Source organism: Ferrovibrio terrae (genome assembly GCF_943372915.1).
Classification (GTDB): Bacteria; Pseudomonadota; Alphaproteobacteria; order Ferrovibrionales; family Ferrovibrionaceae; genus Ferrovibrio; species Ferrovibrio terrae_A.
In genome coordinates, this window is sequence record NZ_CALSAN010000022.1 from 1 (window position 1) to 56,007 (window position 56,007).

A 56,007-nucleotide genomic window follows, 5' to 3' on the forward strand; every position below is an offset into this window, starting at 1 on the left:
CGAGGCATTCTCCAGGATCGCGTCGGCCGACATGCCTTACGGCACCTCGAAGCCGCGCTGCACGCCCGGACGGGCCATCAGCGCATCATACCAGCGCTTGGCATGCGGATAGGTCGCCCAGTCGATGCCATGCCATTCCCAGCGCGCCGCCCAGGGCAATGCTGCGAAATCGGCAATCGAAAGCTCCTTGCCGGCCATGTATTCGTTTTTCGCCAGATGACCGTCGAGCACCTTGTAAAGCCGCGCCGTCTCGGTGGCGAAGCGGTCGATGGCATAGGGCACCTTCTCCTTGGCGAAGCGGCCGAAATGATGCAGCTGGCCGAGCATCGGACCGAAGCCGCCCATCTGCCACATCAGCCATTGCAGCGCCTGCATGCGCGCCTTGGCATCGGTGGGCAGGAACTTGCCGCTCTTCTCCGCCAGATAGATCAGGATGGCGCCGGATTCAAAAACGCTGACCGGCTCCGTGCCGTAGGCAGCCGGCGGCGCGTGGTCGACAATCGCCGGAATCTTGTTGTTGGGATTGATCTTCAGGAAATCGGGCGCGAACTGCTCGTCCTTGGAAATGTTGATCGGGAAAGCCTGATACTTCAGGCCGGTTTCCTCCAGCATGACGGAAACCTTGCGGCCGTTGGGCGTGCCCCAGGTGTAGAGATCAATCACAGGTCAGATCCTTTTCAGAAAATGGAACGAAGAAATGGCGTAGCGCTGACGGAAATAGAAGCGGTGCGCGTCGATGCGCTGGGTGCCGCTGTCGAGATCGACGGCCTTGAAGCCCTCCTCTTTCGCCAGACGCTCCAGCCAGTCGAGCAGGGCCGCGCCATAGCCGCGTGAACGACCGGTTTCGCTGGTGACCAGATCGTCGACATAGATCACCTTGCCATGCACCAGCCGGTTCTGGCGGCGGAAGCCGATACAGGCCGCCGGCGTACCGGAGGCATCGGCGGCATAGGCCAGCACATAGCCTTCCTGATTTTGCAGCCGCACGCGCTGCACCAGTTCGGCCGCATCCTTCAGATGCGGCCGCAGGTCTTTCAGCACGGCAAAGCAGGCGGCGATCTGCGCGTCGGTTTCGGCAATATGGATATTTGAGGCTTTGGTCATTTGTCCTGTCACTTTAATCGTCATCCTCCGATTTATTCCGAGGATCCATCTGCGCGTTCCGATGCGCGGATGGTTGGGATGGACCCTCGGCCAAGAGAGCTTCTTGGGCCCGAGGGTGACGGTTTATTCTTTGCTTCGCTTACCCCTTCACCACTGCTGCCGTCTGGCCGAACAGCACCTTCTTGGCCTCGTCGGTCATCACCGGGATGCCCTGGTTGATCGCCTTGCCCTTCTCGTAGGCCACCTTGGTGGCCGGGCGCGCCCAGATGCTGTCGAACCAGCGCTTCAGATGCGGGAAGTCTTCCAGCTTCTGGCTCTGGCGCTCATAGGGCACGATCCAGGGATAGCTCATCATGTCGGCAATCGTGTAGGCATCGCCGCATATGAAGGCACGGCCTTCGAGCCGCTTGTTCAGCACGCCATAGAGCCGGTTGGTCTCGTTGACATAGCGGTTGATCGCATACTCGATCTTCTCGGGCGCATACTGGGTGAAGTGATGGTTCTGGCCGCACATGGGGCCAAGACCGCCCATCTGCCACATCACCCATTCGGTGCAGGCGACACGACCGCGCAGATCCTGCGGGATGAACTTTTTATACTTGTCGGCGAGGTAGAGCAGGATGGCGCCGGACTCGAACACGCTGATCGGTTCACCACCATCGGCGGGTTCATCATCCACAATCGCCGGCATGCGATTGTTCGGGCTGATCTTGAGGAACTCCGGCTTGAACTGTTCGCCCTTGCCGATCGCCACCGGCTTGATCGTGTAAGGAATACCGGCTTCTTCCAGGAACAGGGTGATCTTGTGGCCGTTGGGCGTGGGCCAGTAGTAGAGATCGATCATGGCGGGGACTCCGGGCTGAACGGGTCGCTGAATGGGGCGACAGGATGAGACAGGAATGCCGGCACGGCAAGGCGCCGGCCAGCCTCAGCTAACGCGAATCCGAAGCGGAACAAGCAGTTACCCACAGGAAGCTGGCGGCGTCCGGTGCAGGGAGCCGGGCCGGATCGGTGCCGGTTCGGGCCCATTGGCAGCCAATGCGGTCCGATTGCAGGCCAATTCGGTCCCAGTCGATCCCGTTCGATCCGATGGAAGCCCATCCGATCCCGTTGGATCCAATTGGCCAAGGGGCACAGCCTCTGCTGCGGTGGCCTTGCGCCCGCGCCGGCCATGCTTCGGGCCTGGAACGGCCGCCACCGCCTCCAGCCAGTCGGCCAGGGTTTCAGCCTGGGCCGGGGCCTGCCCCAGCCGCAGCTTCTCGGCCAGCCAGTGCAGGGTCTTGGTATCCAGCTGGCCACTGCGCTGGCGCATCTGCAGCACGGTCTGGATATTCAGATTGCGGAATTGCAGATCCGCCTCCAGCCGCAGGCGTTCGGCCGCCAGGTCGATGCGGGCGCGGAAGCGGCGGCTACGCCGCAGATTGCGCCAGATCCGCTCCGGCGTGCAGTTGCACAGCGAGGCCGTGACGGCAACCGAATGCCCACGGGCCAGATTGTCGGCCGCATTCGCCCAGTTGATGCGTTTACCGGGCGCCGGAGCGTTCGGGATACGGGGGTAGTCTTCGACAAGCCCCCGCTCCTCCAGCTCTAGCGGCGTGTAGCGCCGCGGTCGCCAGGTCTGGTCGCCGGGGCTGTCAGGAGCGCTGCCAGACCGGGCAGCAGCAATGTTCGGATCTTTGAAGGGGTCGTATTTGACCTTTTCCACGGCGGGCTCCCATTAGCTTAAATAGCCCGATATATGTTCTATTTTTGTTCTTTCAAGTGGCCTGCTCGCCAGCGTTCCCGTTAAGGTTAATCAGCTCTCGGATTAATATCATATCCGCTTTAAGAATCCCGATCCGGTTGCTGAAATATTATTTACAGCTTGTTAACCTTATGCGAGAAAACAGCGGTTCAGCAGCGAAAACGCTGCGGGGGTGGCAAGGCGTGTTATGCCTTGGGGGCTAAAAACAATGGCGTCGATCAACACCAATCTTGGTGCGATGGCGGCAGTCTCGACACTGCGCACGACCGATTCGCGTATCACTGCGATTTCCAAGCAGCTTGAAACCGGTTTCAAGGTCGCGGATGCCCTGGACGATGCTTCGGTCTTTGCCGTCGCGCAGGGAATCCGCAGCAACTTCAAAGCCAATGCCGCCGTGCAGGCCTCGCTGCAGCAGGGCCTCGGCCTGATCGATGTGTCGATCGCCGCGCTGAATGCGATGCTGCAACTGGCAGACAACCTGCGCTCGACGCTGATCAAGGCTTCGGATGGGTCTCTGACCGGCAGCCAGCGTGACATCTACACCAGCGATGCCACCGCCTTGCACGAACAGATTTCCGATATCATCAACCAGGCCAGCTACAACGGCCGCAACCAGCTGCTGGCAACATCGACCACCGTGCAGTTTGTCGCCGATGTCACCGGCAACACCATTTCAGTCGGCACCTTCGGTCTCGATCCGGAATATACGGCGCTGGGCACGGCGATCACCGCGATCACCGATGCGGCCACGGCCACCACGGCTTATAACCTGGTCGACCCTCTGACCACGCGGGCGAGTGCGTCGATATCCGAATTCGCCACATCGCGCCGGCAGATTTCGCTGCAGATGTCTTTCAATGAGAATGTGCTGGATGCTATGAAGATCGGCCTCGGCGCCCTGGTGGACAGCGACATTTCCAGCAACGATGCCGTGCTGGCGTCGCTGGCCGTGCAGAAACAATTGGCGGCCAGCGCGCTGGGGATCGCCAACAACCGGCAAGCAACGCTGGTGTCGCTGTATCGCACCGAGAGCTGACGCTATTCAGGCCGACACTGATCAGCCTGGGCGCGCCAGAATACGCGCTGCCGGAAGATACACCCGCACCACCGTCCCCTCGCCCTTGACGCTGTTCAATTCAAGCCTGCCGCCGTGCAGTTCGGCCAGCTGTCGTGTGAGTGCCAGGCCCAGGCCGGTGCCCTGCTTGTTGCGGTTGCGCTCGTTATCAATCTGGGCAAATGGTTGCAAAGCGCGCTGCTGCTCCAGTTCCGTCATGCCGATTCCGGTATCCGATACCGCCAAAACCAGATCGTCATTCCGGTCAAAGGATGCCTCTATCCGCACACGGCCGCCGGCCGGCGTGTACTTGACCCCATTGCTGAGAAGATTGAGCAGGATCTGCCGTACACGACGCTCATCACCCAGCAAGCGGATACCCGGTGGGGCATCGCTATCGATCTGGACTCCTGCCTCTTCGGCCTGAACGGCCAGCATGTGGCGCGCGAAGTCGATGACTTCAGCGATCTCGATCACATCGTCGTGGATGTCCAGCTGGCCGGCCTCGATCTTGGCGTGATCGAGAATATCGTTGATCAGCTCCAGCAGATGCTCGCCACTGCGCTTGATATCGGTGACATAACCGGTGTAGCGGGTGCTTCCCAATGGCCCGAACATCTCACGCTGCATCATCTCAGAAAACCCGATGATCGCGTTCAGCGGCGTGCGCAATTCGTGGCTCATGCCGGAGAGGAAATTGGACTTGGCGCGATTGGCGATTTCGGCCGCTTCCTTGGCGCGGGCCAGCTGCAACTCCGACAGCTTGCGTGCGCTGATATCGCGCGTGCTGGCCATGATCTCGCGCATGGCACCGGTTTCCGGATCTTTGATGGCGCGGAAGGCAATTTCGAGCCAGACATAGTGACCGTTGCGGTGGCGCCCACGATAAACAACCGTGCTGCGCGATGCCTCGCTGTGCAGGCTGGTGAAAGCCTGTTGCAGCACGACACGGTCGTCGGGATGCACCACAGCGGACATATTGCTGCCCAGCAGCTCCTCGGGCTCATAGCCCAGCACATCACGGCAGGCCGGCGATATATACAGCCGCTTGCCCTCAGGCGTCATGCGCACGATCACATCGGTTGCCGCTTCGGCAATCATGGCATATTGCCGGCCGGCTTCCGCCGCCACGTGCTCAGCATGGATGCGCCGGCGCAGCATAGTCATCGACACCGTGCCAAGCAGGATAATGGCACAGCTTGCCGCCACAGCGACCGCAATATCGAGTTGTGCCGAGCTGCGCCAGGCGGCCAGCACATCCATTTCGGCACGGCTGACTGTCATGATGAGAGGAAAATCCTCCAGCGTGCGCCAGGCAGCAAGGCGAATGATGCCGTCGTAGACAGATGCGCCATGAAAACGACCGGAAGGCTGGCGTTGCGTCGCCTCAAAAAATGCCTGGGAACGATCCGTCTGCAGATGCGCTTCCACGAAGGGGCGCCGTACCAGCAGGCGCGCATCATCGCGATACAGTGCGACATGACCGAGCGTGCCGACATTCAGCGTGTCGTAAAAGGCCTGGAAATACTCCGCGCTGATCGTCGCCAGGGCAATGCCGGCGAAACTGCCGTCTTTATGATCGATTCGCCGGGTCAGCGGGACAGTCCATTGACCGGTGAGTCGGCTCAGGACCGGCGTGTTGATGCGTAAGGCATTGCCAGGGTTGTCGCGGTGGTAGGTAAAATATTCGCGGTCGCCGTTGCTGTGCGTCGGCCGTTCGGGCAGCGACGAGGTACGCCAGTAGCCCTGTTCATCCAGGATGCCGAGTTCGCGGATGATGCGCGAGGCTTTGGCATGATTGACCAGCAATCTGTGCAGGCGCTGCTGGCCTTCAGGCCCCATACCGTCATTCTCAATATGCTCGATGGCATCCTGCAGAATCAGATTGGGCTCGGCGAAGGTGCGCGCCGCATGCTGGCTCAGCGCCAGCACCAGATCATCGGCCTCGGCAAAGCCCCGTTCGATCGCGGCGCCACGCGACTGCCAGGCATGCCAGGTCACGAAGCCGATCGGCACCAGGCAAGCCATCAGCACAAAGAGTGCAATCATCGTCGTGGGCGCGCTCCAAATCGCGCCCTTCATGATTTCAGCTCTGCTTTTCTGTTCCCCCATGCGCGACACTAGAGACCACGCTTGATGCCTGTCACTCTTTGTTTTTCTGCACCGTCATCACTCCTACTCCTAAGTGCGGCAGGGGTGATCGGCGCTATCTCCGATATGAGCAACCGCTTAAATACCAATACGCTGTCTGCGTATCGCAGCGGCGATACGCCGTGACATGGCGTGTAAGGCCGCAGGCGTTGCATGACTCATGCGTTCCTTATATGTTCTATAACGACTCAGGAGCATCTCATGTCATCCATCCGTCTCTATTCAGGTCCGCTGAGCATGTTTGGCGCCAAGGCGCAGATCGCCGCTTTGGAAAAGCGGATTGATGTGGTGCTGACCATGGTGCCTTTCGAAATGAAGACACTCTACGAGCCCAAACATCCCGAGGTGCTGCGCATCAACCCCAAGCGCCAGGTGCCGGTGCTGATCCATGGCGATGTCGAGATTTTCGATTCCACGCAGATCTTTGAATATCTCGAAGACCTGCAGCCCACGCCGCCGCTCTGGCCGAGTGACATTGCCGCCCGCGCCCGCGCGCGCCTGCTCGAACTGAAATCAGACGAGGTCTATTTCCCGCATGTCATCCGTCTGATGGGCCTGCAGGATAGGCCCGACGATCCGGCCGCGATCGCCGCGCGTGCCGGTGCCGCTGCCTTCTACACCGAGATGGAAGCCCTGCTGGACGACGGGCGCGACTGGCTGGCCGGTGCGGCCTTCAGCTATGCCGATATCGCGTTTTACATGGCACAGATTTTTGGCGACCGCATGGGGGCACCGATGACAGCCGGGCATCCGCGGCTGATCGCATGGCGCGAACGGATGGGACGTCGCGACAGCGTGCGCCAGGTGGCCGGCGCGATGGCGCGCTATCTACTGGGCCAGAACCGGCGCGTGCCGGACTTCATGCTGGCGCTGCTGGACTGAGGTTCAGTTGCCGTCGATCACCGACCGCAACTTGCGTTCGGCCGTGGTCGGCACCGGATCGACACCCTTCAGCATCAGGCTGAGATTGACGCGCGGTACGCCCACCTGGGTGGCCAGCGAGTCCAGCGTCAGGCCGCGGGCGGAACACCACTGCAGCACGGCCAGATCGGTGGCCTTGGGGAAATAGCGGGCATTCCCGTTAACGACGGTGTCGGGGAGAATCATTCTGTATCTCGGGAGGCGAATCCGTTTACGGATGAGTAGACGATATTGCCGGGAAAAAGGCAATCATGCGTTGTAAGCGCATGGAATACACCCACAACCACAAATCCTGTTGCCAGTCTCCGCACACTGAGTAAGGCTGGAAGGCGTCGTATAAGCATAAACTGGAGGACGCCGACCCCATGACCACACGCCGCCAAATTCTGCAGGGTGCTGCCCTGTCTGCCCTCGCCGCCCTGCCTGGCCTGTCCCTGCTGGCCCCGCGCAGTGCCCGCGCCGCCGGCTGGCCCGACAAGCCGGTGAAGATCGTGGTGCCCTATCCGGCCGGCGGCTCGACCGACGTGCTGAGCCGCATCCTGGCGGAAGAACTGAAGGTCAAGTTCGGCCAGCCCTTCCTGATCGACAACCGCGCCGGCGCCGGCGGCAATATCGGCATCGATGCCGTGGCCAAGAGTACGCCCGATGGCTACACGCTGGGCGCCGCCACCATTGGCCATTTCTCGATCAACCAGTATCTCTATTCCAAGATGACCTGGGATGCCGACAAGGATCTGCTGCCGGTGTCGATGACCTGGGAATTGCCCAATGTCGCGGTGGTGCCGGCCGATCATGTGCCGGCCACGACGCTGAAGGATTTCATCGCCTGGGCCAAGACGCGGCCGAACGGCATTTCCTATGGCAGCCCGGGCATCGGTACCACGCCGCATCTGTCGGGCGTGCTGTTCTGCCAGCGCGCCGGCGTGAAGGGCGAGCATGTGCCGTTCCGCGGCGCGGCGCAGACGATTCCGGCGATGCTGTCGGGCGATGTGCATATCGCGGTCGACAATCTCGCCTCCTATATCCCCTTCATCAATTCGGGCAAGCTGCGTGCGCTCGCCGTCACCTCGGCCGAACGCTGGCCGAGCATGCCCGATATCCCGACCATGGCGCAGGCCGGCATGAACGACTTCGTCGTCACCTCCTGGGCGGCCTTCGTGGTGCCGGCCGGCACGCCGAAGGAGATTGTCGCCGCGCTGTCCAGCGCGCTGCAGGAGATTTCCAAGAAGCCGGAGATCCAGCAGAAGTTCCTCACCACCGGCGCGAAAAGCCTGGGCAGCACGCCCGAGGTGGTGACGGCGCGCGGCCAGAAGGAACGGCCGATGTGGAAAAGCGTGATCGAAAGTTCGGGCGCCCGGCAGGATTAAGACGCCTGCAGCGGACATACTTGATTATGCATGCGCGGCAAGCGCAACTGTGAAAGGGATAGTCGTTTGATAACGGACGAATAAAAATTCAAACGGCTATCACCTTCATTTCCCATCTGCTTTGCCATACCGCATCACCGCGCATGCAACCGCGCGAAAAACTGTACTTGAATCCTCGCTGATCGCGCGCGCATTGTGTGCGCGCAGGCAGGCATAGGGGTATGCCGGAAACGGGGGATCCAATGAACAAACGCAACAGTGTTCTTGCGGGCGCGGTTCTCAGTCTTGCGTTCTTGGGTGGGTGCAAAACACTGCTCTACACGGCACCGGAGCAACCGACTTTAAGCGGCAGCGCCAACCATGGCTGGCTCACCCAGAAAGCCGATGCCGGCTACTTCATGATCGAGGCATCCGTCAAAGAAGCACGGGAGTGCAGTTTCCAGGGCAGCAAGCTGTTCCCTGAGCAGACCGACATCATGATCGCGGTAACGCCGAGCAATGTCGGCACTTTTCGCTCCGACCAGGCCATCCCCGTCTATCACAAACGTGTCTATGGTGATGGTGGATGCCGCATCCACCGCAGCGACGTGTTGCTGCTCCCCTTCGAGCCGTTGCGATCCGGCACCAGTGGTACGCTCAAGCTCGAAGTGATCGCCCGAAACACCAAGGATGAAAATGTCAGTCAGTATCTGTTTTCGGCGGCCACCTTCGCCGTAGCGGCGCTTCCGGTGGCAGGAATCGCCGCACCTGCGATTCTGGCGAGCGTGACGCAAAGTGAGAATGCCGGGGCCGTGGCGAAATTCAACGAGGAATATAAGAAATACCGCGACGCCAAGGTAACGACGGACTTTCCGGTCAATATTGGATCCAGTGATCTTGAAGCGGGCAAGACCAGCTTCTCGATTCCGATCTACGCCCTCGATACCGGTGCCGGCAATATGGAATCCGCCATCGCCGACGCGAAGGCCAATCCCAATACATCCGACCGCCGCGTCGCATTCACCGTGAGTTTCACCATCAGCTACCGAAAATCCGTGTTCGCCCCAAATGCCGATATCGTCAATGAGGGAAGCTATTACAAGCCGGACGTCAAATCACTGAACCATCGCGACGTGCTGCGATACACCGGTTCAACCCCGAACAGCCCGACGCTGTTCCAGCGGCTCAACCGCGATCTGCCGGCCGCACTGCTGGATTTGAAATCGCAGGATTCAGGCGTGGTCGGCAAAGCTTGTGAATCCGTGCAGCGCACGATCGAAGGTTTTGGCCTGTCGAAGGATGATGAGGCCATCGTCTATCATGCGTTGCTGACAGAAGTGGCCGGAGAATGGAATCTAGACACCAGATTCACCAACAATCCGGCCTGCTTTACCGAGGCGTCAGACAATAAGTTGGACATGGGCACAAGACTGGCACGATTGTATGGCACGACCCATTTTGTCGGCACGCCGCCAAAGCCGCTCAACATCGAAGCCGTCGTGAATCCAGAACGGAACTGGCTGACACAGATCGGCCATACCTTGATGCCACGCCTCAACCGCGCCCTGCAAACCGGCAACAGAACCGCCGAAACCGCCAAGGTGGCACTCGCCACGCTCACCAATCCGACCACCTTCAGCACCTACATCGATAGCACCAGCACCACGTATCAAGGCGAGCAGGCGCTAACTGCCCTGGCCGGCATCAAGCTGATCGCAGTCGGCTGCAACATCCGCATCCCCACCACTGATGGCGTCTATGAAGCCGTGCTAGGGCTGACTGAAAATCCGAATCCGGCTGAAAGTCAGAAGCGGATACCACTTCTCATGCTGTTCCAGCTCGACAATCCGGATATCAGCAGGCCGGCTGAAAGCCGCAGCATAGTGAAGGCAATGGTGCTGCCTGTCAGCGACTGGAAACACAATTTCCCCGATCACCGTTGGCGCGCAGAGAGCGTCTGCCGGAAAGAGATCATTCCCGCCCTGTAGTACAGGACAGTTACGGCACCGGTCCGTCGAGCCAGGCGATCACCGGGCAGTTCACGACAATGCCGGTGGGCTGCAGCGGCCTGAACTGCTGCGCCTTGGCCAGCGCATAGAGATCGGCCTGGTGACGCTGCGGCGCAACAGGCCGATCAGCACTGGGCCGATTCGCCCACTCCGCCTTGGTCACGCTCCACAGCGGCGAATAACCGCTGGCGGTGCGGCCCATCGGAAAGGCCGTGAGGATGTTGTGCGGGCTGCCCAGCTGCGCCGCATTGGCCAGGGTGGCGATCGCCTCGGCGCGGCCGTGGCGCAGGAACTGCTGCAGGCCCTGCTCGGCCGGACCATTCACCACCGCCAACAGGGCGATGTCGCCATTGCCGTCGCCCAGCTGCGGCACATGCACGGCGCGCTCCAGCGCGGCGACGCCGGGATCGGAGGCCTCGGTGCTGATATAGACGACGCGGCGGCCTTCGGCGAAGCCATGGCTGAGCAGCAGCGTCACCGTGCGCTTTGCCGTGTCGATGGCCAGCACGCGGTCGGCGGCATTGCTGTGATCGAACGGCCCGTCGCCGGTGGCGATGATCGGCGCATTGAGGATCGCCGCCTGGCCTGCGATGCGCACCAGCGGCGCATAGGCCGGCGCGGCGCTGCCGCCGGGTGTGGCCGTCTGCGGCGGATAGCCTGTCGGCCCCGCCACCACCTGCCGGGCCGCACGGAAATCCGGCGCGGCGGCAAAGCGCACCACATCGCCATTCAGATGCGCGGCCTGCACATGGCCGGCATGCACCAGCAGTGGCGCATGCACCACGCCGCGCGCCTCCGCATCGGCGGCATCGGAGGAGTCGGTTACGATATACCAGACGGTCTGACCCGCGACATCGCCGCGGAACAGCGGCAGCGTCACCGTATTGGCCACGGCATCGACACTGAGCGCCGACCGCAGCACGATATTCTCGCGCGGCAGCTCGGCGGCCAAGGCCGGCGGAGCCAGCAGGAACAGCGGCAGGATCAGGCGCAACATGATGCCAACCATCTGGACCGCTGCCTGCCGCCGGCGAGCAACATTCGCGTAATCGCCGTCAGGCCTGGTTGCGGGTGATCAGCCGACCGTTGGCCGCGCCGGTCACACCCTTGCCGCCAACATAGCTCGAGACACCGTTGACCCAGACCTCGGTGATGCCGGTCGCCGGCTGGATCGGCGCCGCGAAAGTGGCGGTGTCGATCACGGTTGCGGGATCGAACAGCACCAGATCGGCATAGGCGCCGGCGCGGATCGCACCACGGTCGACCATGCCGAACACCCGCGCCGTCAGCCCGGTCATCTTGTGTACGGCCTGCTCCAGGCTGAGCAGCTTGAGGTCGCGGCTGTAATGGCCGAGCACGCGCGGGAAGGTGCCCCACAGGCGCGGATGCGGCATGTCGTTGCTGGGGATGCCGTCGGAGCCGATCATGCTGCGCGGATGCGCAATGATGCGCTGCACGTCGTCTTCGTTCATCATGAAATAGATCGCCGCCGCCGGCAGCAGGCGATGCGCCGCCGTCACCTGGTCGACACCCCACTCTTTGGCGATATCGGCCAGCATGCGGCCGCGCATCTGCGGATAGGGTTCAGAGGATGCGATCTGCACCGCCATGTCGTCGCGCAGACGATCGGGCAGCAATGCGGTGGAACTGGCCGCATAAGGATAGACGTCGAAATCGACGGTCTGTTCCTTCGCCGCCTTGTCGATCAGCGCCAGGGTTTCGGTCGAGCGGCCGAAATTCTCCGGGTTGGTGCATTTGTGATGGCTGATCACCACGGCCGAGCCGCTGTCGCGGCCGATCTTCAGTGTCTCATGGATGCTGTCGACGACGCCATCGGCCTCGTCGCGCATATGGGTCACGTAAAGCCCGCCGCGCGACCGCAGGCCTTCGGCCACCGCAATCACCTCGCTGGTCGGGGCATGGCGGCTCGGCGGATACCACAGGCCGCTGGACAGGCCCGACGCGCCCTGGTCGAGCGATTCCGTCAGGCGCTGCTGCATCTGCGCTGCTTCCTTGTCGGTCGCGGCGCGCTGGACGTCATGATCCATCGCCACCACACGCAGCGACATATGGCCGACCAGCGCGTAGGCATTGGTCGCCGGCGGCGTCTTGCGCAGCTGCTCGGCATAGTCGCCAAACGTGGGAAACGCCCAGGCGCTTTCGGTGCCGACCAGATCGAGCGGCGGCGGCGGGCGTTTTTTCATTGTCGCCGGCGCCAGGCTGATGCCGCAATTGCCGATCACCACGCTGGTGACGCCCTGGCTGAGCTTGCAATGCATGCAGTCAGGGCCATGCAGCACGGCGCCATCGTCATGGGTATGGGCGTCGATGAAGCCCGGCGCCACCGCCAGACCCTTGGCGTCGATCTCGCGGTCGGCCGAGGCTGCGCCCAGATCGCCGACATCGACAATGCGATCACCGCTGACGCCGATATCGCCGGTGAAGGACTCTGCGCCGCTGCCATCCAGGATGCGGGCATTGCGAATGGCCAGATCGTAGCGTTTGGTCATTTCGCGATCCGCCGCGTGTGGTTGAGGGCTGCCTCGATCAGGTTCTCGCTGGCTTCCGGTGTGCGGAAGGCGGAATGCGCCGACAGCGTGACATTCTCCAGCCTGGTGAGCGGGTGATCCTTGGGCAGCGGCTCGATATCGAACACGTCCAGCCCGGCATGGCCGATCTGGCCCGACTTCAGTGCCGCGATCATCGCCGCCTCATCCACCACGGCACCACGTGCTGTATTCACCAGGATGGCGCCGGGCCGCAGTTTGGCGAGCCGTTCGGCCGACAGGAAGCCACGGGTCTCGTCATTGAGCAGCAGATGCACCGAAACGACATGGCTCTGTTTCAGCAGCTCATCCAGCTCGACGAAGCGGACGCCGGCCGGCGCGTCTTTCTTGCTGCGGTTCCAGGCCAGCACGGTCATGCCGGCGCCGAGGCAAAGCCGCGCCATCTCGGCGGCGATGCCGCCATAGCCGATCAGGCCGACAGTCTTGCCGGTAAGCTGCACGCCATCCATGCGCAGCCAATTGCCCTCGCGCATGCCGCGGTCCATGCGGGCGAAGCCCTTGGCCGCAGCCCACATCAGGGCGAAGGCACATTCGGCCACGGCGGTATCGCCATAGCCCTTGATCAGGTGCACCTCGATGCCGAGCGCGGCCAGTTCCTCGACATTCATGTAGCTGCGTGCGCCGGTGCCGAGGAAGACAACATGCTTCAGGCCCTTGCACTGCTTCGCCACATCGGTCGGCAGATAGGTGTGATCGACCCATGCAATTTCGGCATCGCCCAATACCGTGGGCAGATCGGTGGGTTTCACATCCGGCTGGCGATTGACGGTAACCTTGGGATCGGCGGGCTTATGCAGGCGCTCGGCCAGATCGCCGAGAGTGGGATTGGCATCGACAAAGACAGCACGCACGGGAGGCTCTCGCTTTTATGAACGACGGGCCTTCATTGTGGCGAGTCCGGCCGCCAGTGTCACCCCTGTTGCCGCCAGCAGCACCCATATTCCCGGCCGCAATCCCATCTCGATATTCAGATTGGCTTCCAGCACGCGCGGAACCACCGCCGTACCAATCTTCCAGCCGAAATACGCCGCCTCGCCCGCCACGGTGACGGCCGTGGCAGCGAACCCTAGGACTACCAAGGCCCAGAGCGGCAGGACGGCGCCTTGCGGCTTCAGATAACGCCAGAGCCGGTAGCCGAGCAGCCATGTCAGGAAACCGATCATCAGCAGCGGCTGGGAAATATCGGCCTTCACCTGGAGGAAGAAATGCCAGGCGCCCAGGATCGCGGCGGGAAACACCAGCCAGTGCAAGCGCTGCCAGCGCCGACCACCGAGGCGCCGGATCATGCCGTCCGTCGAGGTGGCAAGCAGCAGCGACAGGGCGACCAGCGCGGTGAGGCCGATGATCAGGTAATTCGCCTTGGCGATTTCAGTGACGATCTTGTTGAGGTCGAAGGCGTGATTGGCGGTGTAGAGGATGAAATGCGCCAGCAGATAAAGTGCAGAAGCCACGCCGATCATGCGACGGACCAGTGCAAGCCGACCGCGCCGCAGAATCTGCCGCAGCGGGGTGATGAACAGGGACACGAGCAGAAGCCGGATCCCCCAGTTGCCGGTCTGCAGGATCAGTTCGGTCAACGGTCGCGGCCCGAGATCGTGCTGGGTCGCGCGCCACAGCAGCCACAGTGCCGGCAGCAGCAGCAGACTGAACACAACAGCCTTGAACGGCGCGAAGCGGCCGGCCGGCCCCTCCTGCCAGGGCCAGCCGCGCTTCCAGCCGGGAACGGGGGCGCGGGCAGAAACACTGATTCCTGTGACGTTCATGGCTGCCGATATAGCTCAGGTCGTCGCGTCTTGCGGAAAACTTATCGTGAAGCGCGTGCCCTCGCCCAGCCGGCTGGATACCGCAATGGTCCCGCCCAGAACCTGACTGACCAGATTGTAAACAATATGAAGACCAAGGCCCGTGCCCCCCGTGCCGCGCCGGGTGGTGAAGAACGGATCGAAGACGCGAGGCAGATCTTCCGGGCCGATGCCTTTGCCGTCATCGCGGAACTCGACCACGATGCGGCCTTCGCGCGGCCGGGTCACGACGATGGTCAGCAAGCCCGGCTCGGGGCGCCCATCGAAAGCATGCTGCAGGGCATTCATCAGCAGGTTGGTGACGATCTGGCCGAGCGCACCGGGCCGATTGCGAATCATCAGATTGGGTTCGCAATCGATCTCGACCCGATGCGGCGTGCGGCGCAGAGCGGGTGCGAGGCTGAGCAGAATTTCATGCAGATATTCACCGAGGCTAAAAAGCCGCACTTCATCGGTGGTCTGGTCGGCCGAGACCTGCTTGAAAGCCTGGATCAGGCGCGCGGCCCGCGTCAGGTTGCCCTGCATGATGCGTGTCGCCTCGGTGGCGGTCTCGAGGAAATCCTCCAGATCGCTACGCTTGAGCTGATCTTCCTTGAAGCTGCGGGTCAGCTGCTCGACCTCTTCCGACAAATGCGAGGCAGCCGAGACGCCGATCCCGAGCGGTGTGGAGATTTCATGGCTCATGCCGGCCACCAGAGAGCCGAGCGAGGCCATCTTCTCGGCCAGGATCAGATTGGCCTGCGCCCCGCGCAGATCGGCCAGGGCGCGCTCGGCCTCTTCCTTGGCGCGGCGCAGTTCATCTTCCATCCGGCGTCGTGCCGTGATGTTGGTGCGCACCACCACCAGATCGCCGGAGGGCGTCACGCGCTCATGCACCAGGAACCACTCGCCTGCCGTGGTGCGGATTTCGATCATGCGCTCCGGGATATGACGCCGAGAGGTGGTGACGGTCTGGGTATTACCGGTTTCGCGCTCGTCGCGACTGAACACGCCGCGCTCATAACCTTGCGCCAACAGCTCCTCAAAGGATTTTCCGATCGCCTGCTCGGCGGTGAGGCCATACAGAGCCGCAAACCGGCTGGAGCAGATCGCGATGCGGTCCTGCGAGTCATAGATGGCAAAGCCGTCGCCGGCCACCTCGACCGCATGGCGCAAGCGGCGGTTCAGCGCATAGCGCTCGGTCGCATCGAAAATGGTGACCGCCACCGACTTGTCGGGCAGCCGGTTCAGCGTGAATTCCAGGATCTTGCCGGTCGCTGCATGCCGGGTAGCGGCGATGGTGCCGGCACCGCGCAGCAGGCGGTCGATGTGATACCGCACGTCGCTGAGTTCCAGATCGCCGAAGTCACGGCGCTGCAGCAGGAAGCGCATCAGGGTTTCATGGGTATCGCCCGGCCGCACCGAGCCGGGCGGCAGCGCCAGCAGTTCGGCAGCACGCCGGTTGATGCTGTGGATCTCGCCACCGGGATGGAACAGGATGACGCCAACCTGCAGCGCATCCAGCGCCCAGGCCTGGTACTCATTACGCTTGCGACCTTCCTGCCGAGCCAGGGTCAGCGCGTCGGTGACCCGCCGGGCTTCTTCACGAGAGAGAAAATTGCGCCGCCGTTCGAGCTTGAACTGCCGCATGCCGACCAGGCCGAGCCCGTTGCCGATCAGCAGGAACAGGATCACGCTGATGATGGTATAGCTTTCCACCGGCAGCCAGATCAGTCCGAAGATCACCGTGCCAATGCTGACATAGGCCGCATTGGCAATCACCACCTGGGCCGGACAGGGCACCAGCAGAAAAAACACCAGCAGATAGCCGAAGGCCAGCGTTCCCGCATTCAGCGCCGGCGGCGACCCGATCACCCAGGTCATGAAGGTGAGCGTGGTCAGGCTGGCCATGCCGACACCGGCGATGATGTCGAGCATGGCAATGGCGGCCGCCCGCCGCACCAGAACCTGGAAAACCACACCGGTGAGCAGGCCGACACAGCGCACCGCTGCATCCAGCCAGAAGGTCAGGCTGGGACCAAAGATCAGGTACTGCCGGATGACCAGCAGGAAAAACACCGTGGTGGCAGCGATGCCGCAGGCATGCAAAAGCTTGCGGACGGCTTCCAGCCGCTGCTGGCGATACATCTGCTCCACGCGCCGGTCGCGAAACTCGCCGGTCCACAGGAACAGGCGGCTGTCATCGGCAGTCTGAAGCATGGATGATGGTGGCGGTTGCAGCATCGACCGGATTTACCCTCGGCACATTATGACCCCCGCCCCGGTCCGGGGGAAGCCGCAGGGTAATTATTGCCTAGCACCGGGCAGCCGCGGTAGCAGTTTTTCGCATTTATTTCAGAAACATAGTGACTGGCCGGACTTGGCATGGCGCTTGCTCAATACCGGCCAAGACGATTCTATTGAGCAGGAGTCCTGCCATGACTTTCTTCGGCGCCCTCGGCACCGCTGTCCAGGGCATCAATGCCCAGGCGGCGGCCATCGGGCATATTTCCGACAACGTCGCCAACGCGTCGACGAACGGCTACAAGCAGGTCAACACCATTTTCGGCGACCTGGTTTCAAACAAGGTGCTGGGCGACAGCGCCGGGATCGATTCCAACCGCCATATGGGCGTAACGGCCGATGCCCAGTTCGGCAACCGCCGCCAGGGCGCCATCGTCAGGGACAATTCGAGCACCACGTCGATCGCCATCACCGGCAACGGCTTTTTCCCCGTATCGAAGCCGACCGGCTTCGACCCCGTGACCCGCGAACCGAATGGCTTTGAAGACACTGTCTACTATACGCGACTGGGCGACTTCCGCCTCGACAACTCAAACCGGTTGGTGAATTCAGCCGGCTATTATCTGCAGGCCGTGACAACGGCACCGGGCCAAACCGTTGCAGCCGGAACCCGACCGGAAGATTTCGTCATCGACACCGCAGACATCGAACCGGTACCAACCAGCAACGTTTTCTCCCAAATTAACCTGCCGGCGACTGCCCTGCCCGGCAAGCAGGTCACCACCGGCATCGGCGTGGTGGATGCCGACAGCAACGAACAGAATTTTCAGGTGATCTGGACCAAGACCGCGACCGACACCTGGGACATCACCATCAACACGACGCAGGCGACGCCCAGTTCGTTCGGCCCGGTCACCGCAACATTCCTGAACGGCACACTGAATACGCTGACGTCGGCCGATGCGAATGTCGCCGTCACGGCTGCCGGCAATGCCACGCTGACCATGGATGTCGATTATGGCCCCGGCGTGCAGAATATTGTTCTGAATATCGGTGAGTTCGGCGGCGGCTTTTCCAGCAACGCCGCCAGCAGTACAACGCAATTTGCCGGCGAGACCCGCGAAGCCTCCAATATCGGCCTGACGCAGAATGGCCTGCTTGGTGGCGAATTCCAATATGTCTCGTTCCGGGAAGACGGACAGATCACCTACAATTACGCCAACGGCCGCAGCCAGACAGGCGGCCAGGTGATGCTGGGCAATTTCCGTGAAGCCGACAAACTGGACCGGCTGGATGGCACCACATTCATTGCCAATTCCGACTCAGGCGTGGTGCGCTTCGGCGCACCGGCCGACCCAGACAGCACCACGGGCGCCGGCACCCTGATAGCAGGTGCCCTGGAAGCCTCCACCGTTGATATCGCCGAGCAGATGACCAAGCTGATGGTGGCGCAGCAGGCCTATTCGATGAACGGCCAGGTGATTTCGGCAGCCGATGCGATGCTGTCGCGCGCCGTCGATATGAAGCGCTGACCGCAGCCCCACCCGGCTTTAACCGGCAATGCAGCGCGTCTGCTTGCCCTGGATTGCGTAGCGGCAGGTCAGTTCTCGCCCGGCCGGCCGACTCATCTTGAAGATATCGCCCTCCATGCGGCGTACCGCATAGCCGTTGGAAAACTGCAGCCAGCCGAAGCTGTCGAAATAGGCCGTAATGCCGTTGGAGAACAGCAGGTCGCGGCGGCGGTTTTTCTTCACCGTGACCTTGGCGCCGAATTCCAGCGTGCCATCGTCGAATTCCTTGATCACCAGATCGTTGCTGCACAACGCCTCTTTCGGATTGTCGGTGAGGCGGCATCCGAAGGCCGGGCCATCGGCCGGCGGCGTGCTGATCAGGACGGCGAAGATAGTGGCTTCCATCAGGTTCATGGGGTTCCCGACTCCCGGCGCGATTCCCGGCGGGAGTCTAGCATAAACCGATTCCGGCCGGAGCGACCGGATCGCCGGATATCAGGCGCCGAAATAGGCCTTGATGCGCTGCTGGGTCGGGATGTCGCTGCAGACATAGCGGGCAGCCACCAGCCCGTCGCTGATGCGCAGGACTTCCGCCTCGGCAGTGAAATCCAGGCTGACTAGGCTGTTGCGGATTTCCACCGCCACCGACAGCTTGCTGCCGACCGCCAGTTTCGCGGTGATCGCCGGCGAGGCCGGGCCAAACAGCAGGCCGACCGGGCTCCAGTTGCGCAGGCCCATGCGCAGGCCGCGCAGGATCACCGCATCCTTGGGACCGCCGGTGCCGCGCTGGCTGCTGCGCGTGCCGGCCGGTTTCACCACATTGGCCAGCTGGTTGCGGAACTGCTCCTGCAGGCGACTCTTGCGCGGCTCGGGGATATCGACCTCGGCCAGCGCGCTGGAGACCGCGGCGGCGATCGTGCCGAACTCCTCGCGCCCGGTCTGCGGCCCGACGAACTGCGTCTTGAAATCGCGATGATCCATGTAATGGGTCACGATGCCCTGCAGCTCGAACCGCGCATTGCCATCCTCGATCTCGCGATAGAGCCGGAGCAGGAACAGCAGCTTGCGGCTGATCTCGGTTTCGCGGGCGAGGATCGGATTGAGCAGGTCAGGGCTGGCAAACCGGGTGAAGCGCCGGGTCATGCTGGCGTTGATCGCCTCGTCGCCGGCAAGCATCGGCAGGTCCTGCAACTTCTGCTTCAGTTCCAGCATCGCCTGCCATTCGCCATGCGGCTCGCTGTGATACAGCGTCGCCGTGCCGTTCAGCATCTCGGCCAGCCGGGCGCGCACCGCTTCGGTGCTGCGCGACAGATCCTGGCTGGCAAACAGGCTGCGCAGACGGCGCAGCAAGGCATGGCTGTCGGCCGGCATTTCACCGCCGGCGAGGCCAAGGCAGACCGCGATCATGCGGCGGCGGTTGGCATTCTCGCCGAACAGCACCGGGGCGGCGGGCTGCAGGCGCAGGATTTCCGCCAGCGTCTGGTCGGCCAGGCTGTGGCATTCGCTGCCCGGCGTGCCATGCTCCAGCATGTCGAGACACAGCCTGGTCCGCGCATCCCAGGCCGCATCCCGGGCGAGCAGGCGGGTGAAGGCGATCCCGCCGCGCACCCATTGATCCAGGTTGCTGCCGTTGAACACGCCCTGCTGGTTGGCCTCGACAAAACCGGCATAGGCCGGCAGGGCGGCCGCCAGGGTTTCAACGCGCTGCATGGCGGCTTCGGCTATCGCCGTCAGCTCCTTCATGCGTTCGCTGACCGGGCGCTTGGTATGCTGGCCCTGCAGCAGGGCAATGCGCTGCAGGATCTCCTGGAAGCGCGCGCCGTCGTTGAGCAGGACGCGATGCTGCGCCGGATCGAAGACCAGATCGGTGGCGGTGATGCCCTGCCGCTCCAGATAGCCGCGCGCAACCTGGAAAATCAGCTCCCGGGCCGGATCGGCAAAGGTATCGGCTGCGGTTTCACAGAACATAGAATTGGGCGGTTTCCAGCGAAGTCGGGCCTTGGCTTAACCCGCACCCCTGCCCCACGCAACCGTCAGCGGTGTCGCAGCCCCAAATGCCACCCCAGCATGCTTTTAGGGTAATTAAACACTAGCCACGCGTGATAGCCCGCGTCGACAAAAACCGCCATCACTTGGCGAAATATTGCTTTATTCGCTGCTCGATGGCGGTGTCGGTGCAATAGTAACGTGCAGCGACCAGGCCATCTGTCGCGCGAATGATGTCGGCAGAGGCATCGAAGCGCAAATCAATCATCTCGTTATGCACCTCGATGGAAATGTCGACTGTATCCCCGGTTTTCAAACCGGCCGATACGGGGCCGAACAAGACGCCCAGCGTACTCCAGTTGCGCAGCGAGGCCCGCTGTTCGCCGAAGCAGACCACGTCATTCGGGCCACCGATCACGCGTGGATCACGGCGGCGCTCCGCCAACTTCTTGATCTCCAGATGCTGCTTTTCGATGCTGGCGCGGAAGCGATCACGGCGGTGTTCGGGCAGTTCGGGATGCTTGAGCGCCGCTTCGATGGCCTGCGCCAAGGCAGACATATCCTCAATGCTGGTGCCGGACTCGACGAACTGGCTGCTGAAATCCCGGTGTTCGAGATTGAAGGTCAGCGCCGTCAGCAGATCACGACGGGCAAGGCCATCCTGCACCTCGGGATAGAGCTGGGCCAGATAGAGCACTTTTTTGCCATAGGCCGGAATCTCTGCAAGCGTGCGGTTGAGCTGCTCGGCCTGGGCCAGCCGCAGGAAGCGTTTCGCCAGGGCCTGATTCAGCACGGGGTCTGCCGCCATGCCCTCAAGCGTGGTGATGCGCTGCTTCAGGGCCAGCAGATACGCCCATTCCGAGCCGTCCCCCTCCCCGAGCAATGGACCGGGCCGATCCAGTGCGGCGGAGATGCGATCACAGAGCGCATCGCGCAGATGGATGGCCGCGTCGCCCCTCAATCGATTGCTCAGGCGGCCATGCAAGATGTCCGATGCCGGGACGGTGGGATCACTCATCGCCAGGCAGCTGTCGATCACACTGCACGGCAGGTCCGAAAAGCCGAAGACACTGCCTGCAGGCTCCAGGCGCAACAGTTCCGCCAGCGTCTGGTCCAGCAGTGCGGCAATGTCGCCCGTCGCGCCGCTTTCCAGAAGGTCGAGGCAGAAGGTGATCTTGCCGGTCCAGTCCGGACGCTGCGACAAGCCGGCCGCGACAATTATGGCCGTGCGGATGAAACCCCGATCCGCCGTTTCCTCGCAAAGCCGACTGAGAGCTTCGCCCGTCATCTCGAATTCGGACGAGGTCTGCCGGGTCAAACCGTCGATAAGGCGTATCGCCTGGCTGACGATGGTGTTGAGTTCGCGGCGACGGTCCAGAATGGGTTGGCGGGTCTGCTGCGACTGCATGGCAGCAGCGCGCTGAATGGCATCGGCCAGGCGATTGCCGTCATTGGCGAGATGTCGCTGGCGGCCCCGGCTGAAGACAAGCTCGGTTGCCGTGATGCCTTCCTGTTCAAGATAAGACTGTATCAGTTCAAAGATCAGCATCCGCGCCGGTCCATTGAACAGGTCGGTCTCGACAAGGCAGAAGGTATCTTGGTCGCGCATGATCGTCGGTTCCCAGCCATTGGAATGACACCACCGGCGTGGCTGCGGAACGTTAATTCTTGATTATGCGGCAATTTCTGGCGTGGATTACAGGTTTGTACAAACTCAGTTGCCGACCCAGTCCTTCTTGTCCTCCTCGGGCATCAGGTCGGTGCTGCCCCAGGAAAAGAAGATCAGGGCGGTCCAGTCCTTGCGGTTGGAGAAGCCGTAAACCGGATCGAGCGACTGCACCAGCCGGCCGGTCTTGGCGTTATAGGCGGTGGCCGCCACCTTGATGACACCCTGCTGGTGGCTGCGCTTGAACAGCGCGACCTCTGGCACCTGCAGACCGACCAGCGGCACCGGGATCGCCGGCGTGCCGAACAGCGTGCGGTCGGCATCCACCGAGATCGCGCCGATGCGCGGCTCGACCACCAGCTCGGCGTCGTCCTTCTTGTCGGTTAGCTCGCCGCCCCTGCGCAGGATGCGGTCGCGGATCGCGCTCAGCAGATATTTGCTGTCCACGCCTTCGACGTTGGCCGGATCAACGAACACCCGGGTGCCCGGCTGCAGATTGAAGGCGAGCTTGTCGGCGGCACGGTCGGCCGCGGTAGAGAACAGCAACTGCTCGGTGGCCGAGCGTGGCGGTTCGGTCTCGCGCCTGGAGGAACAGGCGGTGAGCGTGAGCGCAAGCAGGGCGACGGCTGTCAGTGTGTGCGGTTTCATCATGCCCGCGTCTCACCAGACAAAAGGGGCAGAAAAAAGGCCGGAACTCTGCAGCTCCGGCCTCGTTTCGCTCAAGCGTGGCGGCGTAGCTTGTCAGCCGGCCAGCTTCTTCTTCAGCAGCTCGTTCACCGCATTCGGATTGGCCTTGCCGCCCGATGCCTTCATGGTCTGGCCGACGAAGAAGCCGAACAGCTTGTCCTTGCCGGAGCGATACTCGGCCACCTTGTCCGGGTTGGCCGCCATCACCTCGTCGATCACCTTCTCGATGGCGCCGGTATCGGTGACCTGGCGCATGCCCTTCTCTTCCACGATGGTGGCGGCATCCTTGCCGGTTTCCACCATCAGCGCGAAGACATCCTTGGCCAGGCGGTTGGAGATGGTGTTGTCGGAAATCAGGTCAATCAGGCCGCCGAGCTTTTCGGCGGTGATGACGAAATCCTCCATCGACTGGCCCGACTTGTTGAGCAGGCCGAAATACTCGGTGATCACCCAGTTGGCGGCTAGCTTGCCATCACGGCCCTTGGCCACCTTCTCGTAGAAGTCGGCCGACTCCTTCTCGGCCACCAGCACGGAGGCGTCGTAGGGGCTCAGGCCCAGCTTCTCGATGAAGCGCGCCTTCTTCTCGTCGGGCAGTTCCGGCAGCGTCGCCTTGATGCCATCGACCCAAGCCTGCTCGAATTCCAGCGGCAGCAGGTCGGGATCGGGGAAGTAGCGGTAGTCATGCGCTTCTTCCTTGGAGCGCATGCTGCGCGTCACGCCCTTGCCGGTGTCGAACAGCCGGGTTTCCTGGTCGATCTTGCCACCCTCTTCCAGAATCTCGATCTGGCGGCGGGCTTCGTATTCGATGGCCTGCTGCACGAAGCGGACGGAATTGACGTTCTTGATCTCGCAGCGTGTACCCAGCGGACCGCCCGGCTTGCGCACGGAGACGTTGACGTCGGCGCGCATCGAGCCTTCGTCCATGTTGCCGTCGCAGGTGCCGAGATAGCGCACGATGGTGCGCAGCTTCTTCAGGTAAAGCCCGGCCTCTTCCGAATTGCGCATGTCGGGCTCGGAGACGATTTCCATCAGCGCGACGCCGGAGCGATTCAGGTCGATGAAGCTCTCGCGCGGACTCTGGTCATGCAGGCTCTTGCCGGCATCCTGTTCCAGATGCAGGCGGGTGATACCGATCTCGCGGGTCGAGCCATCGGGCATGTCGAGCAGCAGCACGCCCTTGCCGACGATGGGCTGCAGATACTGGCTGATCTGGTAACCCTGCGGCAGGTCGGCGTAGAAGTAGTTCTTGCGATCGAACACCGAATGCAGGTTGATCTGCGCCTTCAGGCCGAGGCCGGTGCGCACCGCCTGCTCGACGCAATAGCCGTTGATCACCGGCAGCATGCCGGGCATCGCCGCATCCACCAGACTGACCTGGTGGTTCGGTTCGGCGCCAAAGGTGGCGTCGGCCCCGGAGAACAGCTTGGACTTGGATGAGACCTGGGCATGGACTTCCATGCCGATCACGATCTCCCACGGACCCGTGGCACCCTGGATATAATCTTTCTCGGCCATGACTTAAGCCTCCCACCAATGGAAAGGCTTCGCCGTGTAATTGGCGGCCTTTTCGAGGCTGCGACCCAGGCGCAGCAACTGCGCCTCCTCAAACGGCTTGCCAATCAGCTGCAGGCCCAGCGGCAGTCCTTCGCTGCTAAGCCCCGCCGGCACCGACATGCCGGGCAGACCGGCCAGGCTGGTCGGCACGGTGAACACGTCGTTCAGATACATGGTGACCGGATCGTCGTTCTTCATGCCGATGGGGAAAGCCGCATTCGGCGCCGTCGGCGTCAGGATGGCATCGACGCGCTGGAAGGCCTGTTCGAAATCCTTCTTGATCAGCGTGCGCACCTTCTGCGCCTTGGTGTAATAGGCATCGTAATAGCCGGCCGAGAGAACGTAAGTCCCGATCATGATGCGACGCTGCACCTCGCGGCCGAAACCGGCGCCGCGCGTGTTCTCGTACATCTCGGTCAGATCCTTGCCCGGCACGCGCAGGCCGAAACGCACGCCATCATAGCGCGCGAGATTCGACGAGGCCTCGGCCGGGGCGACGATGTAATAGGTCGCCAGCGCGTAGTGGGTGTGCGGCAGGTTGATATCGACGATCTCGGCGCCGGCATCCTTCAGCCACTGCTTGCCCTGTTCCCACAGCGCGGTGATCTCGGGGTTCATGCCGTCCATGCGGTATTCGCGCGGAATGCCGATGCGCATGCCCTTCACACCGCCGTCCAGATTGGCGAGATAATCGGGCACCGGGCGATCCACCGAGGTGCTGTCCTTGGGGTCGAAACCGGCCATGGCCTGCAGCATCAGCGCAGAATCGCGCACCGTGCGGGTCATCGGGCCGGCCTGGTCCAGCGACGAGGCAAAGGCGACGATGCCCCAGCGCGACACGCGGCCATAGGTCGGCTTGATGCCGGTGATGCCGCAGAGCGAGGCCGGCTGGCGGATCGAGCCGCCGGTATCGGTGCCGGTGGCGCCGAGCGCGAAGCCGGCAGCCACCGCCGCCGCCGAGCCGCCCGAGGAGCCGCCGGGTACCAGCTTGGTGCCATCCTTGGCGCGCCAAGGATTGACCACCGGGCCGTAATAGCTGGTCTCGTTCGACGAGCCCATGGCGAATTCGTCGAGGTTCAGCTTGCCCAGCATCACCGCGCCGGCCTTCCACAGGTTGGCGGTGGCGGTCGACTCATATTCCGGGTGGAAGCCGTCGAGGATATGGCTGGCCGCCGTGGTCAGCACACCCTTGGTGGCGAACAAATCCTTGATCGCCAGCGGGATGCCGTCCAGCAGGCCGGCCTCGCCTTTCGCCCGGCGGGCATCGGCGGCCTTGGCCATCTCCAGCGCCTTGTCCGGCGTCTCGGTGATCATGGCATTCAGCGGCTTGGCCGCCTGCATCGCCTTGATGCTGGCCTGGGTCAGCTCGACCGCGGTGAAGTCCTTCTTCGCCAGGCCTTCCAGGGCGCTGGCAATGGTGAGGGCATCGGGATTGACGGTCATTACTCGACCACCTTCGGCACCGTGTAGAAATCGCCCTGGCGCTGCGGCGCGTTTTTCAGCACGGCTTCAGGGTTGCCGCCATCGGTGACCGCATCCTCGCGCTGGCGCATCTTCATCGGCGTCACCGAGGTCATCGGCTGCACGTTGTCGGTGTTGACCGCCTGCAATTCCTCGACAAAGGAAAGAATCCTGTTCAGCTCGGAGGCCATGGCCTCCAGCCGGTCCGGCTCCGTCTTCAGCCGGGCGAGCTTGGCGATTTTCGCCACTGCCGCTGTATCCAATGACATGCGCTGTCCGTTCCGTGGTGGTAAACTTGGGGAGAATCCCTTGAAATAGCGGCGGAAAGTATCATTCGTGACCGGCTCCGGCAACCCTGCCTCACCCCCGGCTAAGTCCTTGTTCAAGCCGGCAGAAGGCCCGATCCGGCTCAGCCCCGGTCAGCGCTTTCTCGGCCTCGATCTGGGCACCAAGACCATAGGATTGGCGCTCTCGGACACCGGCCACCGCATCGCCTCGCCCTACCAGACCCTGGTCCGCAAGAAATTTAGTGCGGATGCCGCGGAATTACAGCGTATCGCTGCCAAGGAAAACGTCGCCGCCCTGGTGCTCGGCCTGCCGGTCAACATGGACGGCACGGAGGGACCGCGCTGCCAGGCGACGCGCGCCTTTGCCCGCAACATGAGCCAGCTGATGCCGCTGCCCATTGCCCTGTGGGACGAGCGGATGAGCACCATGGCGGTGCAGCGGATGATGACGGACGAGGCCGACCTGAGCCGGGCGCGCCGCGCCGAACTGGTCGACAAGCTGGCCGCCAGCTACATCCTGCAGAGCTATCTCGACTGGATCGGCGGGCAGGCGTAATCGCAGCATAACTATCGGGCATATTTCTGCTGGTTGCATACGGATGATCTGATAGAATCCCGCCGAACCGGCGACACAGCCGGAGGAAACGCATCCGCTCCCGTCCCGCAGGCCCAGATGACCGATTTCGCCCTCCCCGTCGGCAACCCGTCCTCCATTCCGAACCGAGACATCAAGGTGATGGCGCTGATCAGCGTCGCGCATGGCTGCAGCCATTTCTTCCAGCTGGTGCTGCCGCCGCTGTTCCCGTTCCTGCGCGAGGATTTTAGCGTCAGCTATACCGAACTCGGCCTGGTGATGACGCTGTTCTATGTCACCTCGGGCGTGCTGCAGACGCCGGCCGGCTTCCTGGTTGACCGTATCGGCGCGCGCAATGTGCTGATCGGCGGACTGGCCATCTTCTGCACCGCGATCCTGCTCTACGGGCTGGCGCCGAGCTACTGGCTGCTGCTGCCGGTGGCCGTGCTCGCCGGCATCGGCAACAGCGTGTTCCATCCCGCCGATTTCTCGATCCTCAATGCATCCGTCGACCAGAAGCGGCTCGGCCGCGCCTATGGCAGCCACACGCTGGGCGGCAATCTGGGCTGGGGCCTGGCGCCGGTGCTGATGGCCGGCGGCGCCGCCCTGTTCGGCTGGCGCGCCGCGCCGATCATCGCAGCCCTGGTGGGCTATGCCGTGCTCGCCGCCCTGCTGCTCAACCGCGACCTGCTGAAGGAAGATGCCGGTGCCGCCCGTCGCGCCGCCGCCAAGGCCGGCGAAAAGGCGGAAGCCCTCGGCCCGCTGCTCACCCTGCCGGTGATGATGTGCTTCGGCTATTTCCTGCTGCTGTCATTCGCATTGATCGGCACGCAGAATTTCCTGCCGGCAACGCTCGCTGCGCTCTACGGCACACCGCTGACACTCGCCACCACGGCGCTGACCGGCTTCCTGCTCGGGGCCTCGGCCGGCGTGATGGTGGGCGGCTGGGTGGCCGACAAGGGCGTGAAGCTGGAAGCCATCGTCATCACCGGCCTGCTGGGGGCCGCCGGCCTGATCCTGGTGGTGGCCAACCTCAACCTGCCCGCTGCGGCGCTGGTGGCGGCGATTGCCGGCGCCGGCTTCCTGCAGGGCTTCACCACGCCGTCACGCGACCTGATCGTGCGCGGCGCGGCGCCCAAGGGCGCCTCGGGCCGCGTCTTCGGCTTCGTCTATTCAGGGCTGGATGCCGGCTCGGCCACGGCGCCGCTGGTGCTGGGCCTGCTGCTAGATCATGGCCGCGCCGACTATGTGCTGTGGTTCGTCGCCGCCATGCTGGCGCTCACCACGCTGACGGCAGTCGCGATCCGGCAGAGTTCGACCCGGAGGGCTGCAACCGTCGCTGCTGAGTGAGCTAGTCCTGCACCGTGCAGCTGGGCGACGATTTGCACCAGCCGCGCACACCGCCGGCGAACATCGACGCCGGATCGGTGCAGGCCGATAACATCAGCAGAACCGCAAAGATGGTAGCTGCGCGCATTACGAGGCCAGCGTTTCGGCCACGAAGGTCTTGCTTATCACCTGCCAGCGGCCATCGAGCTTGATCAGGCTCAGATAGTCGGTGAAGAAGCGCGGCAGGATCGCGCAGTTCAGCTTGACCAGCGCGGTATTCGGCCCGGTGATGTCGACCGACAGGATGCGCTCATGCTCGCGGCCCTGGCCGTTGGCCTTGGGCGACGGCCGGCTCTCGACCGCCTTGCACCAGTCCTCGCGCGGCATGTTGACCAGCTTGCCGTCGGCTGCCACGGCAAACAGGCTGGAGGCCGGATGGAAGGACTGCCGCAGTTTCGCGGTGTCGCCTTCATAGAGACCGTCCAGATAGATCTGGACGATGCTGAGAATATCGTTGACCTGTGCGTTGCTCATGCTGTCCTCCGGTTGGACCGCAGCAGAGCAGCCGGCCCATGCGGGGTCAAGCGTGAGAATGCATCCCGACAATATGGCCGCTAAGGCTGCCGGTGGTATTTGAGCGGCAGCAGCTCGGACGGCGCATAGGCCTTCAGGCCACCGGCCTCATCAGCCAGCAGCACGCGGGCATCCGGTGCGAAATCGCGCAGCATCTCGCGGCAGATGCCGCAGGGCGCCACCACCTGGATTTTCTGGTTCTGCTCGGTCGGGCGCGGATGGCGCACCGAGACGATATCGGTGATCGGATCGGCGGCGCCGATCTGCGCCATCGCCTGGCCGACGGCGACCGCTTCGGCGCAGACCGAGGCGCGGCCGACATAGGTATCGAGATGCAGGCCGGTGACGATCTTGCCCGACTGCGTGCGCAGGGCGGCGGCGATATGATGCCGGCCGACCGCATAGCGCTGTTTGATCAGCGCCATGGCCGCATCGAGCAGTTCCTGATCGGCCGGCGACATCCTGTTCAGCCCAGCTGCTGCAGCGCGTCGGCCAGCTTTTCGGCCAGCGAGGACTGCGCGGTGCGGCGCTCATGCTGTTCGTCCACCACCGCCTGCGGCGCCCGCGACATGAAGGTGGTGTCGGCCAGCTTGGCATCGATCTTGGCGATCTCGGCCAGCGCCTTGTCGCGCTCCTTGCCCAGACGCTGCTTTTCCTTGGCGATGTCGATCACCTCGGCCAGCGGCAGCACGAAAGTGGCTTCGTCGATCACGATGCGGGCCGAACCCTGCGGCGCCGGCTGGTTCTCCGTCATCGTCTCGATGCGGGCCAGCCGCTTGATCGGATCGGCATGGCGGGCCAGCCGTGCCGCCGTCTCGGCATTGCCGCCATTGGCGATCATGGCGATCTTGGCACCGGCCGGCACATTCAGCGCCGCACGCGCCGCACGCACGCCGTCGATCAGGCGGATCAGCCAGTCGATCTCGGCCGCCGCGACCTTGTCCTCGGCCCGCGCGCCATCCTTGGGCCAGTCGCGCAGCATCAGATAACCGCCAGGCGCGCCATACAGCTTGTCCCATAGCTCTTCGGTCACAAAGGGCATGAAGGGATGCAGCAGGTGGATCAGCTGGCGCAGCACATAGGCGCAGGTTGCCTGCGTCTCGGCCTTCAGCGCGGCATCCTCGCCGGTCAGGGCGGGCTTGATCAGCTCCAGATACCAGTCGCAGAAGCTGCCCCAGGTGAAGTGATACAGCGCACCGGCGGCTTCGTTGAACTTGTAGGCGGCCAGTGCGGCCTCGACATCGCGCGCCGCCTTGCCCAGCTCGCCGATCGCCCATTTGTTGACGGTGCCCTGCACGGCTTCAGGTTTGAAATCGGCCGGCAGTGCACAGCCGTTCATCTCGGCAAAGCGCGCGGCATTCCACAGCTTGGTGGCGAAGTTGCGATACCCCTCGACGCGCTGCTCCGACATCTTCACGTCGCGGCCCTGCGCGGCGAAGATGGTGAGCGCGAAGCGCAGGGCATCGGCACCGTATTTGCCGATGACATCCAGCGGGTCCATCACGTTGCCCTTGGTCTTGGACATCTTCTGGCCCTTCTCGTCGCGGACCAGGGCGTGGATGTAGACCGTGTGGAACGGCGCCTTCTTGGTGAAATGCAGGCCCATCATGATCATCCGGGCGACCCAGAAGAAGATGATGTCGAAGCCGGTGACCAGCACATCGGTGGGGTAATGCGACTGCAGCACCGGCGTCTGTTCGGGCCAGCCGAGCGTGGAGAACGGCCACAGCGCGGATGAGAACCAGGTGTCGAGCACATCTTCGTCGCGACGCAGCTCCACCGCCCTGCCGTAATGCTTCCGGGCTTCGGCCTGCGCCTCGGCCTCGTCATAGGCAACAAACACCTTGTCATCCGGACCATACCAGGCCGGAATCTGGTGGCCCCACCAGAGCTGGCGCGAGATGCACCAGGGCTGGATGTTGCGCATCCATTCGAAATAGGTCTTTTCCCAGCTCTTCGGCACGAACTGGATATCGCCCTTTTCCACGGCTTCGATGGCAGGACGGGCGAGCACCTCGGCATTCACATACCACTGCTCGGTCAGCCAGGGCTCGATCACCACCTGTGAGCGGTCGCCATGCGGCACCATATGCGTGTTGGGCTCGATCTTCTCGACCAGGCCCAGCTCTTCCAGATCGGCAACGATCAGCTTGCGCGCGGCAAAACGCTCCATGCCGCGATACTTCTCGGGCACGGCATCGTTCAGCTGGGCATGCTTGTCGAAGATATTGATCATCTCGAGGTTATGGCGCTTGCCGACCTCGAAATCGTTGAAGTCATGCGCCGGCGTCATCTTCACCGCGCCCGAACCCTTCTCGGGATCGGAATATTCATCGGCGACGATGGGGATGCGGCGACCGACCAGCGGCAGGATGGCGAACTTGCCGACCAGATGCCTGTAGCGCTCGTCTTCCGGATGCACGGCAATGCCGGTATCGCCCAGCATCGTCTCGGGCCGCGTGGTGGCCACCGTGATGAAGGTGTCGGCCATGCCCTCGACGGGATATTTGAAATACCACAGGTGAGACTTCACCTCGTGCTGCTCGACTTCCAGGTCGGAGATCGCAGTCAGCAGCTTGGGGTCCCAGTTGACCAGACGCTGGTCCTTGTAGATCAGGCCTTCGCGATACAGCTCGACGAACACCTTGCGCACCGCAGCCGAGAGGCCTTCATCCATGGTGAAGCGTTCGCGGCTCCAGTCGCAGCTCTCGCCCAGACGGCGCTGCTGGCCGGTGATCATGCCGCCGGATTCCGCCTTCCATTCCCAGATGCGCTCGACGAATTTATCGCGGCCCATCTGGTGGCGGTTCAGTTGCTGTGCGGCCAGCTGGCGCTCCACCACCATCTGGGTGGCGATGCCGGCATGGTCGGTGCCGGGCTGCCACAGCGCGTCGCGGCCGAGCATGCGCTGATAGCGGATCAGGATATCCTGCAGGGTGTGATTGAGCGCATGGCCCATATGCAGGCTGCCAGTCACGTTCGGCGGCGGCAGCGCAATCGTATAGGGCTTGCCGGATTTGACGCCCGCTTTGAACGCACCGCCCTCTTCCCAGGCCTTGTACAGGCGGGCTTCGACATCCTGGGGCGAAAAGCTCTTGTCCAGCATTGGGCTACAACTCGGCGATCATTCGGGAAAGGGCGAAAATAAAGACGATCCGGCCGCGCAAGTCCAGACTTGGGCGGGGCCGGTCCGGCGGCAAAACACGCGGTTTTAGAGGTGGTCCTGCTCTTCTTCCGCCTGGATGGTCAGGCGGGCGACCTCGCGCTCGACGATACGCTGGACGATGGTGGCCAGATGGGCATCCAGCCATTCCTTCAGCATCGGGCGCAGCAGTTCCTTGACCAGTTCTTCCAGCGTGCGCTGGCTGTTGCCCATCGCCATGGCGCGTGAGCCGGAAATGGCGCTGGACAGCTGGCCCAGATGGGCGGCGGCACGGGTGGCGGTCGGCTGCGAGACCAGACCTTCCATCTCGTCGCGCACCACATCGGTGAGTTCGAACACGTCTTCATGCCGCGGCGGTGGCGGCGGCGCGGCCCGGCGGGGGCGCGGCGGCGGCGGCGGCATCGGCGGTGGTTCTTCGAAATCAGGCTCGGGCTCCGGCTCGGCCATCATCGGCTCGGGCTCGGGTTCCGGCATCATCGGCTCGGGTTCCGGTTCCGGCTCGGGCTCCGGATCCGGCATCGCCATCATCGGCTCGGGTTCAGGCTCCGGCTCAGGTGCGGGCGGCGGCGGCGGCGTCTCGGGCGCGGCGGCCGGCTGGTCGGCCCCGTCTTCGGAAATGATCCGGCGAATGGAGGCAAGGATTTCCTCCATGGTCGGTTCATTTTGGCCTGCCTTGGGGTCGCTCATCCCTTGCCCGATACTCTTCTGTTACGCGTGGCCATCTATGGTCGCCGTCATTATGACGGTCCATGGCATGCAGGCCATCGCTGACCTAGCCAAGGCTTCATCGCCGGGGCCGAATCAATCAGGTCAATGGTATGCGCGGGAAAGATAACCGAACTGTTAACCTGGGTTAAGGGGATTTTCCCCTAATTCCCGGTCCGGCTGCGTTTTTCGCCCGATTCGTGGTCATTTGAACCACGAATCGGGCCAGAAAACGAACTGTCGCTCACTCGTCGGCGTTCAGGCCGCCGTCGGTGCCGAACCACTTGCCGCGCACGCGTTCATAGTTGTCGGTCGGATCGTAATACTCGACCGGCAGCGCCAGCGCGCGGGCGCCCAGACGGCCAACCGAGGACAGCAGCGTGAAACCGGCAACATATTCGTCGCGACGGGCACGCACTTCGGCCACCCGGGCGTCGAGATACTCCTGCTCCTGGTCCAGCACATCCAGCGTGGTGCGCGAACCGACCTCGGCTTCCTGCTGCACGCCTTCCAGCGCGATGCGGGCAGCCTGCACCTGGCTGGTGCGCGCCGTGATGTTCGAGCGTGCCGTGCTGAGATTTTCCCAGGCCTGCACGACTGACTGACGCACCGCGCGGCGCTGTTCCTCGACCTGGATACGGCGCTGGTTGTGCACCTGCTTGCGCTGGCGCGTCTGGCTGTAGACGGCGCCGCCTTCATACAGTGGCACCGTCACGGTGACGGCGACTTTCTTGGTGTCGGTCTCGAAGTTGTTGCGGATGGTTTCATCGGCCTTCGACACGGTGCCGTTCAGCGACACGGTGGGCAGCAATGCGCCCGATGCTGTGCGCACGTCATTCTTGGCCGCGACTTCACGGAAGCGTGCACCCAGCAGGTCGGGATTCTCGTCGTATGAGATCGCCAGCGCCTCTTCCTCGCTTTTCGGCAGCTGCGGCAGCGGCGGCGGCGGGGTCAGAACGCGCGGCATCTCGCCGATCACGCGCGCCAGCACGGCACGCGAGGACACCAGCGCGCCTTCAGACGAGATGCGGTCAGCCGTGGCGCGGGCCAGACGGGATTCAGACTGCGCCACGTCGGTGCGGGTGATCTCGCCGACACGGAAGCGTTCGCGCACGGCTTCCAGCTGGCGGCGCAGCACTTCCTCGTTGTTGCGGTTCAGCTCAAGCACCGCCTGGTTCTGCACCACATCCATATAGGCGGTGACGGCATCCAGCAGCACGCGGCGCTCCGTGCTGGCCAGATCCTGCCGGCCAGCCAGAATCAGCGCTTCGGCGGAATCGGTGGCAGCTTCGGTGCGGCCGCCGCGATACAGCGGCTGCGACACAGTGAGCTGCAGCGTGTTGGGGTTCATTGTGCCGTCGCGGTTGGTCGCCGACTGGGGATCATATTCCAGCCACTGGCGACCGCGCTCGTTGCTCAGATTGACGGTCGGGCGCCAGTTGGACAGCGCCTGCGGCACGCCTTCGTCGGTGGCGCGCAGCGCAGCGCGGGCCGCGAGCAGCGTCGGATTGTTGTTGTAGGCAGCAGCGAACACCTCGTTCAGCGACTGTGCCTGGGCAGTCTGCACCATTGCCATGCAGCTCACGGCGACCGCCGTTGCCAGAAGGGTTCTTGTGAAGCTCATGACGCGCATCCGTCCTTCATCTTGTTTCATCGTTTTTCGCCGCGGCGCGTCCCGACCGTATTCCCCAAACTCTTATTGTTTTGTTTATGCACTCAGTACGTCGCCATGCCCGGATCGATCTGCTCGGCCCAGGCATGGATACCCCCGGCGAGATTACTCGCCTGCGTAAAACCATTCTGCCGCAGCCAGCCGGTGACCTGGCGGCTGCGTCCGCCGTGATGGCACATCACCACCAGCGGTTTGTCATGTGGTAATTCGGTTACCCGCTGCGGCACCTGGCGCATCGGAATATGCAGCGTGCCGGGCAGCGCCACCGTGGCGATCTCCCAGTCCTCGCGCACATCGAGCACCGCGATATCCTGGCCGGCCTTGCGCCAGGCATCCAGGTCGGCGACGTCGATTTCCAGCGGGGCCTCGGCCATAGCGATCAGAAGACGAAGCCGGCCGCGCGATCGAAGCCGGGCAGGCCCGGCGTGCCGGAATCGAACAGCACGCGCTGCGGAAACAGGTTGCCGTTGCGCTTGACGATCACGGCCTGTCCGATCGGCGCATCGGATGCACGCAGCACGCCAATCAGGCGGCCGCCTTCGGCCAGCTGGTCGAGCAGCGCGGGAGAGATTTCCGGCACGGCACCGGCGAGCAGGATGATGTTGAACGGCCCCTGCTTCGCGAGACCGTCTTTCAGGGCGCCCTCGACCAGAGCAACGTTGTCGATGCCCAGACCCTGCAGCGTCGCGGCGGCCAGCTGGCTCAGCGCCGCATCGGCTTCCAGGCCGATCACCGTGCTGGTCAGCTTGGCCAGCACCGCAACCTCGTAGCCCGTGGCGGCCCCCACCACCAGCGCAACTTCGCTGGGCTGGATCTCGGCTTCCTGCAGCAGGCGGGCCAGAACCATCGGTTCCATCAGATAGCGGCCGGGCGCCACGGCCACGTCCTCGTCCATATAGGCGACGCCGCGATAGGTCTTGGGCACGAACTGCTCCCGCGGCAGGGCGGCCATGGCATCGATCACCTGCTCGTCGATGACCTTGTTGGGTCGGAGCTGGGTCAGCACCATCTGGCGGCGTGCTTCGGCGAATTGGCGTTCGGCTTGAGCCATGGGGTCGGAATCCGGGGCTGGAACACGGGGTTGGGACAGGCGCCGTTTATAATGCTGCGATGCCGCAAAAACAACGGTTCTATTGTGGGTTAGCAGGTTTCCCGGGCACCAGCGGTAACCGGCGTCACAGCCCCGCGACGGCCCTGACGGCATTTGGCAAAGCCTTGACCCCACAGGGCGGCAACCCTTAGTAAGGGGCGCGCTCGCGAGGTCTGGTGGCGGAGTGGTGACGCAGCGGACTGCAAATCCGCGTACGCCGGTTCAATTCCGGCCCAGACCTCCAATTTCCCCCCTGAAAGGGCGCCTGTCCGTCCCCGGTTCGCCGGCCGGAACCTTAATTAGCGATAACACCCCCTTCTATACCCGTCGCCGCCTGTCTATCTTGGAATATCAGGCATTTATCGCGGCAGGAGGCGGCGATGCGTATCCTTGGTTACGGCAAGACCGAAAAAGTCGACCATCTGGTCAGCAAGGAGATGCTGGACCGGGAGTCGGCTCGCAAACTGCAAAAATTCCTCGAAGAAGTCGAAATGGCGATCTTCAGCGCCAATCGCGAGGTGATGAAGAAGGCGGTGCCGGAACTGACCCGCGACTCCTTCATGGCCTTTGCCGTGCGGGTCGCCGAGGCCCGCGCCCGCTACCTCAAGATCGCCCTCGAACTGGCCACCATCACCAATCCCAGCGCCGACGACATCGGTCGGCTGAAAGCGGCCCGCGAGGCCAATGACGAGCTGGTGCAGGCCTTCGAGGCCACCAAACGCGTGATCGAGCGCGGCTACACCCTTCTCGCCCGCTAGCTTGCGGCATCCTCCGCGAAAGGCGACGTGCCACCCGCGGGATTGAAAACCATTTGCCAGGGGCGCAGCGTCGCCTGCAGCAGGCCGGACTGCACAGCCGGATCATCCTCCATCATCCGCCGCGCCGCGGTCTCGTCGCTGCTGTCCAGCACCGCGATGCCACCGCCCGCTGCATCGCGGAACAGGCCGGCCATCAGCAACTGGCCGTTCTCCATCAGCCGCTGCAGATAGACCTGATGATCGTGCAGCGCCTGTTTGGGCGCGGCCTGGCCCGCCGGCCAGGCCGGGCCGCGCTGGTAATCGATCCAGTAGACCGGACGCGGCTTCGGCATCCCTGCTCCGTCAGTTGCGTTTCCCCGCTGCCCAGTCCTGCGCCTGCTGCAGGGCCTGCGGATCGATCCGCGTCTCCCCCAGCTGTCGCATGAGCGTGGCGAGATCGTAGTAGAAGCGCTCCTCCACGAACAGCCCGTCACGAAACCGCACGAAGACCACGAAGGGCAGCACAAAAGCCCGCCCAGTCGGCGCCAATCCGAGGAAATCGCCGACATGCCGCCCGGTATATTGCGGCTCGGCCACATAGGTGTCGTCGTCGATCCAGTGGGCGCTGCCGATGGCTGAGCGCTCCACCACATTGCCAAAGGCGGTCCACCATTGCCGGTAATGCCGTTCCGCCCCGGCATGACCGTGAAACGCCTGACCGATGGCAAGGTCGCGGAAAATGCAGTCCGGATGCACGGTTGCCAGGGTGGCGGCCATGTCATGAGCGTTTTCCGCCGCCAGATGACGCTGCAGCATCAGGCGGTTGGGATGGGGCTGAACGGTCATGGTTTCCTCCGGGTTTCCAAGCCTAGACGGCGCGGTCCGCCGCCTTGTGACAGCGGGCCGAACCGGGCATGATTTCCGCGTCCCTCGCCCCACATTGGCCTCGCTCTGCATTGGCCTCGCCCTAGATCGTAAACTTATGACCGCCCTGCCCGATTCCATTGATGCCGTCGAAACCCTGCTGAACAGCGGCGACTATGTCGCCGACCGTTCGCTGGCCACCACGCTGTTCCTGGCACTGAAGATGGGCCGGCCCCTGTTCCTGGAAGGCGAAGCCGGCGTCGGCAAGACCGAAATCGCCAAGGTGCTGGCCGCCACACTGAACCGCCGCCTGGTGCGCCTGCAATGCTACGAGGGTCTCGATCTTTCCTCGGCCGTCTATGAATGGAACTACCCGCGCCAGATGCTGGAAATCCGCCTGGCCGAAGCGGCTGGCTCTGGAGACAAGGAAAAGCTGGGCCGCGATCTGTTCAGCCCCGACTTCCTGATCGAGCGGCCGCTGCTGCAGGCGCTGAAGCCCGACCCGGCCGGCGCGCCGGTGCTGCTGATCGACGAACTGGACCGCACCGACGAACCCTTCGAGGCCTATCTGCTGGAGGTGCTGTCCGACTTCCAGATCACCATTCCCGAGATCGGCCCGATCAAGGCCGCCGAGCCGCCGATCGTCATCATCACCTCGAACCGCACGCGCGAGATCCATGACGCGCTGAAACGCCGCTGCCTGTATTACTGGGTCGATTATCCCAGCGCCGAACGCGAACTGGCGATCCTCAAGCGCAAGGTTCCGGGCGCGCCGCAGCGGCTGAGCCGCGAGATCGTCGGCTTCGTGCAGCATCTGCGCGAGACCGAGTTGTTCAAGCTGCCCGGCGTGGCTGAAACCATCGACTGGACGCGTGCGCTGGCCTTCCTCGACAAGGTCAGCCTCGATCCCGAAACCATCGACAATACCCTGGGCGTGCTGCTGAAATACCAGGACGACATCGCCAAGATGAAGGGCAGCGAAGCCGCCACCATCCTGCGCCAGGTGCAGCAGGACATGGCCGCGCTTGGCGTCTGAGCCTCCGATGCTGCTGCCCGAACCTCCGACACCAGAGTCCGGCAGCGACGGCGGCGCCTTTGCCACCAATATCGTGCATTTCGTGCGCCTGCTGCGCGCATCCGGCCTGCGGCTGGGGCCCGGCAAGGCGATGGATGCCGTGCGCGCGGTGGAAGCCGCCGGCATCCGCCGCCGCGATGATCTGTACTGGACGCTGTTCTCGGTGCTGGTGAGCCGGCGCGACCAGCGCGAGCTGTTCGACCAGGCCTTCCATATCTTCTGGCGCGATCCGAAAATTTTGGAACGCATGATGAGCCTGCTGCTGCCGCAGACAGATGGCATGGCCGAACCACGCAAGAGCAGCATGTCGCAACGGTTGCGCGAGGCGTTGCTGCCCGGCGGCGGCAGCCGGCCGGCGCAGGAGCCCAGGGAAGTCGAGATCGATGCCACGCTGACCTTCTCGGCCGAGGAACTGCTGCAGAAGAAGGATTTCGCCGAGATGACGGCGGAAGAGATGGAGCATGCCAAAACGGTGATGGCGCGCATCGCATGGCCGTTCCGACCAACCCGCACGCGCCGCCTGCGCGCCGATATCCGCGGCCATCGCATCGACCTGCGCGCCAGCCTGCAGGCCAGTTTGCGCACCGGGGGCACGATCATTCCGCTGAAGCGGAAAAGCCCCGGCGAAAAACCGCCGCCGCTGGTGGTGCTGTGCGACATTTCCGGCTCGATGAGCCAGTACAGCCGCATGTTCCTCCATTTCATGCATGCCCTGAGCAATGACCGCAGCCGCGTGCACAGCTTCCTGTTCGGCACCCGCCTGACCAATATCAGCCGGCTGCTGCGCCAGCGCGATGTGGACAAGGCGCTGGCGGCGGTGAGCGAAAAGGTGCCGGACTGGTCGGGCGGCACCCGCATCGGCACGACACTGGCGGAATTCAACCGGCTGTGGTCGCGCCGCGTGCTGGGCCAGGGCGCCGTCGTGCTGCTGCTGACCGACGGGCTGGACCGCGAGAGCGGCCAGGGCCTGGCGCGCGAGATGGAGCGGCTGCATAAATCCTGCCGCCGCCTGATCTGGCTCAATCCCCTGCTGCGCTGGGATGGTTTCGAGCCGAAAGCCGCGGGTATCCGCGCCATCCTGCCCCATGTTGACGATTTCCGCCCGGTTCACAATCTTAGCTCCATCGCCGATCTCGCCCATGCGCTGAGCCATGCCAGCGACGAGGGCAACCGGCTCAAGCTCAATCTCGGGAGACTGGCCGCATGAGCACCGATCCCATGGCAAATGTTTCCAGCGATATCCTGACCACGGCGCTGGACTGGAAAAGCGCCGGCAAGGCTGTCGCGCTCGCCACCGTCGTCACCACCTGGGGCTCCGCACCGCGCCCGGTCGGCAGCCAGCTGGCTGTCGATGGCGAGGGCAAATTCATCGGCTCGGTCTCGGGTGGCTGCATCGAGGGCGCCGTGGTGACCGAGGCGCTGGATGCCATTGCCGATGGCAAGCCGCGGCTGCTCGATTTCGGCGTGTCGGATGCGCAGGCCTGGGAAGTCGGGCTGGCCTGCGGCGGCAAGATCCAGATCTATGTCGAACGGCTGGATGGATGAAACAGGAACTTCTCACCCAATTGCAGCAGGACCGCGCCGAGAAGCGGCCCGTGGTGCTGGCCACCTTCCTCAAGACCGGCGAACAGCGCCTGCTGTATCTGACCGGCAAGAAGGGCCTGAAGGATCTCGATCCGCGCATCGGCGAGGCGGCGCGGGCCGCCCTGATCGAGGACAAGCCGCGCACGGTGGAAACCGAGCAGGGCCCCCTCTTCCTCAATGTGTTCAATCCGCCGCTGCGGCTGATCCTGGTCGGTGCCGTGCATATCGCCCAGGCCCTGGTGCCGATGGCACAGCTGGCTGGTTACGAGGTGATCGTGATCGATCCGCGCAGTGCGTTTGGTTCGGTGGAGCGCTTCCCCGGGATCACGCTGTCGAATGACTGGCCCGACGAGGCCATGGCACAGCTGAAGCCCGACCTGCGGACCGCGCTGGTGACGCTGACGCATGATCCCAAGATCGATGATCCGGCACTGATCGCCGGGCTGAAATCCGATGTTTTCTACATCGGCGCGCTGGGCAGCAAGAAAACCCATGCCAGCCGCATCGAACGCCTGACCGCGGCGGGTTTCGGGCCAGACGATTTCGCCCGCATCCATGGTCCGGTGGGCCTGAATATCGGCGCGAAATCACCGGCTGAAATCTCCATCTCGATCCTGGCGCAGATGACCGCAGCGCTGCGCCAGCAGACCGCCCCGGCCGCGTCGGCGGCAGCCTGAGATGCAGTTCGGTCCCATGCCGGTGCGCGCCGCCACCGGCGGCATCCTTGGCCACAGCCTGTCGGTCGGCAAAGAGCGCTTCCGCAAGGGCCGCCTGCTCAGTGCCGCCGATATCGCGGCCCTTGAAGCTGCCGGGCATGCCACGGTGTATGTCGCGCGGCTGGGTGACGGCGACATGGCGGAAGACGAAGCCGCCCGCCGTATCGCCACGGCTCTGGCTGGCCCGCAGGCGCGTACGGCCGCCGCCTTTACCGGCCGCGCCAATCTCTATGCCGAGACTGCAGGCCTTGCGCGCATCGACACCGCGCGACTGGATGCCCTGAACGAACTCGACGAAGCGCTCACCATCGCCACGCTGGCCGATTACGAACCGGTTGAGGCCGGCCAGATGCTGGCCACCGTGAAGATCATTCCCTTCGCCGCGCCGCGCAGTGCCATCGAACGCGGCGAAGCCATGCTGAAAGGCCAGCCGCCGCTGGTGCAGGTGGCACCGTTCCAGCCGCATGAGATCGGCCTGGTGCTGACCCGCGTGGCGGATACCAAGGACAGCGTCCTGGCCAAGACCGAACTGGCGGTCAGCCAGCGGTTGGCGCAACTGGGCAGCCGCATCCGCGGCCTGCGCACCGTCGCCCATGACGAAGGCGCCATCGCCGCCGCCATTGCCGAGCTGAAGGCTGCAGGCTGCGCGCCGATCCTGGTGTTCGGGGCATCCGCCACCGTCGATCGCCATGATGTGGTGCCCGCCGGCCTGATGCGGGCCGGTGGCGAGGTGCTGCATTTCGGCATGCCGGTCGATCCCGGTAACCTGCTGATGCTCGGCCGCCATGGTGACGTTTTCGTGATCGGCGTGCCGGGCTGTGCCCGCTCGCCCAAGCTGAACGGCTTCGATTGGGTGCTGCAGCGGCTGTGTGCCGGCATTGCGATCAGCCGCCGCGACATCATGCGGATGGGCAGCGGCGGCCTGCTGAAAGAAATTCCGACCCGGCCCATGCCGCGCGATGGCAGCGGCATCGCCGGCGCGGCAGATTCCACAGCACCGCGGCGGCCAAAAATCGGCGCCCTGATCCTGGCCGCCGGCCTGTCGAGCCGCTTTGGTGCCGGCCACAAACTGCTGGCCGAACTGGATGGCAAGCCGGTGCTGCGCCATACCATCGAGCATGTGCTGGCCAGTTCGGCTCGCCCGCTCCTGCTCGTCACTGGGCATCAGGCCGATACCGTGCGCGATGCCGCCGGTGACGGCGTCGAAATCATCCACAATCCGGCCTATGCCGAGGGCCTGGCCAGCTCGCTGCGCGCCGGGCTGAGCGCGCTGCCGCAGGGGCTGGATGGCGTTTTGGTCTGTCTGGGCGATATGCCGGATGTGACCTCTGCAACCTTGGAGGCACTCATTGCCGCTTTCAACCCGGTGGAAGGCCGCGCGATCTGCCTGCCGGTCGTCGGCGGCAAGCGCGGCAATCCAACACTCTGGGGCCTGCAATTCCTGCCCGAACTGCTGCGGCTGGAAGGCGATAATGGCGCCCGCAGCCTGTTTGGGCCGCATGCGGAATGGGTCTGCGAGGTGCCGGTGGATGATCCCGGCGTCCTCCACGACTACGATACCCCTGCGGCACTCGCGGCCCGCCCGGTTACCAAGTCTTAACCGCAAGTCTTTGGCTTTAAGCGAATATTATCCACAGCTGCAGCATTAACTATGTCTTCCGGCTTTTTCCCATGGGGGGAATTTGCCATAGTGCCGCAGGGGGCAGCCTAGATTGGCTGGTTGTCGCCCTCTCCACGACCGTTACCGGAGAAAGCGACTAATTAATGAGTGAGGCACAACAGAACCAATCGTCTGACGACGAGAAGATGTTCACCGATTTTGACCGCCTGGCGCGGGGCAAGATTTTCGGTGGCCGTCTCGCCGCAGTGATTCAGTTCGTTAATCCAAAGACCTTCGAGCGTAATCGGGAAAGCTACAACATCGTTGTGCATTCGATGCGTTCTCTCATGTCGAAATACGAGGGCACGTTCTACACGCTGCACGACTATTCGATCGTGATGTTCATCCGGCTCTCAGAGCGGTTTTTCGACCAGACCTTCGAAAAGCTGGTGCTTGAGATCGACGATATTCTGACCCGCAACAACGTCGCCATCGGCCTGACCCCTGAGGAAGCCGAGAACGCCGTACGCTGGTATCGCTTCGACAGCCAGTTCGAAGACCTGCAGGAGCTGATGGATAATATCCAGCAGCGCTTCCGCGTCTTTGCCGAACGTCGCAAGCGCTTGCTGGCCAAGGCGGGCACCGCGGCCACGGCCGGCGACGGCACGCCGCTGACGCCCGGCGCGCTGCAGCAGATCGATGACATCCTGAAGAAAGCCGATGTCTCGACCTTCATGAAGCGTCAGCCAGTGACTCTGTGCTTTGGCAATCAGCCGCCGAAGCCGATCTTCCAGGAAATCTTCGTCGGCGTGAACGAGCTGCGCCAGGCGATTGCACCGACCGTGAATCTGCGCGGTGCGCGGTCGCTGTTCCATCACCTGACCCGCACGCTGGATACCCGCGTGTTCCGCGCCCTGCTGGATGGCTATGTCACCCGCAACAGCGGCCCGTTCAGCATCAACCTGAATGTCAGCACCATCCTGAGCGACACCTTCCGCGATTTCGACAGCCGCATCGGCAATATCGTGAAGAAGGAACAGATCATCATCGAGATGCAGCGCTACGATGTGTTCTGGGATTACAACGAGTATCTGCTGGCCTGCGAATTCCTGCATAACTCCGGCTACCGCATCCTGATCGACGGCATCACGCCTGACCTGCTGCAGTTGTTCGGCCGTAAGGAACTGAAGGCCGATTTCGTCAAGCTGTTCTACTTCAAGGATCGCCACGAAGACTGGATCGACAAGGAGCTGGCGAGCAGGATCGGCGAAGCCGATGCCAACCGCGTGATCATGGCGCGTTGCGAGACCGAAGAGGCGCTGAAGGCCGGCATGGCCGCCGGCATCCGCCTGTTCCAGGGCTGGCATATCGACAACATGATCCGTGCCTCGCGTGAAGTGGTGAACTGAGCCGGCGCTGGCGCGTTCGGCATTTCAACAGCAACTTGCAGGGTTCAGTACCATGTGGAACCGTTCCAGCCAGCGACCCAACCAGACCGAGAACCAGGTGACGGAAGTCCGCGCCGGTTCGGCTACGCATGCGCCCAGCCGCAAGCCGGTGACGCCGAAGGACAACGAGCGGATCGAGAAGATCCTTGCCAGCATCGCAATTGATACATCGCAGACCTTCAATGCGATGCTGGACTCGCTGATGGGTGAGCGTCCGGTGACGCATCACGAAAGCAACCAGACCCGCGATTTCATCGGCACCGTGTTCGATGAAATCCGCATGGAAAGCAATCGCGACGCCGTGATCCTGGCGCGCAAGTTTGCCGATATGTGCATGCGTGCCGCCGACCAGCTGAACGACAACCACCAGCGCACGGTTGCCCGTTGCGTGTCGGAGCTGTTCGAGCAGTTTGCCGCCAAGCTCGATCACCGCGAGCCGGCCAACTCCAACTGATTGCCGGCTGATGGCTGAACGCCCTGCCGCCCTCAGGCGGCGGGGCGATACTGCTCGAGTTCGGACAGGAACTTGCCGACGATACGGCCGGCATCATCGCCGGTCGCGGTGCGGAACAGCGCCGCATCCTCGGCGCCGAGCGTGGCCAGGGGCCGGACCAGGCCGTCGAAGAACAGGAAGAACTCGCGGTCGCCGAATGGCAGCGCCTGCCCTTCGAAGGGCCGCTCGATATACACATTCGATGACAGTCCTACCGCAGTAGGATCGTGCTGCATCACCTTGACCACCCAGTCGCGCCGCGTCTCGAACACCCGGAAGGCACGGATCACGCGGCCGATCACCTTGAAATAGAGCTGCTTGGCGCGCGGGTCGGCATAGAAAGACACCCAGTCGAGATTGCCGCCGGCGCTGACGCGGATTTCCTCGGCGATGCTGGCGGCTTCGTCCGCCATCGCCTCGACCTCGTCGCCGAACAGCGACCGCACGAAGAAGAAGTAGTTGCCGATCAGCCGGCGGTCGAGCTTTTCCTCGCTGAACAGCGGGTCGAGCGGGTGCACCAGCAGACGGCCGAAGGCGTTGATGCGGGCACCGCGCCGGGCATCCTCCTCCACCACCCGCATCAGGCTGTCGTAGGAGGCGCGATAGTAATGGTCGTAGTCCGGCGCGCCTTTCATCGCCTCGACGAGCTGGCGCAGCGTCTCGACGCTGAAGGGGGCCTTCTTGGCTTCCGCCTCGGCGCCCTGCAGCAGGGCGTCGAACAGCTTGTTGGCCATCTGGCGAAGAAACTCCGGACCGCGGGTAATCATGGGTTTTCTACTCTGGCAGCCGAATCCGTTCAGGTTGGGTGCAGCTTAAAGAAGCCCCCCAGCCGATGCGAGCCCCATATTGGCGCCACCCGCCGGACCGGCACAAAAAGGCATGCGCATTGCCCATAGATTGTTAACCCTGCCATTGCGGCTCTGCCCCGGGCAAGGCTACAGTCCGGCCCGAACATTCCCTTTTGCGTATTGCACCCCCTCATGAGCCTGATCCTGACGCTGTCCTGCCATGACCGTCCCGGCATCGTTGCCGCGGTCTCCGGTTTCCTGGCCGCCCATCGCTTCAACATCCGCGACTCCGCCCAGTTCGGCGACAGCGAAACCGGCCTGTTTTTCATGCGGGTCAGCGTCGACGATCTGGAAGCCGGACCCAATGGGCAGGGCCGCCCGCTGGAGCAGCTGCGTGCCGCCTTTGCACCGGTGGCGGCCCCCTTTGAGATGACCTGGGAACTGCATGACGAAGCCGCGAAATCGCGGATGCTGATCCTGGTCTCTAAATTCGGCCATTGCCTGAACGACCTGCTGTACCGCTATTCGATCGGCGCCCTGCCGGTGGAGATCCCGGCCATCGTATCCAACCACCGCGACTGGTATCAGCGCGCGGCAGCCCATGACATCGCCTATCACCACTGGCCGGTGACCGCCGACAGCAAGGCACGGCAGGAAAAGATGCTGCGCGACCTGATCGAGCAGGAGAAGATCGACCTGATCGTGCTGGCGCGCTACATGCAGGTGCTGTCACCCGACCTCTGCCGCGACTATGCCGGCAAGATCATCAATATCCATCACTCGTTCCTGCCCAGCTTCAAGGGCGCCAAGCCCTATCAGCAGGCGCATCTGCGCGGCGTGAAGCTGATTGGTGCCACGGCGCATTACGTCACCGCCGATCTGGATGAGGGCCCGATCATCGAGCAGGAGGTTGCCCGCGTCGATCACGGCTATTCGCCCGATCAGCTGGCCGCGACCGGCCGCGATATCGAAAGCCTGGTGCTGGCCCGCGCGGTGAAATACCACGTCGAGCACCGGATTTTCCCGAATGGGACAAAGACCGTGGTGTTCCGCGGCTAAAGTCACAGGCCTATTTCGCGGTCAGGACTTGCCCGGGGCTGGACGGCGCGCATCTGCGGTCTATGTCCGCCAGGATGCATAAGAAGCCTAATCTGCCAAGCAAGATCTGTACGGTCTGCGCCCGCCCCTTCGCCTGGCGCCGCAAGTGGGCGCGGAGCTGGGACGAGGTCAGATACTGCTCAGTCGCCTGCCGCCGCAAGCGTCGCCCATCATGACTGGCGCAACTCTTCGACTCGTGTTGGGCGATCAGCTCAGCCCGACAATTTCATCACTGCGCGACAGTCACCTGGGAAACGATACCGTTTTGATCGCAGAGGTGATGTCGGAGGCGACATATGTCCGCCATCACAAGAAGAAAATTGCGTTCCTGTTTTCCGCGATGCGGCATTTCGCCGAAGAATTACGGCAGGCCGGCCACCGCGTCATATATGTGAGGCTCGATGATGCCGACAATACTGGATCACTGTATGGCGAGGTATCCCGTCATGCCGACATGATGCGCGCGGACCGTATCGTGGTGACCGAGCCAGGCGAATGGCGGCTGAAAGCGGATATGGAAGGCTGGGCGGTACGTCTGGCCCGACCCGTCGATATTCTGGAGGATGACCGCTTTCTCTGCAGCCACGTCGAGTTCCGGCGCTGGGCAGCGAACCGGAAAGAACTTCGCATGGAGTTCTTCTATCGCGAGATGCGACGCCGGCACGACATTCTGATGGATGCGGCAGGGAAGCCTGAGGGTGGTCGCTGGAACTTTGACAGCGACAATCGGCGCTCTTTACGCGGCCATGAGGCTATACCGCGTCGTCCCGACATGATCATGGACGCCGTGACGCGACAAGTGATCGACCTGGTTGAGCGTGTATTCGCACAGCATTTCGGGGATATCGAGCCCTTTGACTTTGCCGTCACCAGTATAGAGGCAGAGCGTTTGATGGAATGGTTTTTCCGTCACGCCTTGCCCTATTTTGGCGACTATCAGGATGCCATGCAGCAGGGCGCGCCATTCCTGTTTCACAGCCTGCTCAGCCCGTATCTCAACTGTGGCCTGCTCGATCCGCGGGAACTGTGTCGCCGCGCAGAAACCGAATGGCGCAAGGGCCGCGCCCCGCTCAACGCTGTCGAAGGCTTCATTCGCCAGATTCTGGGATGGCGTGAATTTATTCGCGGCGTCTATTGGCTCGAAATGCCTGGCTATGCCCGCAGCAATGCCCTGGCTGCCACGCGGCCATTGCCCTGGTTTTACTGGTCTGGACAAACAGCCATGAATTGCATCGCACAAGTGGTCGGTGAGACCAGACGCAATGCCTATGCCCATCACATCCAGCGGCTGATGGTGACCGGGAATTTTGCACTTCTGGCCGGAATCGCCCCAGCGGAGGTCGAGGCCTGGTATCTCGCTGTGTATGCGGATGCCTATGACTGGGTCGAATTGCCCAATACCCATGGCATGGCCCTGTTTGCCGATGGCGGGCGTCTGGCTTCGAAGCCCTACGCAGCCTCGGGAAAGTATATTCAGCGCATGTCGGATTATTGCCGCCCTTGCCGGTATGATGTGAAGCAGACACTCGGCTCCACCGCCTGTCCGTTTAACGCGCTCTATTGGGATTTCTTGTCGCGGAATGCCGATCGCCTGGGGCGTAACCCACGTCTCGCGATGCCATACCGTAATCTTGCGCGTATGCCGGCCAGTCAGCGCCAGGCTATTTCGCTCAAAGCGGCAGAGATTCTAGCCTCGCTTGATGATTCGGATCGTGGCTCCCATCCAGCCCCCGCCGAGCAGATGCCGTTGCTGCTAGCAGGGAACGATCAGGCAGACATGACCTAGACCGCACGCGGCGCGAAACCAGCCTTCGCCTGCGCCGGCGGAATGCTGCTGCCCGATACGCCGAGAGTTTCCAGCAGGTCGATCAGGGCCAGATCGTCATACGGCTTGGGAAGAATCCTGCTCAGCCTGCTGCCCGCGAAACCGGGCGCCACTGCCTTTTCGTCATATCCCGTCGCCAGCACGATCGGAAGATGCGGCGCCAGGGCGCGGAATTCGATAGCCAGCAGGTCACCGCGACAATCCGGCAGGCCGAGATCGACGATCACCGCGGCAAGATCAGGGATCTTCTGCCAAACAGCTCGCGCCTCGGCACCCGATCCGGCTTCCTCGACACGGAAGCCGGCGGCTTCCAGATTGCCGGCGACGACCATGCGCATCAGCGGGTCATCCTCGACCAGCAGCAGAATCTTGCGACTCTCCATCGTCTCGGTAATGTCATCCGAACGCCCCAGGCTGTCGGCGATTACCAGAACCGAGGTCAGCGTGTCGTCGACGCCATCGAGTTCCGGCGCCGGATCGGCGGATTTGAAGGTGATGGTGATACAGGTTCCGGCCCTGGTGCGGGTCTCGACATTCAGCGCCCCTTCAAGCTTTTCCACCATGGCCAGCACGATCTTGCTGCCCATGCCCTTGCTCTTGCGCCAGGCCGCCTCGTCCACACCGATGCCGTCATCCTCGACCTGCACCGTGATCAGATCACCATTGCGCTCGGCCTTGACCCGGATCGGACCATCGCCGGTGGGATAGGCATATTTCAGGGAGTTGATCACCAGTTCGGTGACGATCAGACCGATCGGGATGGCAAAGTCGGTGCCGATCCGGGTCTGGCTCGCTAGAAACTGCAATGAACGCCCGCCACGATCGGCCGACTGGCGCAGATCTTCCACCAGACCACAGAGATAGTCAGCCAGGTCGACAAACCGCACATTCGCTGATGTGTAGAGGCGTTTATGCACGCGAGCGACCGCGGCAACCCGCTTGTAGGCATCCAGCAGGGTCTGGGCCAGCCGCCGGTCGCTTTGCGCTGTCGATTGCACCTGCAACAGGCTGGCGACCAACTGAAGGCTGTTCGACACCCGGTGGTTCACTTCATGGATCAGCACCGCGCGCTCGTTGGCCAGGGCCTCGAAACGATCGCGGGCCTCGCGCATCTCGGCTTCAGCGCGTTCGCGCAGGAAACTCTGCCGCCGGGTTTCCAGCGCCCCCTCGATGGCTGCCCGCAGCAGCGTGAGGAATTCCGGGCTGGCATCCTTGATCACATAGTCGGTGGCTCCGGCTTTGAGGGCCGCAACGGCAATCCGTCCTTCCGATTCACCGGTGACGTACACCACCGGCGGCGGCTTGGGCAGGGTGGCAATCATGGCCAGCGTATCCAGGCCCACCTGGTCAGGCATGTGATGATCCAGCGCCACCACATCGACATCGGCACTGCTGCGCAGCCGCTCATAACCCGCCTTGCCGCTGGTCAGGACCTCGACAACGAAACCGTTCCGCTCAAGCTCCTTCTGCACCAGGCGCCCGAGACCCAGGTCATCATCGATGTAAAGAAGACGTGAACGGTTTTCGGTCATCAGACTGTCTCGGGTACCTGCATGACCATGAAGAACAGACCCAGTTGACGGATCGCCTGGGCGAAGTTCTCGTAGTTGACCGGCTTGGTGATGTAGACGTTGCAGCCGAGATCGTAGCAGCGCTGGATTTCCGTCTTGTCATCGGTGGTGGTCAGGATCACCACCGGCATGCGACGCAGACCTGGATGCTCCTTCACACGGCGCAGGATTTCGGTGCCCGACATGTCGGGCAGGTTGAGATCCAGCAGCACGAGATAGGCGCCGCCATGGGAACCGGTATCGCCATCGCCAGCCTTCATCAGATACTCGACCGCCGGGCCGCCGGCAGTGAATGGAATGATTTGATTGTTGACGCCGGCACGGCGGATATTCTTCTCGATCAGACGAGCGTGGCCCTCGTCATCCTCGATCATCACAATTGTTACTGCACTATCGTCGCTCATCATCTTCCTGGTGTCTCTATACCTGCGGGCAACGCCAAAAAAGCAGGGCTTCAGGATAAAACACTGACCGCCCGTTCCCGACTGCCACCACATCTGCAGGTACGTCTGCCCAAGTGAGGCCAGCGCCCTCACCCAAACGATTCTGTACCCCGTTGCGGCGGAACAAATCAATCAATGCGATTAAGCCCCTGCCCGGTATTCCGCGACTAAAGTCCGCGATTGACCAGTATAAACGGGGAATGATCCGGTTGCGAAAAATCAACCCGGCACGCTCATTCCGCACAGATTTGCGTTTATTGTCAATTAGAAGGGCGAAGTTTTGTGGGGCGTGCCGATGTATGCAATCAAGCAGCGGTTGTTGGTGCTGCCATATCTGAGCCAGTCCCCGCTGAAGCTGAGCCATGGAAAATGCCGAAAAACTGAGCGGCCCAGATTCCACAGCCAACGACTCGCAGTAGAATGGTTTGCGGTCAGATGGCCTCGCTGCCGAGGCTGCGCGCCATCTTCTTGAGCAGACGGTTGAGCGTGCTGCGCTCCGAGGGCGTAAGGCCGGCAACGATGTTTTTCTCGTGCAGTTCGACCTTGGTCATCAGCTCCGCCAGCAGAGCTTCGCCTGTCGGGCTGAGCGACAGCGCATAGGTCCGACGATCCGCCGCGGTGCGATGTCGCTGGATCAGGCCCTTTTTCTCGAGCTGGTCCAGAGCCGGCGTCAGCGTCGACTTGTCCACACCGACGCCACGGCTTAGGTCGGTTTGATTGATACCCGGATTCGCGTGCAGCAGCACCAGCAGGCTGAAGCGGCCGGGCGTCAGTCCGCCCATGCGACTCGCCAATGAGCTGCCGACCACCTGAATGAAATTTTCAAAAACCGCGACCTGGGCAATACGCAGATTATAGCCATACAGCCCGGGCAGCGGCCCGCGATCCAGCTTCCGCGCCCTGGCCGCTTTGCGCGTCAGGGCTGGAGTATCCTCGCCATTGCCGGCTGAACGCTGGGTCCTGCTCCGCATGTCAGTTCATTTGTCCTGGCAGATAAAGCGCGATCGCCGGGAAAATGACCAGCAGCGCAAGACGAATCAGATCGACGATGATGAACGGCATCACCCCCTTGTAGATCTGCCACAGGCTGATATCGCGGGCAATGGAGTTGATGACAAAGACATTGATGCCGACCGGTGGCATCACCATGCCCAGCGTGGTGACCATGACGATGATGACACCAAACCAGATCGGATCGAAGCCAAGCTGGATCATCACCGGGTAAATGATCGGCACTGTCACCAGGATGATCGCCAGTTCATCCATCAGTGCCCCCAGGATCAGGTACATGATCAGGATCAGGGTAAGGATGCCATAGGGACCGATCGGCAAGCCGGTGAGGAAGTCGCTGACCTTCTGCGGTGTCTGGGTGATGACCAGGAAATAGCCAAACAGGAATGCGCCGACCACGATGGTGAAGATGGAACCGCCGGTGCGCACGGCATCCACCAGACTGGCCTGGATTTCGCTCCAGCCCAGCCGGCCGCGCAGGATGCCGATGATCAGGGCGCCGCAGGCACCGCAGCCGGCCGCCTCGGTGGCGGTGAAGACGCCGCCATAGAGACCGCCGACGATTCCGGCAAACAGCAGTACGGTGGCCCAGATGTCGCGCAGCGAATGGATGCGCTCGCGCCAGCTGGCCTTTGGGCCACGCGGCAGCAGTTCTGGCTTCCACCAGCCGAGAACCTGGATGGTGATGATATACAGCACCACGGCCAGCAGGCCGGGCAGGATGCCGGAGATGAACAGCTTGCCGATATCCTGTTCGGTCAGGATGCCGTAGAGCGCAAACACCACCGAGGGCGGGATCATGATGCCGAGCGTGCCGCCCGCGGCGATCACGCCGGTGGACAGGCCGGGATGGTAGCCGAAGCGGCGCATCTCGGGCAACGCCACGCTGGTCATGGTGGCCGCGGTGGCGACCGAGGAACCGTTGATGGCGGCGAAACCGGCACAGGACATCACGGTGGCCATGGCCAGGCCGCCACGGCGATGTCCGAGCCAGGCCTCGCCGGCGCGGAACAGTTCCCGGCTCATGCCGGCCGCGGTGGCGAAAGTGCCCATCAGGATGAACATGGGAATCACCGCCAGGTCGTAGTCGGTGGCAACCCGGATCGGCGATTGCGCCAGCAAGTTCATCGCCGGCTTCATGGCGGCCAGAATGCCAAAGCCGCCGACGCCGACGATGCCCATGGCGATGCCGACCGGCACCCGCAGCAGCATCAGGATAAAAAGCGCGACGAAGCCGCCGATGGTGACGAAATCCTGATCCACGCTCACGCCTCTTTCCGGTTCGCGATCAACCGCACCAGACGCAGCAGCAGCAGCAGCGTTGCCAGTACAATCCCCAGGGCTGCAACGGCATGGAACGGCCAGACCGGCAGGCGCAGATCGAAGGTCTGCTCGTTGCTGGCATAAACGCTCATCACCTTGCTTTCCAGCATCCAGGCAAACAGGGCCATGAAGGCCAGGGTCACCAGCGTGGCGAAAATGTCGATCAGGCGCCTACCCCAGGCCGGCGCCATTTCCCAGAAACCGTCCACCTGGATATGGCGATTGTGATAGCCGGCAACGGCGATGCCCCAGAACATGGCGGTGCCGAGCAGCAATCGCGAGAAATCGAAGGTGTCGGGCAGGCCGTAATTGAACAGCCAGCGCAGCATGACCGCGGTGAAGGTCAATACGGCAATCGCACCCAGCAACAAGCCGGCCACCATTTCGGCCTTGTCGATGACAGTTTTCATCAGGCTACCCCCCCTGCCGGCACTCTGCCGCAATGCCTGTCAGGAATCAAACGGGCGGCTGCGGCCGCTACAGAAGCCGCAGCCGCCCTTATCGGCAAATACTCAGAAGGCAGCGTTACGCTTCTTCAACTCCGCTTTCAGTTCGTTCAGCGCCTGCTCGCCGTTGACGCCGACTTTCTTGACGTCCTCGTACCAGGCCCTGGTCATCTCATCCGACAGCTTGCGCCAGGCGGCGATATCGCTGTCGCTCGGCTTGACGCCCTCATGGCCCGGCAATGCCAGCATCTTGGCCTTGCCTGAAGACTCGGCATCCGACCAGGCCGTGTTGACCTTCTCCGACATCTCCGACGTGCAATGGTCGTCAAACGCCTTCTTCTGGCTGGCCGACAGCTTGCCGTAGGCCGCCTTGTTCACCGCCAGCACGAAGTTGCTGATATAGAGCGGCGCATCCATATGGTATTTGACCGCCTTCTCGAAGCCGAAGATGAACACGCTGCCCCACGGGAAGCTGATCGCATCGGCCAGGCCGCGCTCCAGCGCATCGCGCGCTTCCGGTGCCGTCACCTGCACGTTGGTCCCACCCGCCAGCGTCACCAGACGCGCCACCGAAGCATTGCCCGGGCGGATCTTGTGGCCCTTCAGGTCGTCGGGCTTGGCGATCTTGATCTTGCTGTGGAAGGTGCCCGGGTCATGCACGAAGGTCATGCAGACCTTCACGTCGCTCATTTCCTTCTCGGCATACTTGCGATACCAGGCATCGATCGCGGCCGAACCGCTCTTGCCATTCGAGAACAGGAAGGGGATTTCGCTGCCGGCGATCACCGGGAAACGGCCGGGCGTGTAGCCGGGATTGACATAGGTGATATCGGCAATGCCGTCGCGCGCCATATCGTAGTGGTCTTTCGCCTGGCCGAGCTGCTGGGCCGGGAAAATCTGCGTCTTCACCGTGCCATTGGTCGCCTTCTCCAGCGAGGCGCCCCATTCGGTGAAGGCCGGATGCAGGGGATGCGACGGCGGCAGCCAGTGGCCGAGCCGCAGCGACACCGGCTTGTCCTGCGCCATGGCGGGCTGCACGGCAGCCAGGCCGAGCGCAGCCGTCAGGCCCAGCGCAGCCGCGCAGGCATAGAAATGACGTTGAATGGTCATGTGTTTTTCCTCCGCTGGCGGGCCGTCACCAAAACGGGACAGCCCTTTTTTGTTTTTTGCACGCGCAGCCTAGCAGCGGCGGGCCGGACCTGTCCACATTGTTTTGTTGGACACCAAACTAATTTCTTGACGCTGCCGGTGTGCGGTGCGAAATTCCGCCCAATATGGGAGGAATCGATGGAACGCTCTTTCGCCAAAGAGATTGAATCGCTGCGTCTGGGTGATGGCGACACCTTCCGTGGCGAGGGCATCCTGGCGGTCACCAAGGCCCTGCTGCAGTCTGGCGTTTCCTATGTCGGCGGCTATCAGGGTGCGCCGGTTTCGCATCTGATCGACGTGCTGGTGCAGGCGCAGGACATCCTCGACGATCTCGGTATCCATCTCGAAACCTGCACCAACGAAGCCTCGGCTGCCGCCATGCTCGGCGCCTCGATTCATTACCCGGCGCGCGGCTGTGTCACCTGGAAGGCCATTGTCGGCACTAATGTGGCCTCCGATGCGCTGAGCAACCTCGCCTCCGCTGGCGTCACCGGCGGTGCCCTGATCGTGGTGGGCGAGGATTACGGCGAAGGCGCCAGCGTGATCCAGGAACGCAGCCACGCCTATGCGATGAAATCCTCGATGTGGCTGCTTGATCCGCGGCCTGACCTGCCGGTCATCACAAAAACCGTGCAGGATGCCTTTGAACTGTCGGAAGCCTCCAATACACCAGTGATGCTGGAGCTGCGCATCCGCGCCTGCCATGTCACCGGCGAATTTGCTGCCAAAACGAACCAGCATGCGAAAGTGTCGCGCAACAGCCGCCTGCCCGGCCCGTCTGCCTTCAACTACGACCGCCTCGCCCATCCGCCCGCCACCTTCATGCAGGAAAAGCTGAAGCTGGAGCAGCGCATGCCCGCGGCACGCAAGTTCATTCTCGAGCGTGGCCTGAACGAGACCATGCCGGGCGACCTGTCGGAGATCGGCATCATCGTTCAGGGCGGCCTGTACAATGCCCTGAACCGCGCGCTGATGAATCTCGGCCTGGCCGATGCCTTCGGCAACAGCCGGGTGCCGGTGCTGGTGCTCAATGTCACCTATCCGCTGGTACCGGAACAACTGAACCAGTTCTGCGCCGGCAAGCAAGCCGTGCTGATGGTGGAGGAAGGCTCGCCGGATTACATCGAGCAGGCCCTGTGCACCGCGCTGCGCCGTGCCGATATCAATACCCGCGTGCATGGCAAGGACATGCTGCCGGCGGCCGGCGAATACACGATCGAGGTGCTGACCCGCGGCCTGCTGGCTTTCGTCAAGGCCGAGCAGCCGCGGATCGATGTCTCCGTCTCTGATGCCGCCTTCAATGCGGCGCTGGACAATCGCAAGACCGCCCAGGCCCTGATCGGCACCAACCTGCCGCTGCGGCCGCCGACCTTCTGCACTGGCTGTCCGGAACGGCCGGTCTTCACCGCGATCAAGCTGGTCGAGCGCGAAATCGGCAAGGTGCATGTCGCCGCCGATATCGGCTGCCATGCGCTCGCCACTTTTGCGCCTTTCTCGCTCGGCCATTCGATCCTCGGCTATGGCATGTCGCTGGCCTCGGCCGCCGGCGTCGGGCCGCTGATGAACACGCGCTCGCTCGCCATCATGGGCGATGGCGGCTTCTGGCATAACGGCGTGCTGTCCGGTGTCGCCTCGTCGATGTTCAATCGCGGCGACGGCGTGCTGATCGTGATGAAGAACGGCTACACCTCGGCCACCGGCGTGCAGTATATCCCCTCCTCGGCCGGCAACCGCGTCGACGGGCTGGGCAGCGGCTCTGATATCGAGACAACGCTGAAGGCGCTCGGCGTCAAATGGGTGCGCACGCTGCGCTCCTATGGCCTGAAGGACATGCGCGCCTCGCTGAAAGAGGCGCTGACCACCACCACCAAGGGCCTGAAGGTGATCCTGGCCGAGGGCGAATGCCAGCTGGCGCGCCAGCGTCGCCTGCGTACCGATGAGGCCAAAGCCCTGAAATCCGGCGAGCGCGTGGTGCGCACCCGTTTCGGTATCGACGATGCAGTGTGCACCGGCGACCATTCCTGCATCCGGCTGTCGGGCTGCCCGTCGCTGACCATCAAGCCCAATCCCGATCCGCTGCGTACCGATCCGGTGGCCAGCGTCAACAGCGGCTGTGTCGGCTGCGGCCATTGCGGCGAGGTGGCGCATGCCGCCGTGCTCTGCCCGTCTTTCTACAAGACCGAGATCGTGCATAACCCCGGCTGGTGGGACCGCCTGAGCGACCGCCTGCATCGCGCCGTGATCGGCTGGCTGGGTGGCCGCGCGGTCCAGTCTGCGCAGCCGGCGGCGGGAGAGTGACATGACCACCACGCGCCCCCTCTGCATCCTGATCGCCGCCATGGGCGGCGAAGGCGGCGGTGTGCTGACCGGCTGGATCGTCGATGCTGCCGAGCGCGCCGGCTATCCGGTGCAGAGCACCTCGATCCCCGGTGTGGCCCAGCGCACCGGCGCCACCACCTATTACATCGAGATCTGGCCGGAAAAGACGACGCAGCGCCCGGTGATGTGCCTGAACCCGATGCCGGGCCAGGTGGATGTGATGATCGCCAGCGAATTCGTCGAGGCCGGCCGTGCGATTGCCAACGGCTATGTCTCGCCCGATCGCACGCTGCTGATCGCCTCGACGCACCGCATTTTCGCCGTGGCGGAAAAAAGCG

Annotated in this window: 55 protein-coding genes and 1 tRNA gene (1 of these 56 only partly in view); 21 read left to right on the plus strand and 35 right to left on the minus strand. The window is 63.1% G+C overall.

Translation table 11 applies throughout. The features are described from left to right. Positions 1-36 precede the first annotated feature (36 nt). From AAG821_RS15075 to AAG821_RS15090, 4 genes are all read right to left on the minus strand, one after another. A complete protein-coding gene (locus AAG821_RS15075; RefSeq protein ID WP_341913019.1) occupies positions 37-663 on the minus strand; it encodes a glutathione binding-like protein in 627 nt (208 codons plus the stop codon). Positions 664-666: 3 nt separating this feature from the next. After that, positions 667-1,104 carry a GNAT family N-acetyltransferase gene (locus AAG821_RS15080; protein WP_341913021.1) on the minus strand — a complete coding sequence of 146 codons (438 nt, stop codon included), beginning with the start codon at positions 1,102-1,104 and terminating at the stop codon, positions 667-669. A gap of 139 nt (positions 1,105-1,243) precedes the next feature. After that, positions 1,244-1,948, minus strand: coding sequence for a glutathione binding-like protein (locus AAG821_RS15085; RefSeq protein ID WP_341913023.1), 705 nt, complete (start codon positions 1,946-1,948; stop codon positions 1,244-1,246). Between the two features lie 117 nt (positions 1,949-2,065). After that, a complete protein-coding gene (locus AAG821_RS15090; protein ID WP_341913025.1) occupies positions 2,066-2,809 on the minus strand; it encodes a hypothetical protein in 744 nt (247 codons plus the stop codon). A 247-nt stretch (positions 2,810-3,056) separates the two neighbouring features. Here AAG821_RS15090 and AAG821_RS15095 point away from each other — a divergent pair, with 247 nt between their 5' ends. After that, entirely contained in the window at positions 3,057-3,884 is an 828-nt protein-coding gene (locus AAG821_RS15095) for a hypothetical protein (RefSeq protein WP_341913027.1), read from the plus strand. Positions 3,885-3,905: 21 nt separating this feature from the next. Here the strand turns inward: AAG821_RS15095 and AAG821_RS15100 are convergent, their stop codons facing one another. Beyond that, positions 3,906-5,984 carry an ATP-binding protein gene (locus AAG821_RS15100; protein WP_341913028.1) on the minus strand — a complete coding sequence of 693 codons (2,079 nt, stop codon included), beginning with the start codon at positions 5,982-5,984 and terminating at the stop codon, positions 3,906-3,908. Positions 5,985-6,254: 270 nt separating this feature from the next. On the opposite strand from AAG821_RS15100, the gene AAG821_RS15105 reads away from it, so the two are divergent. After that, entirely contained in the window at positions 6,255-6,935 is a 681-nt protein-coding gene (locus AAG821_RS15105; protein ID WP_341913030.1) for a glutathione S-transferase family protein, read from the plus strand. Between the two features lie 3 nt (positions 6,936-6,938). Here AAG821_RS15105 and AAG821_RS15110 read toward each other — a convergent pair whose 3' ends face one another. Beyond that, positions 6,939-7,160 (minus strand): hypothetical protein, encoded by a 222-nt coding sequence (locus tag AAG821_RS15110; protein ID WP_341913032.1) that lies wholly within the window; start codon positions 7,158-7,160, stop codon positions 6,939-6,941. Between the two features lie 179 nt (positions 7,161-7,339). Here AAG821_RS15110 and AAG821_RS15115 point away from each other — a divergent pair, with 179 nt between their 5' ends. After that, positions 7,340-8,341, plus strand: a complete 1,002-nt coding sequence (locus AAG821_RS15115) for a tripartite tricarboxylate transporter substrate binding protein (RefSeq protein ID WP_341916330.1) — start codon at positions 7,340-7,342, stop codon at positions 8,339-8,341. Positions 8,342-8,583: 242 nt separating this feature from the next. Next, entirely contained in the window at positions 8,584-10,308 is a 1,725-nt protein-coding gene (locus AAG821_RS15120; RefSeq protein ID WP_341913036.1) for a hypothetical protein, read from the plus strand. Positions 10,309-10,318: 10 nt separating this feature from the next. Here AAG821_RS15120 and AAG821_RS15125 read toward each other — a convergent pair whose 3' ends face one another. Genes AAG821_RS15125 through AAG821_RS15145 form a run of 5 tightly spaced genes read right to left on the minus strand, consistent with a single transcriptional unit; the run spans position 10,319 to position 16,897 of the window. Continuing rightward, complete coding sequence (locus AAG821_RS15125; RefSeq protein ID WP_341913038.1) at positions 10,319-11,338, minus strand: hypothetical protein; 1,020 nt, start codon at positions 11,336-11,338, stop codon at positions 10,319-10,321. Between the two features lie 46 nt (positions 11,339-11,384). Beyond that, on the minus strand, positions 11,385-12,839 hold the full coding sequence (locus AAG821_RS15130; protein ID WP_341913040.1) for an amidohydrolase family protein: 1,455 nt from the start codon (positions 12,837-12,839) through the stop codon (positions 11,385-11,387). Beyond that, entirely contained in the window at positions 12,836-13,747 is a 912-nt protein-coding gene (locus AAG821_RS15135) for an NAD(P)-dependent oxidoreductase (protein WP_341913042.1), read from the minus strand. The genes AAG821_RS15130 and AAG821_RS15135 overlap by 4 nt, the downstream gene beginning before the upstream one ends. 15 nt (positions 13,748-13,762) lie before the next feature. After that, positions 13,763-14,659 (minus strand): ferric reductase-like transmembrane domain-containing protein, encoded by an 897-nt coding sequence (locus tag AAG821_RS15140; protein ID WP_341913043.1) that lies wholly within the window; start codon positions 14,657-14,659, stop codon positions 13,763-13,765. A gap of 15 nt (positions 14,660-14,674) precedes the next feature. After that, positions 14,675-16,897, minus strand: a complete 2,223-nt coding sequence (locus tag AAG821_RS15145; RefSeq protein WP_341913045.1) for a PAS-domain containing protein — start codon at positions 16,895-16,897, stop codon at positions 14,675-14,677. 218 nt (positions 16,898-17,115) lie between these two features. On the opposite strand from AAG821_RS15145, the gene AAG821_RS15150 reads away from it, so the two are divergent. Then, the gene (locus AAG821_RS15150) at positions 17,116-18,453 is read left to right on the plus strand and encodes a flagellar hook-basal body complex protein (RefSeq protein WP_341913047.1); all 1,338 of its coding nucleotides are present in this window, start codon (positions 17,116-17,118) and stop codon (positions 18,451-18,453) included. A gap of 18 nt (positions 18,454-18,471) precedes the next feature. On the opposite strand, the gene AAG821_RS15155 is transcribed toward AAG821_RS15150, so the two are convergent. The 7 genes from AAG821_RS15155 to gatC form a co-directional block, all read right to left on the minus strand. Next, entirely contained in the window at positions 18,472-18,846 is a 375-nt protein-coding gene (locus AAG821_RS15155; RefSeq protein ID WP_341913049.1) for a hypothetical protein, read from the minus strand. An 81-nt stretch (positions 18,847-18,927) separates the two neighbouring features. Next, positions 18,928-20,400 carry a hypothetical protein gene (locus tag AAG821_RS15160; protein ID WP_341913051.1) on the minus strand — a complete coding sequence of 491 codons (1,473 nt, stop codon included), beginning with the start codon at positions 20,398-20,400 and terminating at the stop codon, positions 18,928-18,930. A gap of 160 nt (positions 20,401-20,560) precedes the next feature. After that, entirely contained in the window at positions 20,561-22,027 is a 1,467-nt protein-coding gene (locus tag AAG821_RS15165) for a hypothetical protein (RefSeq protein ID WP_341913053.1), read from the minus strand. Positions 22,028-22,132: 105 nt separating this feature from the next. Further along, positions 22,133-22,735: a DUF6655 family protein gene (locus tag AAG821_RS15170; protein WP_341913055.1), complete on the minus strand. Its 603-nt coding sequence runs from the start codon at positions 22,733-22,735 to the stop codon at positions 22,133-22,135. A 90-nt stretch (positions 22,736-22,825) separates the two neighbouring features. Next, a complete protein-coding gene (gene gatB, locus AAG821_RS15175) occupies positions 22,826-24,286 on the minus strand; it encodes an Asp-tRNA(Asn)/Glu-tRNA(Gln) amidotransferase subunit GatB (protein WP_341913057.1) in 1,461 nt (486 codons plus the stop codon). Between the two features lie 3 nt (positions 24,287-24,289). Then, positions 24,290-25,768, minus strand: a complete 1,479-nt coding sequence (gene gatA, locus AAG821_RS15180) for an Asp-tRNA(Asn)/Glu-tRNA(Gln) amidotransferase subunit GatA (RefSeq protein ID WP_341913059.1) — start codon at positions 25,766-25,768, stop codon at positions 24,290-24,292. After that, positions 25,768-26,055, minus strand: a complete 288-nt coding sequence (gene gatC, locus AAG821_RS15185) for an Asp-tRNA(Asn)/Glu-tRNA(Gln) amidotransferase subunit GatC (RefSeq protein ID WP_341913060.1) — start codon at positions 26,053-26,055, stop codon at positions 25,768-25,770. Before gatC ends, gatA begins: the two co-directional genes overlap by 1 nt. Positions 26,056-26,164: 109 nt before the next feature. Between gatC and ruvX the strand changes: the two genes are divergently transcribed. Beyond that, positions 26,165-26,629, plus strand: a complete 465-nt coding sequence (gene ruvX, locus AAG821_RS15190; protein WP_341913062.1) for a Holliday junction resolvase RuvX — start codon at positions 26,165-26,167, stop codon at positions 26,627-26,629. Positions 26,630-26,746: 117 nt separating this feature from the next. Then, positions 26,747-27,997: an MFS transporter gene (locus AAG821_RS15195; RefSeq protein ID WP_341913064.1), complete on the plus strand. Its 1,251-nt coding sequence runs from the start codon at positions 26,747-26,749 to the stop codon at positions 27,995-27,997. A gap of 1 nt (position 27,998) precedes the next feature. Here the strand turns inward: AAG821_RS15195 and AAG821_RS15200 are convergent, their stop codons facing one another. The 8 genes from AAG821_RS15200 to AAG821_RS15235 all read right to left on the minus strand — a co-directional run bounded on the left by AAG821_RS15200 (position 27,999) and on the right by AAG821_RS15235 (position 35,140). Then, positions 27,999-28,124 (minus strand): hypothetical protein, encoded by a 126-nt coding sequence (locus AAG821_RS15200; RefSeq protein ID WP_341913065.1) that lies wholly within the window; start codon positions 28,122-28,124, stop codon positions 27,999-28,001. Beyond that, positions 28,124-28,510 carry a nuclear transport factor 2 family protein gene (locus AAG821_RS15205; RefSeq protein WP_341913067.1) on the minus strand — a complete coding sequence of 129 codons (387 nt, stop codon included), beginning with the start codon at positions 28,508-28,510 and terminating at the stop codon, positions 28,124-28,126. Before AAG821_RS15205 ends, AAG821_RS15200 begins: the two co-directional genes overlap by 1 nt. Before the next feature lie 80 nt (positions 28,511-28,590). Further along, entirely contained in the window at positions 28,591-29,010 is a 420-nt protein-coding gene (locus AAG821_RS15210) for a cytidine deaminase (protein WP_341913070.1), read from the minus strand. A gap of 5 nt (positions 29,011-29,015) precedes the next feature. Continuing rightward, complete coding sequence (locus AAG821_RS15215) at positions 29,016-31,655, minus strand: valine--tRNA ligase (RefSeq protein WP_341913072.1); 2,640 nt, start codon at positions 31,653-31,655, stop codon at positions 29,016-29,018. Positions 31,656-31,760: 105 nt separating this feature from the next. Then, a complete protein-coding gene (locus AAG821_RS15220; RefSeq protein WP_341913074.1) occupies positions 31,761-32,399 on the minus strand; it encodes a DUF2497 domain-containing protein in 639 nt (212 codons plus the stop codon). A gap of 262 nt (positions 32,400-32,661) precedes the next feature. Then, positions 32,662-34,041: a TolC family outer membrane protein gene (locus AAG821_RS15225; RefSeq protein WP_341913076.1), complete on the minus strand. Its 1,380-nt coding sequence runs from the start codon at positions 34,039-34,041 to the stop codon at positions 32,662-32,664. Positions 34,042-34,133: 92 nt separating this feature from the next. Further along, positions 34,134-34,463 (minus strand): rhodanese-like domain-containing protein, encoded by a 330-nt coding sequence (locus tag AAG821_RS15230; protein WP_341913078.1) that lies wholly within the window; start codon positions 34,461-34,463, stop codon positions 34,134-34,136. A 5-nt stretch (positions 34,464-34,468) separates the two neighbouring features. Next, positions 34,469-35,140 carry a protein-L-isoaspartate O-methyltransferase gene (locus tag AAG821_RS15235; RefSeq protein ID WP_341913080.1) on the minus strand — a complete coding sequence of 224 codons (672 nt, stop codon included), beginning with the start codon at positions 35,138-35,140 and terminating at the stop codon, positions 34,469-34,471. 209 nt (positions 35,141-35,349) lie between these two features. Between AAG821_RS15235 and AAG821_RS15240 the strand changes: the two genes are divergently transcribed. After that, positions 35,350-35,423: transfer RNA gene (locus AAG821_RS15240), tRNA-Cys, on the plus strand. A 136-nt stretch (positions 35,424-35,559) separates the two neighbouring features. Beyond that, positions 35,560-35,937, plus strand: a complete 378-nt coding sequence (locus AAG821_RS15245; protein WP_341913081.1) for a hypothetical protein — start codon at positions 35,560-35,562, stop codon at positions 35,935-35,937. On the opposite strand, the gene AAG821_RS15250 is transcribed toward AAG821_RS15245, so the two are convergent. Continuing rightward, positions 35,934-36,269, minus strand: coding sequence for a YciI family protein (locus tag AAG821_RS15250; RefSeq protein ID WP_341913082.1), 336 nt, complete (start codon positions 36,267-36,269; stop codon positions 35,934-35,936). The genes AAG821_RS15245 and AAG821_RS15250 overlap by 4 nt on opposite strands. 10 nt (positions 36,270-36,279) lie before the next feature. Then, positions 36,280-36,762: an ester cyclase gene (locus tag AAG821_RS15255; protein ID WP_341913083.1), complete on the minus strand. Its 483-nt coding sequence runs from the start codon at positions 36,760-36,762 to the stop codon at positions 36,280-36,282. 136 nt (positions 36,763-36,898) lie between these two features. Between AAG821_RS15255 and AAG821_RS15260 the strand changes: the two genes are divergently transcribed. From AAG821_RS15260 to AAG821_RS15290, 7 genes are all read left to right on the plus strand, one after another. Next, complete coding sequence (locus AAG821_RS15260; RefSeq protein WP_341913084.1) at positions 36,899-37,816, plus strand: MoxR family ATPase; 918 nt, start codon at positions 36,899-36,901, stop codon at positions 37,814-37,816. 7 nt (positions 37,817-37,823) lie between these two features. Then, positions 37,824-39,062, plus strand: a complete 1,239-nt coding sequence (locus AAG821_RS15265; protein WP_341913085.1) for a VWA domain-containing protein — start codon at positions 37,824-37,826, stop codon at positions 39,060-39,062. Next, entirely contained in the window at positions 39,059-39,400 is a 342-nt protein-coding gene (locus tag AAG821_RS15270) for an XdhC family protein (protein WP_341913087.1), read from the plus strand. The genes AAG821_RS15265 and AAG821_RS15270 overlap by 4 nt, the downstream gene beginning before the upstream one ends. Beyond that, the gene (locus tag AAG821_RS15275) at positions 39,397-40,116 is read left to right on the plus strand and encodes an XdhC family protein (RefSeq protein WP_341913089.1); all 720 of its coding nucleotides are present in this window, start codon (positions 39,397-39,399) and stop codon (positions 40,114-40,116) included. Before AAG821_RS15270 ends, AAG821_RS15275 begins: the two co-directional genes overlap by 4 nt. Position 40,117: 1 nt before the next feature. Further along, complete coding sequence (locus AAG821_RS15280) at positions 40,118-41,755, plus strand: molybdopterin-binding/glycosyltransferase family 2 protein (RefSeq protein WP_341913090.1); 1,638 nt, start codon at positions 40,118-40,120, stop codon at positions 41,753-41,755. Positions 41,756-41,919: 164 nt separating this feature from the next. Next, complete coding sequence (locus tag AAG821_RS15285) at positions 41,920-43,164, plus strand: EAL domain-containing protein (RefSeq protein WP_341913093.1); 1,245 nt, start codon at positions 41,920-41,922, stop codon at positions 43,162-43,164. A 52-nt stretch (positions 43,165-43,216) separates the two neighbouring features. Further along, complete coding sequence (locus AAG821_RS15290) at positions 43,217-43,657, plus strand: hypothetical protein (protein WP_341913095.1); 441 nt, start codon at positions 43,217-43,219, stop codon at positions 43,655-43,657. A gap of 32 nt (positions 43,658-43,689) precedes the next feature. Here AAG821_RS15290 and AAG821_RS15295 read toward each other — a convergent pair whose 3' ends face one another. Further along, entirely contained in the window at positions 43,690-44,430 is a 741-nt protein-coding gene (locus tag AAG821_RS15295) for a hypothetical protein (RefSeq protein ID WP_341916332.1), read from the minus strand. Between the two features lie 246 nt (positions 44,431-44,676). Here AAG821_RS15295 and purU point away from each other — a divergent pair, with 246 nt between their 5' ends. The 3 genes from purU (at position 44,677) to AAG821_RS15310 (ending at position 47,368) form a co-directional block, all read left to right on the plus strand. Continuing rightward, positions 44,677-45,543 carry a formyltetrahydrofolate deformylase gene (purU, locus tag AAG821_RS15300; RefSeq protein ID WP_341913098.1) on the plus strand — a complete coding sequence of 289 codons (867 nt, stop codon included), beginning with the start codon at positions 44,677-44,679 and terminating at the stop codon, positions 45,541-45,543. 74 nt (positions 45,544-45,617) lie between these two features. After that, on the plus strand, positions 45,618-45,758 hold the full coding sequence (locus AAG821_RS15305; RefSeq protein ID WP_341913100.1) for a DUF2256 domain-containing protein: 141 nt from the start codon (positions 45,618-45,620) through the stop codon (positions 45,756-45,758). Then, positions 45,755-47,368 carry a cryptochrome/photolyase family protein gene (locus AAG821_RS15310; protein ID WP_341913102.1) on the plus strand — a complete coding sequence of 538 codons (1,614 nt, stop codon included), beginning with the start codon at positions 45,755-45,757 and terminating at the stop codon, positions 47,366-47,368. Before AAG821_RS15305 ends, AAG821_RS15310 begins: the two co-directional genes overlap by 4 nt. Here AAG821_RS15310 and AAG821_RS15315 read toward each other — a convergent pair. From AAG821_RS15315 to AAG821_RS15340, 6 genes are all read right to left on the minus strand, one after another. Further along, positions 47,365-48,939, minus strand: a complete 1,575-nt coding sequence (locus AAG821_RS15315; RefSeq protein WP_341913104.1) for a response regulator — start codon at positions 48,937-48,939, stop codon at positions 47,365-47,367. The two genes, AAG821_RS15310 and AAG821_RS15315, sit on opposite strands and share 4 nt — an antisense overlap. Then, a complete protein-coding gene (locus AAG821_RS15320; RefSeq protein WP_341916334.1) occupies positions 48,939-49,382 on the minus strand; it encodes a response regulator in 444 nt (147 codons plus the stop codon). The genes AAG821_RS15315 and AAG821_RS15320 overlap by 1 nt, the downstream gene beginning before the upstream one ends. 470 nt (positions 49,383-49,852) lie before the next feature. Beyond that, positions 49,853-50,392 carry a MarR family transcriptional regulator gene (locus AAG821_RS15325; protein ID WP_341913107.1) on the minus strand — a complete coding sequence of 180 codons (540 nt, stop codon included), beginning with the start codon at positions 50,390-50,392 and terminating at the stop codon, positions 49,853-49,855. 1 nt (position 50,393) lies between these two features. Next, positions 50,394-51,701, minus strand: coding sequence for a TRAP transporter large permease (locus AAG821_RS15330; protein WP_341913109.1), 1,308 nt, complete (start codon positions 51,699-51,701; stop codon positions 50,394-50,396). After that, complete coding sequence (locus AAG821_RS15335) at positions 51,698-52,165, minus strand: TRAP transporter small permease (RefSeq protein WP_341913111.1); 468 nt, start codon at positions 52,163-52,165, stop codon at positions 51,698-51,700. The genes AAG821_RS15330 and AAG821_RS15335 overlap by 4 nt, the downstream gene beginning before the upstream one ends. Before the next feature lie 102 nt (positions 52,166-52,267). Further along, positions 52,268-53,311: a TRAP transporter substrate-binding protein gene (locus AAG821_RS15340; protein WP_341913113.1), complete on the minus strand. Its 1,044-nt coding sequence runs from the start codon at positions 53,309-53,311 to the stop codon at positions 52,268-52,270. 177 nt (positions 53,312-53,488) lie between these two features. On the opposite strand from AAG821_RS15340, the gene AAG821_RS15345 reads away from it, so the two are divergent. Together AAG821_RS15345 and AAG821_RS15350 are read left to right on the plus strand one after the other, a co-directional pair. Beyond that, the gene (locus AAG821_RS15345; protein ID WP_341913115.1) at positions 53,489-55,648 is read left to right on the plus strand and encodes an indolepyruvate ferredoxin oxidoreductase subunit alpha; all 2,160 of its coding nucleotides are present in this window, start codon (positions 53,489-53,491) and stop codon (positions 55,646-55,648) included. A gap of 1 nt (position 55,649) precedes the next feature. Further along, positions 55,650-56,007: the 5' portion of an indolepyruvate oxidoreductase subunit beta family protein gene (locus AAG821_RS15350; protein WP_341913117.1), read on the plus strand. 1,151 nt of this gene lie beyond the right edge of the window; only the first 358 of its 1,509 coding nucleotides appear in the window; it begins with the start codon at positions 55,650-55,652; the stop codon falls past the right edge of the window.

What these genes read in the sequence shown, in the direction of transcription:
- AAG821_RS15080 (WP_341913021.1), bottom strand. Translation starts at nt 1,104, where the DNA reads ATGACCAAAGCCTCAAATATCCATATTGCCGAAACCGACGCGCAGATC.
- AAG821_RS15085 (WP_341913023.1), bottom strand. Translation starts at nt 1,948, where the DNA reads ATGATCGATCTCTACTACTGGCCCACGCCCAACGGCCACAAGATCACC.
- AAG821_RS15095 (WP_341913027.1), top strand. Translation starts at nt 3,057, where the DNA reads ATGGCGTCGATCAACACCAATCTTGGTGCGATGGCGGCAGTCTCGACA.
- AAG821_RS15100 (WP_341913028.1), bottom strand. Translation starts at nt 5,984, where the DNA reads ATGAAGGGCGCGATTTGGAGCGCGCCCACGACGATGATTGCACTCTTT.
- AAG821_RS15105 (WP_341913030.1), top strand. Translation starts at nt 6,255, where the DNA reads ATGTCATCCATCCGTCTCTATTCAGGTCCGCTGAGCATGTTTGGCGCC.
- AAG821_RS15110 (WP_341913032.1), bottom strand. Translation starts at nt 7,160, where the DNA reads ATGATTCTCCCCGACACCGTCGTTAACGGGAATGCCCGCTATTTCCCC.
- AAG821_RS15115 (WP_341916330.1), top strand. Translation starts at nt 7,340, where the DNA reads ATGACCACACGCCGCCAAATTCTGCAGGGTGCTGCCCTGTCTGCCCTC.
- AAG821_RS15120 (WP_341913036.1), top strand. Translation starts at nt 8,584, where the DNA reads ATGAACAAACGCAACAGTGTTCTTGCGGGCGCGGTTCTCAGTCTTGCG.
- AAG821_RS15125 (WP_341913038.1), bottom strand. Translation starts at nt 11,338, where the DNA reads ATGGTTGGCATCATGTTGCGCCTGATCCTGCCGCTGTTCCTGCTGGCT.
- AAG821_RS15130 (WP_341913040.1), bottom strand. Translation starts at nt 12,839, where the DNA reads ATGACCAAACGCTACGATCTGGCCATTCGCAATGCCCGCATCCTGGAT.
- AAG821_RS15140 (WP_341913043.1), bottom strand. Translation starts at nt 14,659, where the DNA reads ATGAACGTCACAGGAATCAGTGTTTCTGCCCGCGCCCCCGTTCCCGGC.
- AAG821_RS15145 (WP_341913045.1), bottom strand. Translation starts at nt 16,897, where the DNA reads ATGCTTCAGACTGCCGATGACAGCCGCCTGTTCCTGTGGACCGGCGAG.
- AAG821_RS15150 (WP_341913047.1), top strand. Translation starts at nt 17,116, where the DNA reads ATGACTTTCTTCGGCGCCCTCGGCACCGCTGTCCAGGGCATCAATGCC.
- AAG821_RS15155 (WP_341913049.1), bottom strand. Translation starts at nt 18,846, where the DNA reads ATGAACCTGATGGAAGCCACTATCTTCGCCGTCCTGATCAGCACGCCG.
- AAG821_RS15160 (WP_341913051.1), bottom strand. Translation starts at nt 20,400, where the DNA reads ATGTTCTGTGAAACCGCAGCCGATACCTTTGCCGATCCGGCCCGGGAG.
- AAG821_RS15165 (WP_341913053.1), bottom strand. Translation starts at nt 22,027, where the DNA reads ATGCGCGACCAAGATACCTTCTGCCTTGTCGAGACCGACCTGTTCAAT.
- AAG821_RS15170 (WP_341913055.1), bottom strand. Translation starts at nt 22,735, where the DNA reads ATGATGAAACCGCACACACTGACAGCCGTCGCCCTGCTTGCGCTCACG.
- gatB (WP_341913057.1), bottom strand. Translation starts at nt 24,286, where the DNA reads ATGGCCGAGAAAGATTATATCCAGGGTGCCACGGGTCCGTGGGAGATC.
- gatA (WP_341913059.1), bottom strand. Translation starts at nt 25,768, where the DNA reads ATGACCGTCAATCCCGATGCCCTCACCATTGCCAGCGCCCTGGAAGGC.
- gatC (WP_341913060.1), bottom strand. Translation starts at nt 26,055, where the DNA reads ATGTCATTGGATACAGCGGCAGTGGCGAAAATCGCCAAGCTCGCCCGG.
- AAG821_RS15195 (WP_341913064.1), top strand. Translation starts at nt 26,747, where the DNA reads ATGACCGATTTCGCCCTCCCCGTCGGCAACCCGTCCTCCATTCCGAAC.
- AAG821_RS15200 (WP_341913065.1), bottom strand. Translation starts at nt 28,124, where the DNA reads ATGCGCGCAGCTACCATCTTTGCGGTTCTGCTGATGTTATCGGCCTGC.
- AAG821_RS15205 (WP_341913067.1), bottom strand. Translation starts at nt 28,510, where the DNA reads ATGAGCAACGCACAGGTCAACGATATTCTCAGCATCGTCCAGATCTAT.
- AAG821_RS15210 (WP_341913070.1), bottom strand. Translation starts at nt 29,010, where the DNA reads ATGTCGCCGGCCGATCAGGAACTGCTCGATGCGGCCATGGCGCTGATC.
- AAG821_RS15215 (WP_341913072.1), bottom strand. Translation starts at nt 31,655, where the DNA reads ATGCTGGACAAGAGCTTTTCGCCCCAGGATGTCGAAGCCCGCCTGTAC.
- AAG821_RS15220 (WP_341913074.1), bottom strand. Translation starts at nt 32,399, where the DNA reads ATGAGCGACCCCAAGGCAGGCCAAAATGAACCGACCATGGAGGAAATC.
- AAG821_RS15225 (WP_341913076.1), bottom strand. Translation starts at nt 34,041, where the DNA reads ATGAGCTTCACAAGAACCCTTCTGGCAACGGCGGTCGCCGTGAGCTGC.
- AAG821_RS15230 (WP_341913078.1), bottom strand. Translation starts at nt 34,463, where the DNA reads ATGGCCGAGGCCCCGCTGGAAATCGACGTCGCCGACCTGGATGCCTGG.
- AAG821_RS15235 (WP_341913080.1), bottom strand. Translation starts at nt 35,140, where the DNA reads ATGGCTCAAGCCGAACGCCAATTCGCCGAAGCACGCCGCCAGATGGTG.
- AAG821_RS15245 (WP_341913081.1), top strand. Translation starts at nt 35,560, where the DNA reads ATGCGTATCCTTGGTTACGGCAAGACCGAAAAAGTCGACCATCTGGTC.
- AAG821_RS15250 (WP_341913082.1), bottom strand. Translation starts at nt 36,269, where the DNA reads ATGCCGAAGCCGCGTCCGGTCTACTGGATCGATTACCAGCGCGGCCCG.
- AAG821_RS15255 (WP_341913083.1), bottom strand. Translation starts at nt 36,762, where the DNA reads ATGACCGTTCAGCCCCATCCCAACCGCCTGATGCTGCAGCGTCATCTG.
- AAG821_RS15260 (WP_341913084.1), top strand. Translation starts at nt 36,899, where the DNA reads ATGACCGCCCTGCCCGATTCCATTGATGCCGTCGAAACCCTGCTGAAC.
- AAG821_RS15265 (WP_341913085.1), top strand. Translation starts at nt 37,824, where the DNA reads ATGCTGCTGCCCGAACCTCCGACACCAGAGTCCGGCAGCGACGGCGGC.
- AAG821_RS15270 (WP_341913087.1), top strand. Translation starts at nt 39,059, where the DNA reads ATGAGCACCGATCCCATGGCAAATGTTTCCAGCGATATCCTGACCACG.
- AAG821_RS15275 (WP_341913089.1), top strand. Translation starts at nt 39,397, where the DNA reads ATGAAACAGGAACTTCTCACCCAATTGCAGCAGGACCGCGCCGAGAAG.
- AAG821_RS15280 (WP_341913090.1), top strand. Translation starts at nt 40,118, where the DNA reads ATGCAGTTCGGTCCCATGCCGGTGCGCGCCGCCACCGGCGGCATCCTT.
- AAG821_RS15285 (WP_341913093.1), top strand. Translation starts at nt 41,920, where the DNA reads ATGAGTGAGGCACAACAGAACCAATCGTCTGACGACGAGAAGATGTTC.
- AAG821_RS15290 (WP_341913095.1), top strand. Translation starts at nt 43,217, where the DNA reads ATGTGGAACCGTTCCAGCCAGCGACCCAACCAGACCGAGAACCAGGTG.
- AAG821_RS15295 (WP_341916332.1), bottom strand. Translation starts at nt 44,430, where the DNA reads ATGGCCAACAAGCTGTTCGACGCCCTGCTGCAGGGCGCCGAGGCGGAA.
- purU (WP_341913098.1), top strand. Translation starts at nt 44,677, where the DNA reads ATGAGCCTGATCCTGACGCTGTCCTGCCATGACCGTCCCGGCATCGTT.
- AAG821_RS15305 (WP_341913100.1), top strand. Translation starts at nt 45,618, where the DNA reads ATGCATAAGAAGCCTAATCTGCCAAGCAAGATCTGTACGGTCTGCGCC.
- AAG821_RS15310 (WP_341913102.1), top strand. Translation starts at nt 45,755, where the DNA reads ATGACTGGCGCAACTCTTCGACTCGTGTTGGGCGATCAGCTCAGCCCG.
- AAG821_RS15315 (WP_341913104.1), bottom strand. Translation starts at nt 48,939, where the DNA reads ATGACCGAAAACCGTTCACGTCTTCTTTACATCGATGATGACCTGGGT.
- AAG821_RS15320 (WP_341916334.1), bottom strand. Translation starts at nt 49,382, where the DNA reads ATGAGCGACGATAGTGCAGTAACAATTGTGATGATCGAGGATGACGAG.
- AAG821_RS15325 (WP_341913107.1), bottom strand. Translation starts at nt 50,392, where the DNA reads ATGCGGAGCAGGACCCAGCGTTCAGCCGGCAATGGCGAGGATACTCCA.
- AAG821_RS15335 (WP_341913111.1), bottom strand. Translation starts at nt 52,165, where the DNA reads ATGAAAACTGTCATCGACAAGGCCGAAATGGTGGCCGGCTTGTTGCTG.
- AAG821_RS15340 (WP_341913113.1), bottom strand. Translation starts at nt 53,311, where the DNA reads ATGACCATTCAACGTCATTTCTATGCCTGCGCGGCTGCGCTGGGCCTG.
- AAG821_RS15345 (WP_341913115.1), top strand. Translation starts at nt 53,489, where the DNA reads ATGGAACGCTCTTTCGCCAAAGAGATTGAATCGCTGCGTCTGGGTGAT.